The organism is Tamlana sp. 2_MG-2023 (assembly GCF_030548465.1).
In the GTDB taxonomy this organism is placed as follows: Bacteria; Bacteroidota; Bacteroidia; order Flavobacteriales; family Flavobacteriaceae; genus Pseudotamlana.
In genome coordinates, this window is sequence record NZ_JAUOSF010000002.1 from 1 (window position 1) to 57,671 (window position 57,671).

The 57,671-nt window shown below is 33.9% G+C and carries 60 protein-coding genes and 3 tRNA genes (1 of these 63 running past the window's edge); 33 read left to right on the forward strand and 30 right to left on the reverse strand.

The window, feature by feature from the left end:
* Together traM and Q4566_RS03015 are read left to right on the forward strand one after the other, a co-directional pair.
* Positions 1–819, forward strand: an 819-nt coding sequence (gene traM, locus Q4566_RS03010) for a conjugative transposon protein TraM (protein WP_303418136.1), incomplete at its 5' end; no start/stop codon positions are given.
* Between the two features lie 21 nt (positions 820–840).
* Positions 841–1,641: a DUF4138 domain-containing protein gene (locus Q4566_RS03015; protein WP_303418138.1), complete on the forward strand. Its 801-nt coding sequence runs from the start codon at positions 841–843 to the stop codon at positions 1,639–1,641.
* 303 nt (positions 1,642–1,944) lie between these two features.
* Here Q4566_RS03015 and Q4566_RS03020 read toward each other — a convergent pair whose 3' ends face one another.
* Entirely contained in the window at positions 1,945–2,115 is a 171-nt protein-coding gene (locus Q4566_RS03020; RefSeq protein WP_303418139.1) for a hypothetical protein, read from the reverse strand.
* A 146-nt stretch (positions 2,116–2,261) separates the two neighbouring features.
* Here Q4566_RS03020 and Q4566_RS03025 point away from each other — a divergent pair, with 146 nt between their 5' ends.
* Together Q4566_RS03025 and Q4566_RS03030 are read left to right on the forward strand one after the other, a co-directional pair.
* Positions 2,262–2,645 (forward strand): T9SS type A sorting domain-containing protein, encoded by a 384-nt coding sequence (locus Q4566_RS03025; protein WP_303418141.1) that lies wholly within the window; start codon positions 2,262–2,264, stop codon positions 2,643–2,645.
* 197 nt (positions 2,646–2,842) lie between these two features.
* Positions 2,843–3,019 (forward strand): histone H1, encoded by a 177-nt coding sequence (locus Q4566_RS03030; protein WP_368506591.1) that lies wholly within the window; start codon positions 2,843–2,845, stop codon positions 3,017–3,019.
* Between the two features lie 340 nt (positions 3,020–3,359).
* Here Q4566_RS03030 and Q4566_RS03035 read toward each other — a convergent pair whose 3' ends face one another.
* On the reverse strand, positions 3,360–4,613 hold the full coding sequence (locus tag Q4566_RS03035) for a site-specific integrase (protein ID WP_303418142.1): 1,254 nt from the start codon (positions 4,611–4,613) through the stop codon (positions 3,360–3,362).
* A gap of 250 nt (positions 4,614–4,863) precedes the next feature.
* A tRNA-Ser gene (locus tag Q4566_RS03040) sits at positions 4,864–4,948 on the reverse strand.
* 185 nt (positions 4,949–5,133) lie between these two features.
* Between Q4566_RS03040 and Q4566_RS03045 the strand changes: the two genes are divergently transcribed.
* Both Q4566_RS03045 and Q4566_RS03050 read left to right on the forward strand, forming a co-directional pair.
* On the forward strand, positions 5,134–5,763 hold the full coding sequence (locus Q4566_RS03045) for an NAD(P)H-dependent oxidoreductase (RefSeq protein WP_303418144.1): 630 nt from the start codon (positions 5,134–5,136) through the stop codon (positions 5,761–5,763).
* 130 nt (positions 5,764–5,893) lie between these two features.
* The gene (locus tag Q4566_RS03050; protein ID WP_303418146.1) at positions 5,894–7,090 is read left to right on the forward strand and encodes a DegT/DnrJ/EryC1/StrS aminotransferase family protein; all 1,197 of its coding nucleotides are present in this window, start codon (positions 5,894–5,896) and stop codon (positions 7,088–7,090) included.
* Between the two features lie 637 nt (positions 7,091–7,727).
* Here the strand turns inward: Q4566_RS03050 and Q4566_RS03055 are convergent.
* The 7 genes from Q4566_RS03055 to Q4566_RS03085 all read right to left on the reverse strand — a co-directional run bounded on the left by Q4566_RS03055 (position 7,728) and on the right by Q4566_RS03085 (position 17,102).
* Positions 7,728–9,488 carry an APC family permease gene (locus Q4566_RS03055; protein ID WP_303418148.1) on the reverse strand — a complete coding sequence of 587 codons (1,761 nt, stop codon included), beginning with the start codon at positions 9,486–9,488 and terminating at the stop codon, positions 7,728–7,730.
* A 252-nt stretch (positions 9,489–9,740) separates the two neighbouring features.
* Positions 9,741–10,379, reverse strand: coding sequence for an HPP family protein (locus Q4566_RS03060; RefSeq protein ID WP_303418150.1), 639 nt, complete (start codon positions 10,377–10,379; stop codon positions 9,741–9,743).
* Between the two features lie 327 nt (positions 10,380–10,706).
* Positions 10,707–11,975, reverse strand: a complete 1,269-nt coding sequence (locus tag Q4566_RS03065) for a chloride channel protein (RefSeq protein ID WP_303418152.1) — start codon at positions 11,973–11,975, stop codon at positions 10,707–10,709.
* 403 nt (positions 11,976–12,378) lie between these two features.
* On the reverse strand, positions 12,379–13,281 hold the full coding sequence (locus Q4566_RS03070) for a neutral zinc metallopeptidase (protein ID WP_303418154.1): 903 nt from the start codon (positions 13,279–13,281) through the stop codon (positions 12,379–12,381).
* 167 nt (positions 13,282–13,448) lie between these two features.
* A complete protein-coding gene (locus Q4566_RS03075) occupies positions 13,449–14,801 on the reverse strand; it encodes a TrkH family potassium uptake protein (RefSeq protein ID WP_303418155.1) in 1,353 nt (450 codons plus the stop codon).
* A 280-nt stretch (positions 14,802–15,081) separates the two neighbouring features.
* A complete protein-coding gene (locus Q4566_RS03080; RefSeq protein WP_303418157.1) occupies positions 15,082–15,855 on the reverse strand; it encodes a LexA family transcriptional regulator in 774 nt (257 codons plus the stop codon).
* A gap of 74 nt (positions 15,856–15,929) precedes the next feature.
* A complete protein-coding gene (locus tag Q4566_RS03085; RefSeq protein WP_303418159.1) occupies positions 15,930–17,102 on the reverse strand; it encodes an LOG family protein in 1,173 nt (390 codons plus the stop codon).
* 72 nt (positions 17,103–17,174) lie between these two features.
* Here Q4566_RS03085 and Q4566_RS03090 point away from each other — a divergent pair, with 72 nt between their 5' ends.
* Positions 17,175–17,465, forward strand: coding sequence for a hypothetical protein (locus Q4566_RS03090; RefSeq protein ID WP_303418160.1), 291 nt, complete (start codon positions 17,175–17,177; stop codon positions 17,463–17,465).
* Between the two features lie 58 nt (positions 17,466–17,523).
* Here the strand turns inward: Q4566_RS03090 and Q4566_RS03095 are convergent.
* Positions 17,524–17,597, reverse strand: a tRNA-Met gene (locus Q4566_RS03095).
* A 131-nt stretch (positions 17,598–17,728) separates the two neighbouring features.
* On the opposite strand from Q4566_RS03095, the gene Q4566_RS03100 reads away from it, so the two are divergent.
* Together Q4566_RS03100 and Q4566_RS03105 are read left to right on the forward strand one after the other, a co-directional pair.
* Positions 17,729–18,121, forward strand: coding sequence for an START-like domain-containing protein (locus Q4566_RS03100; protein ID WP_303418161.1), 393 nt, complete (start codon positions 17,729–17,731; stop codon positions 18,119–18,121).
* A gap of 67 nt (positions 18,122–18,188) precedes the next feature.
* Entirely contained in the window at positions 18,189–19,031 is an 843-nt protein-coding gene (locus Q4566_RS03105; protein ID WP_303418162.1) for an aminotransferase class IV, read from the forward strand.
* Here the strand turns inward: Q4566_RS03105 and Q4566_RS03110 are convergent.
* The 5 genes from Q4566_RS03110 to Q4566_RS03130 all read right to left on the reverse strand — a co-directional run bounded on the left by Q4566_RS03110 (position 19,028) and on the right by Q4566_RS03130 (position 23,602).
* Positions 19,028–19,588: a YqgE/AlgH family protein gene (locus tag Q4566_RS03110; RefSeq protein WP_216066100.1), complete on the reverse strand. Its 561-nt coding sequence runs from the start codon at positions 19,586–19,588 to the stop codon at positions 19,028–19,030. The genes Q4566_RS03105 and Q4566_RS03110 overlap by 4 nt on opposite strands.
* Before the next feature lie 122 nt (positions 19,589–19,710).
* Positions 19,711–19,983, reverse strand: coding sequence for an HU family DNA-binding protein (locus Q4566_RS03115; protein ID WP_067147527.1), 273 nt, complete (start codon positions 19,981–19,983; stop codon positions 19,711–19,713).
* A gap of 190 nt (positions 19,984–20,173) precedes the next feature.
* Positions 20,174–21,121 carry a methionyl-tRNA formyltransferase gene (gene fmt, locus Q4566_RS03120; protein WP_303418168.1) on the reverse strand — a complete coding sequence of 316 codons (948 nt, stop codon included), beginning with the start codon at positions 21,119–21,121 and terminating at the stop codon, positions 20,174–20,176.
* Between the two features lie 35 nt (positions 21,122–21,156).
* Positions 21,157–23,061, reverse strand: a complete 1,905-nt coding sequence (locus tag Q4566_RS03125; protein ID WP_303418170.1) for an ATP-dependent DNA helicase RecQ — start codon at positions 23,059–23,061, stop codon at positions 21,157–21,159.
* Between the two features lies 1 nt (position 23,062).
* Entirely contained in the window at positions 23,063–23,602 is a 540-nt protein-coding gene (locus tag Q4566_RS03130) for an ATP-binding protein (RefSeq protein WP_303418172.1), read from the reverse strand.
* A 179-nt stretch (positions 23,603–23,781) separates the two neighbouring features.
* Between Q4566_RS03130 and Q4566_RS03135 the strand changes: the two genes are divergently transcribed.
* From Q4566_RS03135 to murA, 3 genes are all read left to right on the forward strand, one after another.
* Positions 23,782–24,075: a DUF493 family protein gene (locus tag Q4566_RS03135; protein ID WP_303418173.1), complete on the forward strand. Its 294-nt coding sequence runs from the start codon at positions 23,782–23,784 to the stop codon at positions 24,073–24,075.
* 65 nt (positions 24,076–24,140) lie between these two features.
* Positions 24,141–24,797, forward strand: coding sequence for a DUF4290 domain-containing protein (locus tag Q4566_RS03140; RefSeq protein WP_303418175.1), 657 nt, complete (start codon positions 24,141–24,143; stop codon positions 24,795–24,797).
* Between the two features lie 6 nt (positions 24,798–24,803).
* The gene (gene murA / locus Q4566_RS03145) at positions 24,804–26,114 is read left to right on the forward strand and encodes a UDP-N-acetylglucosamine 1-carboxyvinyltransferase (RefSeq protein ID WP_303418177.1); all 1,311 of its coding nucleotides are present in this window, start codon (positions 24,804–24,806) and stop codon (positions 26,112–26,114) included.
* Between the two features lie 276 nt (positions 26,115–26,390).
* On the opposite strand, the gene Q4566_RS03150 is transcribed toward murA, so the two are convergent.
* Positions 26,391–26,606 (reverse strand): hypothetical protein, encoded by a 216-nt coding sequence (locus Q4566_RS03150; RefSeq protein WP_216066107.1) that lies wholly within the window; start codon positions 26,604–26,606, stop codon positions 26,391–26,393.
* Positions 26,607–26,965: 359 nt separating this feature from the next.
* Between Q4566_RS03150 and Q4566_RS03155 the strand changes: the two genes are divergently transcribed.
* Positions 26,966–27,817, forward strand: a complete 852-nt coding sequence (locus tag Q4566_RS03155) for a DUF2911 domain-containing protein (protein ID WP_303418180.1) — start codon at positions 26,966–26,968, stop codon at positions 27,815–27,817.
* A 79-nt stretch (positions 27,818–27,896) separates the two neighbouring features.
* Here Q4566_RS03155 and Q4566_RS03160 read toward each other — a convergent pair whose 3' ends face one another.
* The 10 genes from Q4566_RS03160 to Q4566_RS03205 form a co-directional block, all read right to left on the reverse strand.
* Positions 27,897–28,871 (reverse strand): Gfo/Idh/MocA family protein, encoded by a 975-nt coding sequence (locus Q4566_RS03160; RefSeq protein WP_303418182.1) that lies wholly within the window; start codon positions 28,869–28,871, stop codon positions 27,897–27,899.
* Positions 28,852–30,573, reverse strand: a complete 1,722-nt coding sequence (locus Q4566_RS03165; protein ID WP_303418184.1) for a sodium:solute symporter — start codon at positions 30,571–30,573, stop codon at positions 28,852–28,854. Before Q4566_RS03165 ends, Q4566_RS03160 begins: the two co-directional genes overlap by 20 nt.
* Before the next feature lie 121 nt (positions 30,574–30,694).
* On the reverse strand, positions 30,695–33,211 hold the full coding sequence (locus tag Q4566_RS03170; protein WP_303418186.1) for a PIG-L family deacetylase: 2,517 nt from the start codon (positions 33,209–33,211) through the stop codon (positions 30,695–30,697).
* A 126-nt stretch (positions 33,212–33,337) separates the two neighbouring features.
* Entirely contained in the window at positions 33,338–34,414 is a 1,077-nt protein-coding gene (gene corA, locus Q4566_RS03175; protein WP_303418188.1) for a magnesium/cobalt transporter CorA, read from the reverse strand.
* Positions 34,415–34,446: 32 nt separating this feature from the next.
* Positions 34,447–34,998, reverse strand: a complete 552-nt coding sequence (locus tag Q4566_RS03180; RefSeq protein ID WP_303418190.1) for a mechanosensitive ion channel domain-containing protein — start codon at positions 34,996–34,998, stop codon at positions 34,447–34,449.
* 62 nt (positions 34,999–35,060) lie between these two features.
* Positions 35,061–36,017 carry a septum formation inhibitor Maf gene (locus Q4566_RS03185; RefSeq protein WP_303418192.1) on the reverse strand — a complete coding sequence of 319 codons (957 nt, stop codon included), beginning with the start codon at positions 36,015–36,017 and terminating at the stop codon, positions 35,061–35,063.
* A 28-nt stretch (positions 36,018–36,045) separates the two neighbouring features.
* Positions 36,046–36,639 (reverse strand): Maf-like protein, encoded by a 594-nt coding sequence (locus tag Q4566_RS03190; protein WP_303418194.1) that lies wholly within the window; start codon positions 36,637–36,639, stop codon positions 36,046–36,048.
* Positions 36,639–37,568: a geranylgeranylglycerol-phosphate geranylgeranyltransferase gene (locus Q4566_RS03195; protein WP_368506626.1), complete on the reverse strand. Its 930-nt coding sequence runs from the start codon at positions 37,566–37,568 to the stop codon at positions 36,639–36,641. Before Q4566_RS03195 ends, Q4566_RS03190 begins: the two co-directional genes overlap by 1 nt.
* A 216-nt stretch (positions 37,569–37,784) precedes the next feature.
* A complete protein-coding gene (locus tag Q4566_RS03200) occupies positions 37,785–38,315 on the reverse strand; it encodes an HAD family hydrolase (RefSeq protein WP_303418196.1) in 531 nt (176 codons plus the stop codon).
* Positions 38,296–39,063, reverse strand: a complete 768-nt coding sequence (locus Q4566_RS03205) for a Rossmann-like and DUF2520 domain-containing protein (protein ID WP_303418198.1) — start codon at positions 39,061–39,063, stop codon at positions 38,296–38,298. Before Q4566_RS03205 ends, Q4566_RS03200 begins: the two co-directional genes overlap by 20 nt.
* 57 nt (positions 39,064–39,120) lie before the next feature.
* On the opposite strand from Q4566_RS03205, the gene Q4566_RS03210 reads away from it, so the two are divergent.
* The 3 genes from Q4566_RS03210 (at position 39,121) to Q4566_RS03220 (ending at position 43,394) form a co-directional block, all read left to right on the forward strand.
* Positions 39,121–39,516, forward strand: a complete 396-nt coding sequence (locus Q4566_RS03210) for a group III truncated hemoglobin (protein ID WP_303418200.1) — start codon at positions 39,121–39,123, stop codon at positions 39,514–39,516.
* Positions 39,517–39,706: 190 nt separating this feature from the next.
* On the forward strand, positions 39,707–42,910 hold the full coding sequence (ccsA, locus tag Q4566_RS03215) for a cytochrome c biogenesis protein (RefSeq protein WP_303418202.1): 3,204 nt from the start codon (positions 39,707–39,709) through the stop codon (positions 42,908–42,910).
* A 73-nt stretch (positions 42,911–42,983) separates the two neighbouring features.
* A complete protein-coding gene (locus Q4566_RS03220; RefSeq protein WP_303418204.1) occupies positions 42,984–43,394 on the forward strand; it encodes a DM13 domain-containing protein in 411 nt (136 codons plus the stop codon).
* Here the strand turns inward: Q4566_RS03220 and Q4566_RS03225 are convergent.
* Positions 43,391–44,107, reverse strand: coding sequence for a DUF3307 domain-containing protein (locus Q4566_RS03225; protein WP_303418206.1), 717 nt, complete (start codon positions 44,105–44,107; stop codon positions 43,391–43,393). The two genes, Q4566_RS03220 and Q4566_RS03225, sit on opposite strands and share 4 nt — an antisense overlap.
* Positions 44,101–44,703, reverse strand: coding sequence for a SatD family protein (locus Q4566_RS03230; RefSeq protein ID WP_303418207.1), 603 nt, complete (start codon positions 44,701–44,703; stop codon positions 44,101–44,103). Before Q4566_RS03230 ends, Q4566_RS03225 begins: the two co-directional genes overlap by 7 nt.
* 227 nt (positions 44,704–44,930) lie before the next feature.
* Here Q4566_RS03230 and mscL point away from each other — a divergent pair, with 227 nt between their 5' ends.
* Both mscL and Q4566_RS03240 read left to right on the forward strand, forming a co-directional pair.
* The gene (gene mscL / locus Q4566_RS03235; protein ID WP_303418209.1) at positions 44,931–45,374 is read left to right on the forward strand and encodes a large conductance mechanosensitive channel protein MscL; all 444 of its coding nucleotides are present in this window, start codon (positions 44,931–44,933) and stop codon (positions 45,372–45,374) included.
* 60 nt (positions 45,375–45,434) lie between these two features.
* Positions 45,435–45,599: a hypothetical protein gene (locus Q4566_RS03240; RefSeq protein ID WP_216068535.1), complete on the forward strand. Its 165-nt coding sequence runs from the start codon at positions 45,435–45,437 to the stop codon at positions 45,597–45,599.
* Here Q4566_RS03240 and Q4566_RS03245 read toward each other — a convergent pair.
* On the reverse strand, positions 45,596–46,252 hold the full coding sequence (locus Q4566_RS03245) for an HAD family phosphatase (RefSeq protein ID WP_303418212.1): 657 nt from the start codon (positions 46,250–46,252) through the stop codon (positions 45,596–45,598). The two genes, Q4566_RS03240 and Q4566_RS03245, sit on opposite strands and share 4 nt — an antisense overlap.
* Before the next feature lie 224 nt (positions 46,253–46,476).
* Between Q4566_RS03245 and rlmF the strand changes: the two genes are divergently transcribed.
* The 15 genes from rlmF to Q4566_RS03320 form a co-directional block, all read left to right on the forward strand.
* Positions 46,477–47,355, forward strand: a complete 879-nt coding sequence (gene rlmF, locus Q4566_RS03250; RefSeq protein ID WP_303419250.1) for a 23S rRNA (adenine(1618)-N(6))-methyltransferase RlmF — start codon at positions 46,477–46,479, stop codon at positions 47,353–47,355.
* 107 nt (positions 47,356–47,462) lie between these two features.
* A complete protein-coding gene (gene bshB1 / locus Q4566_RS03255) occupies positions 47,463–48,179 on the forward strand; it encodes a bacillithiol biosynthesis deacetylase BshB1 (protein ID WP_303418214.1) in 717 nt (238 codons plus the stop codon).
* A gap of 114 nt (positions 48,180–48,293) precedes the next feature.
* A tRNA-His gene (locus Q4566_RS03260) sits at positions 48,294–48,369 on the forward strand.
* Between the two features lie 156 nt (positions 48,370–48,525).
* A complete protein-coding gene (locus Q4566_RS03265) occupies positions 48,526–49,419 on the forward strand; it encodes a MerR family transcriptional regulator (protein WP_303418215.1) in 894 nt (297 codons plus the stop codon).
* 207 nt (positions 49,420–49,626) lie between these two features.
* The gene (locus Q4566_RS03270; RefSeq protein WP_303418217.1) at positions 49,627–50,598 is read left to right on the forward strand and encodes a fasciclin domain-containing protein; all 972 of its coding nucleotides are present in this window, start codon (positions 49,627–49,629) and stop codon (positions 50,596–50,598) included.
* Positions 50,599–50,649: 51 nt separating this feature from the next.
* Positions 50,650–52,131, forward strand: a complete 1,482-nt coding sequence (locus Q4566_RS03275) for an NAD(P)/FAD-dependent oxidoreductase (RefSeq protein ID WP_303418219.1) — start codon at positions 50,650–50,652, stop codon at positions 52,129–52,131.
* Complete coding sequence (locus Q4566_RS03280) at positions 52,115–52,957, forward strand: phytoene/squalene synthase family protein (RefSeq protein ID WP_216068541.1); 843 nt, start codon at positions 52,115–52,117, stop codon at positions 52,955–52,957. The genes Q4566_RS03275 and Q4566_RS03280 overlap by 17 nt, the downstream gene beginning before the upstream one ends.
* The gene (locus tag Q4566_RS03285) at positions 52,957–53,394 is read left to right on the forward strand and encodes a hypothetical protein (RefSeq protein WP_303418222.1); all 438 of its coding nucleotides are present in this window, start codon (positions 52,957–52,959) and stop codon (positions 53,392–53,394) included. The genes Q4566_RS03280 and Q4566_RS03285 overlap by 1 nt, the downstream gene beginning before the upstream one ends.
* Entirely contained in the window at positions 53,391–53,846 is a 456-nt protein-coding gene (locus tag Q4566_RS03290) for a sterol desaturase family protein (RefSeq protein ID WP_303418224.1), read from the forward strand. The genes Q4566_RS03285 and Q4566_RS03290 overlap by 4 nt, the downstream gene beginning before the upstream one ends.
* A complete protein-coding gene (locus tag Q4566_RS03295; protein WP_303418226.1) occupies positions 53,843–54,538 on the forward strand; it encodes a lycopene cyclase domain-containing protein in 696 nt (231 codons plus the stop codon). Before Q4566_RS03290 ends, Q4566_RS03295 begins: the two co-directional genes overlap by 4 nt.
* Positions 54,531–55,004: a TspO/MBR family protein gene (locus Q4566_RS03300; RefSeq protein ID WP_303418228.1), complete on the forward strand. Its 474-nt coding sequence runs from the start codon at positions 54,531–54,533 to the stop codon at positions 55,002–55,004. The genes Q4566_RS03295 and Q4566_RS03300 overlap by 8 nt, the downstream gene beginning before the upstream one ends.
* Before the next feature lie 9 nt (positions 55,005–55,013).
* The gene (locus Q4566_RS03305) at positions 55,014–56,432 is read left to right on the forward strand and encodes an SDR family oxidoreductase (RefSeq protein ID WP_303418230.1); all 1,419 of its coding nucleotides are present in this window, start codon (positions 55,014–55,016) and stop codon (positions 56,430–56,432) included.
* An 11-nt stretch (positions 56,433–56,443) separates the two neighbouring features.
* The gene (locus Q4566_RS03310; RefSeq protein WP_303418231.1) at positions 56,444–56,944 is read left to right on the forward strand and encodes a CIA30 family protein; all 501 of its coding nucleotides are present in this window, start codon (positions 56,444–56,446) and stop codon (positions 56,942–56,944) included.
* Positions 56,945–56,980: 36 nt separating this feature from the next.
* The gene (locus tag Q4566_RS03315; RefSeq protein ID WP_303418232.1) at positions 56,981–57,466 is read left to right on the forward strand and encodes an SRPBCC family protein; all 486 of its coding nucleotides are present in this window, start codon (positions 56,981–56,983) and stop codon (positions 57,464–57,466) included.
* Positions 57,456–57,671 carry the start of a deoxyribodipyrimidine photo-lyase gene (locus Q4566_RS03320; protein ID WP_303418233.1) on the forward strand. 1,080 nt of this gene lie beyond the right edge of the window, so the window shows 216 of its 1,296 coding nt (coding positions 1–216); it begins with the start codon at positions 57,456–57,458; its stop codon lies off the right edge, out of view. The genes Q4566_RS03315 and Q4566_RS03320 overlap by 11 nt, the downstream gene beginning before the upstream one ends.

Here is a 57,671-nt window from a genome sequence, read left to right on the forward strand (position 1 = left end):
CCCAAACTGGAAATCAATCAAATTCCAATTCCAGAATTAGAAGGCGATCAAAAACAATACGAGTCTAAATTGGAAGCCATAAATGACTTAAAGGAGGTAAAGCAAACCAATGCACCAAGTATTTATGATGAACGGTATTTAGACTCTTTAGGAATATACGATACAGAACTATTGGATAATCAGAAAATCAAATTGGTAGACAGTATTTATAAAAACAGCAAAATCTACTATACCAATACGCCACATGTGAAGCAGGAGGGAGTGGGGGTAGTGTCAAAGGTCGGAGTGCCTAAAGAACGAGATTCTATAGTTGGTGAAGTCGAAGAGATAGACACTAAAGCTTTTAACTTGGAGCATCTGCTGTTTTTTGCATCTTCACCTATAGGAGTGGCTGCCCATGCCAAAGATCAATACATTTCCGTGATTATAGATGGTACCCAAACGGTTAGAACAAACCACAGAATTAATATGCGCTTATTAGAAGACACAGAAATAGAAGGGAAATTGTTTTTAAAACATACACCAATATATGGATTCGTAGATTTTGAACCAAATAGAACGATTATAACCATTGACAATATCCAGCATCATCCTGTAAAATTAAAAGCTTACGATTTACAAGATGGTAGAGAAGGTATTTATGTAAGAAATAGTTTTAGAGGTGAAGCTACTACTGAGGTGATAGGAGATATTGTTCAGGATGTCAATATTGCTGGCGTACCTCAGGTAAATGGCATTAAGAAAATATTTCAACAAAATAACCGAAGTATTAAAGTAAAGATTCTAGGTAATTATAAATTGTATTTAAGAGCAGATTAATAACCTTTTAACCTTAAAAAAATGAAAAATTATAGTTTAGTAGTATGTTTTATGCTCATGGCTCTAGCTTCAACAGCTCAAGATGCACATGTTTTAGATACGATTTTGGTCAATGACAAGATGAATGTATCCTTGTTTTTTCCAGATTATATCCGTCAGGGGATTACTGGCTCTAAAGATTTTGTATTTACTTACAATAGAGAAAAGAAACAATATTTTGGACTTCTTCAGGCTCGACCAGGGCAAAAAAGTAATTTACTAGCTGTCACAGGTGATGGACAAGTGTATTCTTATATTCTGAAATACAGTGACACTATTACTAAATTAAATTATTTTATTTCTAAATCAGAAAGTATAGGGCACGAAGTTGCTAAGCTTTCGCAGGTGGCTCTTAAAGGTACAGATGATAGTTTAAATATTAAGCAATATTCCTATAGTGATGAATTTAGTAGATACCTTTTGAAAAAGGATTATAGGGTGGAGAAATCCAAGCGTAACAAAGGGGTGGTTTTAAAGTTGCTTGAAACAAGACATCATAAAGATTTGGTGTATTTAGTACTTGAACTTAAGAATAAGTCTAAGGTGGATTTTGAACTGGAGTATTTAAAATTCTATAAAGTATTGTCCACTAATAAACGAAAAGCATCCTATCAAAAGCTTAAGTTAAATCTAATAAATACCTATAATTATCCTTCAAATGTGAAAAAAGAAGACTCTGAATCTTTTGTTGTAGTGTTGCCTAAATTTAGCCTAGGAGACAATCAGTGTTTACAGTTGGAACTGGCTGAAAAACGGGGGAGTAGGATTATTATTTTAAAATAGGTTTGGATGAAAAATGACTCCTGTTGTGATCTCTATAGATTGTTCTTTTTTTAAAGGATATAAGTAAAGATTGGTAATGTAGATTATGTGGGGCAACTACTAAAATCTTGCATTGAATACTCCATGCCTTTATGCTAAATCATGCTGTTTAAGCATAGTATTTTCTTGATCCTCCAGATAATCAATATCTTAATAGCTTTATATTTCTGCATAGATATTGCTGATTTTTGTGGAACAAAATAACCCTCTAGAATTTTCTATAATGAAATTTTATTTTGGTAAAAAAGGGAAATCAGTTTGCTTTTAAGCAGATATTGGGAAAAATGAAGCGCCTACACCAACAACTTCCCTAATGATTGGAGATATACTGGAGATACGCTTCAATAAATATTTATAAATATTTGGCTTGAAAAAGTGACCATTGAAATTCAAAGCCTTAAAAAATATCTTTAATTCGGTTAGAAATAATGCCATTAACGAGCAGCCTTTTAAGTACAGGGCTATATTCCGTATTATCAAATTAAAGTGAAATACTTTTTAAACTTAGGTGTTATGTAGATAAATTTCATGAGAAAATAACGCATGCTAATGGATATTTCTCCACCACTGAAAGCAAAGATTTGTCTGGCACCATCATTCCGCAACTGGAGGGATATAGTTTCCAACCAGCGTCAAAGGATTTTACAAATTTAGAGCAAAATATCATTCAAGATTTTGAAGGTGTCCTTGACCTCTTGTGGACAAATGACGATATCCTGGAAATACATAAGATGCGAATTTATCCTAACCCGTCTAATTATGGTCGCTTTACTATGGCGTTTCCTCGTAGAGCAATACTAATCAAGGAAATTAAAGTTTTTAGTCTTTCAAGATTAGTTTACTCGGTTAAGGTTAATAAATATGAAAGTTCATATACTTTAACTCATAATCTCTCGAGTGGAGCCTATTTTATTTCAGTTGTGACGGATTTAGGTACTTTTAATAATAAGATCATAGTTAATTGATTGAAACAAGACTTTAATCATAACAAAAAAGTAAAATAAATTTCTGTAGTATGTAGTGTCAAAATTAGTAATATTTTTTTAGAAAGAACATCATGAAGTAGTTATGCTGGGGATTTTTAATATAGAATTATAGAGCTTATAGAAATGCTTTTAAAGTATTAAATTAGCGGAAATTAATTTTAAAAACCTTCAAATTCATGAAAGAACTATTGGAACAAATCAACGCTCAGTATGAAGCGTTTAATAATGATGCTAATTCACAATTAGAAAGTGGGAATAAGGCTGCGGGAACTCGTGCTCGTAAGGCGACTCTAGATATGACTAAATTAATGAAAGAGTTTAGAAAAGTATCTATTGAGGCTTCAAAAAAATAGTTTCTTACTAGGATGAGACAGAATCCCTTCATTGTGTGAGGGGATTTTTTGGTTTTTAATATGGTGCTAGATTAATATAAATACATATATAGTTTAATTTGATGAACTATTAAAATGAAAGAGTTTTAAGCTAAAGGTGGTCTTTTTCGTAGATTTTAAAACTGTTTCCAAATAGTGTTGATTGATAAGATAAAGACGTCTGCTTAGTTAATATCCGGTTAGATTTGTTTATCTACTGTATTTAGATAGAAGGTGAATTTTTGATAATGTAAATACTAAGAGGATCTAGCTCTTAATATTACATTACTCGCTTTAATATTAATCTGGAATGTATAAATTTTTAAATTGATTTCTGGTTTGGTGATTCTTTTGTGTTATTCAAATCAGCAAACTTATTCTTCAGGGCTTTCATGTCATCGCTAACCTTTTTATCCAAAATTTTTGCATAATGCTGGGTAGTTCGTAAGGATTTATGCCCAAGCATTTTACTTACTGATTCAATAGAAACCCCGTTTGTAAGTGTTACAGTAGTAGCAAAGGTGTGACGTGCTAAATGAAATGTTAGATTTTTATTTATTTTACATAAATCTGCAATTTCCTTTAAGTAAGCATTCATTTTTTGGTTGCTTAAAACAGGAAGCAAAAGTTCAGTGTCCAAAGATTCCTGAAGTACTTCGTATTTATCAATAATTGACTCTGGGATTGAAAGAATAGGAATATTACTTCTTGTATCTGTTTTTGTTCTTTTGGTTTTAATCCAATTTTGGCCATCAATACCAATAACAATATCATTTTTGGTAAGCTTTTTTACATCTGCATAGGCCAACCCAGTAAAGCAACTAAAAATAAAGATGTCCTTAACTTGGTTCAATCGGTCAGTTGAAAAATCCTTTTCAACAATCCTTTGAATTTCGTCACTAGTTAAAAATTCCCTGTCCACAATTTTAAGTTTGGCTTTCCAATGGATAAAAGGGTCTTTGCTAATCCAGTCATTGGCATAGGCAATGCGAATGATTTTTTTAAAATTCGTTACGTATTTAATTGCTGAATTGTGAGCACAGTTTCTTGTAGTTTTTAGATAATATTCAAATCCAGTAATAAACTTAAGATCTACTTCTCTAACAGGAATATCTTTAACTTGATACTCTTTTAGTATATAATCAGTAACATGCTTCATTGCCGTTTTATAGCGTTCCGCTGTTCCAGCTGAAAAATCTTTGCCAATTAATTCATTAACTTGATCATTGTGTTCTTGAAAAATCGCCAAAAGCATCTTTTGATTGCTATTCTTACCCAAATAGATGTTTTTGATTTTTTCTGCAGTAATCAAAATATTATTTTCCGATAGCTGTTCTTGAATTTTATTAATCTTAAGTTCTATTGAGAGAAGATATTTATTCAATTCCCGAACGTCGGGAGTAGTGCCTCTTATTTTACCTGCATCAGAATTCCATCGCGTTAATTGCACTTTACGCCTTATGCTAAACTCACTTCGCTTACCATTTACAGTAATACGTGCATATACGGGCGCATAACCGTTTTTGTCAATATCGTTTCCTCGTGGGTAGAATAGGATGGAGAATGTAGTTTGCATCGGTGCGTATTTTTTATCTCCACTAAAATACAAAAAAAAATATCAATTATAAAAATTACACCATGCTTGTAAATCACTGTATTACAGTGTTTAACAATTAGTTCGGTGCGTAAATTTTATTTTAAAAAATACGCACCGAATCCCGCACTTTTTATTTGATATTTTATTGTTTTATTTGATATTGAATAAAATTAAAAACCCTGTAAACATTTAATTTACAGGGTTTTAGTGGAATTTGATGTATTTCTTGCGGAGAAAGAGGGATTCGAACCCCCGGAGGTGTGACCCTCAACAGTTTTCAAGACTGCCGCATTCGACCACTCTGCCATTTCTCCTGAGTGCCTCATCAGGTATTCCCTGAATGCGGGTGCAAATATAGAAACCTTTTTCAATTCTGTCAAACAAAAATCAATTTTTTTTCAATTTTTTTTTCAAGCCCGTTTTCCGCCTTAATTTTTAGGCATATTGTAGTAAAATACAAACTGCATATCTTATTTTTGTGCAAATACAAAAACCAATAATGGATACGATTAAGCAACTACAATGGCGCTATGCAACCAAGAAATTTGATGTCACCAAAAAGCTTTCCGCAGAAAAATTAAATGTGGTCAAACAAGCTTTCAACCTTACGGCAACATCCTTCGGCTTGCAAACCATTAAGTTAGTGATTATTGAAGATCAAACCGTACGTCAATCCCTATTAAAAGCCTCATTCAACCAAAGGCAAGTGGTAGACGCCTCCCATTTGCTCGTTATCTGTGTGCAGAGCGACATCAGTACCGCCGATATCGATAATTATTACAAAAACATACAAGGCATTCGCCAAACATCCGAAACCATATTAAAACCCTATCGTGAAGATTTAGTAAAAATGATGGCTGGTAAATCCGTGGTCCAACGCCAACAGTGGTCTACCAACCAAGCCTATATCGCCTTAGGAAATTTAATGACCGTTTGTGCTGTAGAAGGCATCGATTCCTGCCCGATGGAAGGTTTTTTACCCCAAGAATACGATCGCATTTTAGAGCTCGACAAGCAAGGATTAAAATCGGTGTTGCTATTACCTTTAGGGTATCGCGCTGCCGACGATATGTTTTCCGAATTAAAAAAAGTAAGACGCCCCATAAACGAGGCCGTAATAGAAATATAAAAGCTTTGGGCGTTACCACAAGGGTCGGGCTTTCCGCTATATCTTTTTTGCTTTTCATGGCAAAAAAGGATGCCGCTACAATCCCTAACGCACAGCAGTACTAAAAAACAACATTAAAGAAAAAAAAGATATGCCAGGATTTGAATTATTTGGAGATTTAGAACGTAAAGAAGTCAATGATGTACTAGACAATGGCGTGCTCATGCGCTATGGTTTCGATGGCATGCGTAACGGACATTGGAAGTCAAAAGAACTAGAAACCGCTTTACAAGATACCTTTCAAGCCAATCACGTACAACTCGTTTCTAGCGGAACAGCAGCCGTTTCAGTAGCCTTGGCATCAGCTGGTGTAGGCGCCGGTGATGAGGTTATTATGCCAGCATTCACTTTCGTGGCTAGTTTTGAAGCCATCATGATGTTAGGTGCTATTCCGGTGCTTGTAGATATCGATGATACATTAGGGCTAGACCCCGAAGCTGTAAAAGCAGCCATTACACCAAAAACCAAAGCCGTTATGGTGGTGCAAATGTGCGGTGGTATGGCTAATATGACGGCTTTACTAGATATTTGTAAGGGCAACAATTTACTTCTTGTTGAAGATGCCTGCCAAGCTATTGGCGGAACATACAACGGAAAACCCCTTGGTAGCATTGGTGATTTAGGCTGTTTTTCATTCGATTTCGTAAAAACCATTACCAGTGGAGAAGGTGGAGCCGTGGTAACAAATAATGAAAAGTATTATACCAACGCCGATCATTATAGCGATCACGGTCATGATCACGTAGGGAATGATAGAGGTGCCGAAACCCATCCGTTTTTAGGTTATAACTTCAGAATTTCAGAGCTACATGCCGCTGTAGGTTTAGCGCAGGTTAGACGTCTTCCAGAATTTATAGCCATTCAGAAAAAGAATTTCAACATCATCAAAGAAGCCCTTTCTGAAATTCCAGAAGTCACCTTTAGAACCGTTCCGGAAGGTGGAGAAGAGAGCTATGCTTTTTTAAGTTTCTTTCTGCCAGATTTAGAAATAGCCACAAAAGTGGCTTCAGCATTTAAAGAAAACGGGGTAGATGCTTGTTTTCATTATTTCAATAACAACTGGCATTATATCAGAAAATGGGATCACTTAAAAGATATGAAGTCGTTGTTTCCAATTTCAGCTGAAGTTAAAAACGGACTGAAATACCTAGAAACTAAAACCTTCGAAAAATCAGATCACTACATCGCAAGAAATATATCTTGCCTAATCAAACTTTCATGGACCGAAGAAGAGGTAAAAGCTCGTGCTTCAAAAATGGTAGAAGTGATTAAATCTTGTTTGTCGTAATTCCTAAATTTTGAACTCGATTCAGAATCTCATGAAACAAATAAGGTATCACACAATCAGAATATGAATAAAAAAGGTGTTCGAGCCTGCCTATCGGCAGACAGGCGAAGCCGAGAATAGTTTGTGATTCTCAAGAAATATTTCAGAATGACATAGCTTTGAGAACTTTATAACCGAGACTGGATTTCTGATTATCCGTAATGTGACATAATTGCTATCGTCAACCTGAACTTGTTTCAGGTTCTCATCACAATATATTAATTATCAGCTTTATGAGATTCCGAAATAAATTCGGAATGACGTAAATACAATATTTAGGTTACAAAACGGATATACAACTGGATTTTTATAAACGAAACACAGATGTTTAAGCTTGATCATCATTCTTTGTGTTGATAAACGATTTTAAAAAAAAGTTTAAAAAAGTATTAGCCTCTCAATAAAGACCCTTCAGGTTTTAGAAACCTGAAGGGTCTTTTTCTTTTACGAAACACAACAATTAATATTGATTAAGTGCACAAAAAAGTAGTCGTTGAGATTCGTTCTCGACTCCGAACACGGGTTCAATTGATGTTTAGTAAAGGTGTTCGTGCGTATTCGAGAACTTGCTTTAATTTTAAGCAAAGTACTTATTTAATTAAATAATCAAACGTACACCACCTAAGTCTTCAACTTTATAAGGGAAACGATCACCAGGAGAGGCGATAAACATAAAGTTAATTGGGATATTCCATTCCTTAGAAAGTTTATTTATGAGTTCTGGGCCGAAAGCCTCATCTAGCTCTATAAATTCAATTTTAATCTGCGGATATTCTCGATCAATAACGTTTAAATCAGCACGCAATTCATCGGTCACTGCGTTACCATTTTTAAGGGCGGTTACGACTTTTAGTTTTCTAGTGTGCTCATTGCGTTGAATATAAAGCATTACTTTATTTAACGTCGCTACATCATCATTTTTAGTAAAATAAACGAACTCCTGCGAATTAATTTTATTAACGACATTAAGGATTTTCTTATCGGTTTTAAAAACAAAGTTCCTAAACGGATCAAAAACGGTATGAATTAATTTCAGTAAGAATTTCAATAAGACAGTACGGTTTAGCATGACCAAAATAAACAGTATTGAAGGTATGAAATACTCTAAAAATACGGTGAGGTTACTCGGTACACCTTCGGCTGGTTTCATAATAATATTACCAATTAAAGCTACTAAAACAGCTATAATAGCAAATATGATAGCGCCCCAACTTGCTTTTTCTGGTCGTGGTAAACGGTTTCTTTTTACTTTTAAAAGAATGTTTCCAATACCAAAAAGAGCCATTACAGATAAAAAGGAAATGGTATAAACTCCGGCAAGTAATTTTACATCACCCTTTGTTATGAGTAACACCGAAATAGTTAAAGCAAGAAACACTAAAATGATACGGTAAGAGCTTCCTTTTTTGTTTTTCTTTAAAAAGAATTGAGGCAAAACACGGTCTAAAGCCATACGTTCTAATAATCCGGAAACACCAACAAAACTCGTTAGAACCGCACCACTTAATACTAAAAAAGCATCAATACCAATAATAATAGCTAACCAATCGCCACCTACATACGAGGCCATTTCAATTAAAAGGGTATTTTGATATTCAGGGCTTTGTAATACGGGTAATGTAAATAAAGCTAAAGCAAAAATGGCTGTTAGTGGGTTTATGACACTAACAACAATCCACATGTTTTTTAAAGTCTTTGGGAATACGCCTTTTTGTTGTTCTTCCACAAAATTTGCTGAACTTTCAAAACCAGATACTCCAAGCATAGAGGCTGCAAAACCTAGAAAAATCGCATTAGTGATACTTCCTCCAGTAGTAGGCATTTCCCAGTTTTCAAAAAAGAGGTCAAAACCATTGCTCACTAAGAAAAATACAATAAAGCCCGTTAATAATAAAAATGATCCGAGGTGGAAAAGAAATATACCAATGGCAACTTTAGCCGACTCTGAAACCCCGCCAATTGTTAATGCGCCAAACATACATAACAAAACAATGGTGGCAATAATGATAGGGATAGATGGTATTAAATGATGCAAGTAATGTACGGCTTCGTTAGCTGAAATTACGGCTGTGGCCATATAAGAAAGTAAAGTCAGTGTAGCTGCAAAAGAAGCCACCGATTTGCTTGTTGTGTTTAACAAGGCGTTATAAGCACCACCATTTAAAGGTAGTGCACCAACGACTTCGCCGTATATTTTTCGGAATAAAAAAAGTACAAGTGAAACAATTAGTAAGGTAATCCAGGCATACTGACCAGCAAAGGCGATGGCTAATGCCGAAACATATAAAACGGATGAACTGATGTCATTTCCACAAATGGCAGTAGATGCTAATTCAGAGAGTTTACTATGTTTCTTCATTGATTTATAGGTTGGTTAACGTTATTATATTAGGTATAACACAGTTTTAGCTTATAAAGATGCTTTTTTAATCATTAGAGCACAATACAAATCTTAAAAAAATGTGAAAACTCACAACTAAGATAGTAAAAGTCTGATTAAATATAAGGAAGAAAATAGACAAGCTTATGTGTAGAGTTGTTATATTATGTAAAAAAAAGCCCCTTCAGGTTTTTAAAACTTGAAGGGGCTGTATGTGTGCTAAAATAAATTTCAGCCTAAAAAGGAGGCTAGTGATTTTCTTAAACGTTTACTTTTTAATCCTCTACTTTTAAATACTCTAGTGAGTTTTCCGTTGGTTGGATATTGTCGGTGTTTTGTCATGTTGTTAAAAATTAGCGCGGTGACAAATAAAATGATACACCCAGTTAATACCGGTGATATCACATAGAGATATCCCAAAGATTTTATCTTTTCAGTTCCAATGATGGCTATAAGTGCCGTAGCACCTCCTGGAGGATGCAGTGTTTTAGTCATTTGCATGGCGATAATGGATGTGGCAACGGCTAGAGGTGCAGTTAGCCAAATAATATCTGGTATGAGCTTGTACATCGTCACACCAATAAAGGCCGAAATCAGGTGGCCTCCAAATAAACATCTTGGTTGGGACGACGGACTTTGTATAGCACCAAAAATAAGGACGCTAGATGCTCCGAATGATCCTATTAACAGAATATTCTCTAATTGGGGTAAAAAGGATGATTGCAATAATGCAATTAAACCGATACCAAAGAAAGCCCCAATAAAAGACCAGAATTGTTCTCTGAAATCTACTAGGGTTTCTTTATAAATAATGTACTTAGAAATTCGGGCTTGACGCCTGATTTTCTCTTTAATTCGCTTGTTTTTCATTACTTGAGCCGTTAGGTTGTGTGGGTCTATTAGGTTGTTTGTAATAAAGCGGCAAAAGTAAAATTTATTTATCTTTTTACCAAGTTTGTGTAAGGTATTTAATTCAAAGTAAAATTTTTTGTAGTAAGGCTAAACTTAAAACTGATTCTTAATTTTTGAGTTTGATGTTTAATTTGAATAAAACTATATTTTTTGATTATTTGTAAATTATCACCTCAGATTGAGGTGCGATTAAGTACCTTTTATGGATTTAAGAGATGCTTTGATACCTCAGGAGCTGCAAAAAAGCATTAGGCATATTTATGAGTATTTACATTGGTACTTGATTTATTCTTTTTCCATTTGAGAACCTATAAATGGTATTCTCGGTGCTAAAAAATATCCAGTCAAACTCGCAAAAAATATTGGGATGATGTGACCGAACCCTGTTAAAGTTGCGAGTAAAATTGTTGTGCTCATCGGTGTTCGAGTTACACAAGCATTAATCGCAGCCATGCAACTCACAATGGCTAATGTTAGATTAATGGTTGGAAATAATTGATGAATTATAAGTCCTAAAGTAGCTCCCACGAAAAATAAGGGAATTATAAATCCGCCCCGCCAGCCCGAGGTTACGGTTATAGATATAGCAATTATTTTAAAGACTAAAATGGCAAGTAATAGAGTTAATGAGAAATCTTTAGAAAGTAGTTGGTTAATCTCGTGGTGACCGAAATATCGGGTAATTGGTAAATAAAAGGCTATAATCCCAAGTAAAACACCTCCAATTAGGGTTTTAACATATATAGGAATTAGGCGTTTTTCAAAAATATATTTAAAAAATTTTGTACAAAAGATAAAGCCCCAACCGAATGTCGCACCAATTATCGCAAAAAGAACAGCATAACCAAAATCAAAAATCCCTGAATATTCATATGCGGATAAATCCCATATTGGGCCAAGTCCTAAATGGATAATGATAGCAAAAACTAAATAACTAAAACAACTTGCTACAAAGGCAGGGATTATGGCTTTATAGTATTCTACAGCATGTTTGTGGTGAAGTATTTCTAATGAAAATAAGCTACCTCCTAAAGGAGCTCCAAATAATGCGGTAAACCCTGAAGCCATTCCAGCAATGCTTAAAGACCTTAATTCTTCACCTTTAAGTCGTAATAGCTTGCCTAACCAAGTGCCTGTGGAACCTGTTACTTGTACTAATGGAGCCTCAGGCCCAAGGCTTCCACCAGATGCTACACATAATAAAGATGAAAGCACCATGGACGGGTTGTTCTTAGGGTCAAGCTTCCCTTTGTTAAATCGAATATTGTTAACAATTAAATGTATTTCGCCTGGATCACCAATGAAGTGAATAATCAAACCAGCTAAAAGGCCGCATGTTGCCATAACGGGAATAACTTGCCAACCATTAAAAATTTCTAGTTGATGTGTTAAAAACTCAAGGCCAATCCAATAAACGCCTGAAATTAATCCACCAATTAAACCGAGAAAAGCCCATAATAGAAAATTTCTACTGAATACGAATGGATTAAATCGTACGGGTTGGTCTAAGATATTTAAATAGGTGACTAATTTTCTTCTTTGTTTTAATTTCACTTTTTTTAATTGAAAAATTTAAAATAATATAAAATTTAATGAAGGAAGTACAGTTGTATTTCGGTTTGCTTTTACAAATACGCTGGTCTACTCATCAATAAACTTATGATTAATCATGATCATTTTAATCATTTTGCGCCGCAAGGTACTATTTTTTATAATAAATAGGGTTTATTGATTTTAGAGTCTTTTATATTTGATCTATCTACCAAAAATTAAATATTTTTTTTGTATATCGGTTTTGTAACCTAAATATATTATTTACGTCATTCCGAATTTATTTCGGAATCTCATAAAGCTAATAATTAATATATTGTGTTGGGAACCTGAAACAAGTTCAGGTTGACGATAACAATTATGTCACATTACGGATAATCAGATATTTTTTATTTCATATATATATTTATAACGGATTCGCATTAAAGGTATCACCTTGTGAAAGATCGCCAGTCTCAAAACCTTTTTTAAACCAACGCATACGCTGAGCTGATGTTCCGTGAGTAAAAGAGTCAGGAACTACACGTCCCGAAGCATTTTTTTGTAAGCGATCGTCTCCAATAGCATTGGCAGCATTTAAAGCTTCTTCTAAATCGCCAGATTCCATCATTTGAGTCATTGCTTGTGAGTGATGTGCCCAAACACCGGCAAGGAAATCGGCTTGAAGTTCTAAGCGTACAGAATATTTATTGTATTCAGTTTGGCTTATGGTTCCGCGTAAGCGATCTATTTTTTCTGTAATCCCCATAATTTTTTGAATGTGATGACCAACTTCATGGGCAATAACGTAGGCTTGAGCGAAATCTCCTGGTGCGTTTAATTGGCGCTCCATATCATTAAAAAAGCTTAGGTCTAAGTATAGTTTTTCATCTCCCGGACAATAGAAAGGCCCCGTAGCACTAGAAGCTGATCCGCATGCTGAAGACACCGAACCGGTAAAAAGCACTAGGGTAGGGTTGCGATAATTTTCTAATTCGGCATTCCAAACATCTTCGGTATTGGCTAAAATCGTTGCGCTAAATTCTGCCAATTCATTTTCTTTCTCTGTGCCTTGGTAAGGTGCGGCATTTTCAGTTTGAATTTGGCCACCTCCAAAAAACTGACTGATAATATTAATAGGGTTGTTGCCCGTAAGAAAGGATCCTATAAGAAAGATGCCTACAATAATTAAGCCTGTTTTTGAAAATAAAAGCTTGATTAGTGGTCCGAGAAGCATGGGGTTAAATCCGCCAATGCCGCGACTGCTACTACCTCCTTGCCCTCTTCGGTCTTCAATATTTGAGCTTTGCCTTCTACCTTTCCATTTCATGATTTTTGTTTTAGTTGGATTAATTTTTAATGATTCAATTTACTTATAATTTCAATAAATAAGTAGAAGTCATTGTAAATAATTTATTATTGGAAAGTCTAGAAGTTATTACGCAGAGTTTCACAGAGAAAAATACAGAGCTTCACTGAGAAAATAAATTGATACCACTAAACAGCCAAGTCGTCGTGTCTTATTTTAAGCGATTCCTTTTGTTTCTGACGTAGTAAGGCGAAACCAAAGGTTAAAACCCCAACACGACCAATAAACATTAAAATAATGATCATTGCTTTTCCGAGTACTGAGAGATCGGCGGTAATTCCTGTACTTAAACCAACAGTTCCTAAAGCTGATGCGACTTCAAATAAAATTTGAATAAAAGTAAAATCATCAGTGTAGGCGAGTAAAAAGGAGAACAGAAAGATTAAACTGGTATACAGTATAAAGGTAGATGTAGCCACATAAATCCTTTCAAAAGGAATGATGCGGTTTAAGAATGTGATTTTCTTTTGTGCTAATAATCTGCTCTTCACAATGGCAATCATAGCTGTTAAAGTTGTGATTTTCATGCCCCCAGCTGTTCCTGAAGGAGAGGCCCCGATGTACATGAGAAAAATAACGAATAATAATATAGGTAAAGAGAAGTTTCCAATATGTATAGTGTTAAAACCAACAGTGGTCATGGCAGACATCGCTTGGAAAAATGATGTTAAAATAGTATGATTTGTACCTAGAAGACTTGTAGATTCAGAAGTATAAATAAGCATGGTTCCTAAAAATAGTAGTATTAAAAAACCATAAACTATAATTTTGGTTGTGAAGGTTGTTTCTTTTGTTCTTCCAGTAATGCGATACCATATATCTGTGATAACAATGAAACCTATAGAGCCTGCGACCGATAAAATACAAATAATTAAATTGATAAAAACATTGTCGTGGTAGCTTTCAAAGCCATCAGGAAATAGTGAAAACCCAGCTGTACAAAATGCGGAAATGCTATGAAATATTGAAAACCAGACTGCTTTAAAACCTTCCATTCCAGTATTTGTAAATGCTATGTAGAATAAAATAGCACCTAAAGCTTCCATAACGGCTGTAAAAACAATAACACTTTTAATGAAATCATTAATTATAATGTTTTTTGGGAGCGCAAATTCTGTTCCTAATACTTTGTTGTGCCAATGCGTTATTTTTTTTGTGGTAAATAATAAAAAATAAGTGGTTAGGGTCATGTAGCCAATCCCCCCAAGTTGAACAAGTGAGAGTATAACGAGTTGACCCATAAAATTATAGGACTCGAATAGGTCTATAGTCGCTAACCCTGTGGTTGATATGGCTGAAGTTGAAATGAATAAATTATCCATGAGTGAAATATCTATTTTATGGAATAGAGGGATAGACAACAAAACAAATCCGACAAGTGTATATAAAAGAAATCCCCAAACTAAATTCATTTGAGGGGATTTTCCAATTTGGAATTTTCTATACCAACTTGATAGTTTTTTGTGATAATTAGCTTTCATTCATGATTTTTATGTGACCTTACCGGAAACAGATATTGGTTAAATTTAATTATTTTAGACACAGATTCCACAGATTGTCACAGGTTTTTTTCACTCTACAATTTTGTGCCTTCCGTCTACGCAAGAAAAAAAATACACAAGATTATCATGAAGCTATTACACCGAGCTCCATTGAGAAATAAATTAGGCATCCATTTCATAGATTAATGTTTACGCTAAATATAAAACTAGCGCAAGAGTTAGTCTCCAAAAACTAATAACCAAAAACCAGTAACCAACATTAATTAACTAGTTTTTCCAAAGCCTTAAGTTCAACTCCAAGTTCAGTAAACATGTTCATGATGCTACTGTATTTTAGCTCTTCTTCGCTGTATTCTTGAGTGTTGATACTGCAAACGTATTCCCAAAGCTCTAGTACTTCACTAATAGGGACGCTATAATCATGATAGAATTTATTATCAGACATTAATAGCAGTGAACCATTAAAATCGATATTATTCATAACACGTTTATAAACAATACCATCGTTGGCAGTCACTAGCACATAGGTTCGCCCTGTTTTTATGTCGTTTCTACTTTCTATAAAACGCCCAATAACATACGAACCATCTTTTAAAGGCAACATAGAGTCACCCTTTATAGGGAAGGCACGGTGTTTGCCTGTGGGCAAAAAGGGGAGTTTAATTTTTTGGAGCTGTTCAATAAATTCCGGATCGTCGTAACCAGCCAAATAACCTGCTGAAGCTTTTACAGGAACGACTTCAATGAGATCTTCGTTATCACTATCAACCGTAATTGGAAATAAAACACGTTGATTATTCAATTCTATGAATGAAAAATCTTTGGCTTTGGTAAGATCCTTTCTAAGTAAAATATCGATAGGAATTTTAAAATAATCAGAGAGTTGAATAAGAAACTCTATGGTAGGAGCAGAGCGACCTTCTTCATAAGATCCAATACGCGAACGGTTTACCTTTAGTTCTTCTGAAAAGGCTTCTTGAGAAAGCTTTTTAAGTCCTCTCAAGTGTTTAATGTTTTTAGATATACAAGTCATGATACTACAAATATAAGTAATAATTACTTTTATATGTAGTTAAATTTTATTGTGAATTAAAAAAAGAAAACAGCCTATTTTGGAAAGGCGTAGTTTTCAGGATTATAATTTAGAATGTGGTTAATAACTTCAGAAGTATCTTCGGTAAGGTGCAGCAATTCTCCATATGGCCTACCTTCAGAGGTTTGCTTCATGAAATTCCAAAGAGGTCTTTCTACAGTCCAAGCTTTAATTCCAAAAAGAATCATGGGTGAAACATATTTCTTTGTGGCATGTATATTATACGGTGCATAGTGGTTTTGTGTGGCATCCTGAAATATTTCCTGAGTGGTTCCTGCGCTACCTGGAGCAAAAATAACACCGTATTTAGCAATAGTAAGTAAACCATCTTCTCGAACACTATTGGCAAAGTATTTGGCTATATGTGTAGCAAAAGGAGCAGGTGGTTCATGTCCATAAAGCCAAGTGGGAACGCCAATACTCATTGATGCTTTTTCTTTTCCTGGCGGAATGGGGTATTTAGTCATTATTTTCCAAGCACGATGCAACCAATCTTTGTCATCGTATTCTTTTCCTTTAGGCGAATCAACTGGGCGTGTTTTAAATTCATTAACAGCTTCTATTAATTCATTTTCTGTTCGACAAGCAAAATAGGCACCTAAGTGCGTGGCCTCCATAGCGCCTGGACCACCGCCGCTAACCATGAGAAAACCCTTCCGCGTAAGCGTTCTTGATATTTTTGCTATTTCTAAGTAATAAGGGTCTTGACGTTCCATGGCATGTCCTCCCATTATGGCAACTACTTTTCGATCTTCGATAAGTTCGTAAAGCGCATCGGTAATGCTGTGGTCATGGAGTCTTCTGGCTAAACTGGTGTGGATGGAAGCAGGGGTTTCCAGACCGTTTTCTACATAATCTTTGTAGACTTTGTAGTCGAAGGTGTCCTTATAACCGCCTTCATTATTGATGTCAAAACCTTTAAATAATTCTTCTACCGAGTATAATCTGGCTTTGTGCATTTTAAAAGGCTGGTCTTTTCTGTTGGAAATGATCATGCCTCCTGTTTTAACAATATGTCCAGCAGCTTCATTGGTTAAATCACAACCCAAAAACATAGCGTCTTTGAAAGTGTGTTCAAAAATTTTAGCATCATAAGCCAGTAAATTTAGTTCTTGTAAGGCAACGGGAGTTTTTGCTCCAGAATTTACCCAGTTTTCAAAATCTAATAAATCGTCTATTTCGGTCATGAATACTTAGGTTTGAAGTCTTTAATAGCATTAAAAGTTGATGAAAAAGGCTGTCGTTTAGTTTGCTAATATATGAAATCTTTCAAGGGTAGTTGCAGTTATAAAAGTGTGGGGTTTGATTATCGGTATGATGTTAATTCCGTTTTTAAAGTAGGGATGCTCTCAGGAGAGTTTGTTCTAAAGCCTACTGAAAATCCAATCGTTTTTATTAGCTCAGGAATAGGTGTTATACCTTTGTTAATTATGTTTAAAGAAGCTTCTAAATATCAAAACTATATAACCGTTATACAATGTGTAGCCAATAGTGATGTTCAAGCTTTTGATTTAGAACTTAAGGCATTGTTGTACCTATGTTGTGCTTGAGCTATTTTTTTTGCATAAAAAAAGGGCTTCAATTTCTTGAAACCCTTGTCGTTACTTGTAGCGAGAGCGGGGCACGATCCCGCGACCTCCGGGTTATGAATCCGACGCTCTAACCAGCTGAGCTACCTCGCCATAATTTGAGGCTGCAAATATAGAAACATTATTGTTGTTACCAAACAGATCTGAAAAAAAATAATATTAAATTTTATAGGCTCACTTATCAATTAATGTATATATTGGCGATATAAATTTCTAAATTACTTATGGACGACAAAGTTAGATTTGATATTGAATTTCCAATACATGCTTCCCCTCAACTTTTATACACTTATATTTCAACACCTTCTGGTTTATCAGAATGGTTTTCAGACAACGTAAATTCTCGAGGCGAGTTATTTACTTTTATTTGGGATGGCAGCGAAGAAAAAGCAAAATTACTAAATAAAAAATCAGGTGAACGTGTGAAATTCAGATGGTTAGAAGATGAAGAAGATGGGCAGTCCTATTATTTTGAAATTAAAATTCAAGTTGATGAAATTACAAAAGATGTGTCTCTTATGATTACAGATTATGCTGAAGACGATGAAGTTGATGAAGCTAAAATGCTTTGGACGAATCAAATTTCCAGTTTAAAGCAAGTATTAGGTTCTGCTTAATTACAAATAGCATATTTTAAATTATATTTGTCCCGCTTACATAAAAAACATGTAAGCGGGATTTTTTATGACGAATTTTAACGGAACACTTTTAGACGGAAACGCTTTTTTATCAATTCAAAATAGAGGTTATGCCTATGGCGATGCCCTTTTTGAAACTATAAAATCGAGTGGTGGTAAATTGTTGTTTTGGGAAGATCATTATTTTAGATTAATGGCATCTATGCGTATCATGCGTATGGAAATTCCAATGAGTTTTACTATGGAATTCTTAGAAAGTGAAATTCAAAAAACTTTGGAAGCTAACGATTTAGAAAAGGCGTCTTCCCGTGTAAAATTAACAGTGCATAGAAATGAAGGTGGTTTATATGCTCCTAAAACGAATAATGTCAGTTTTGTAATTGCTGTAAACGCACTTTCAGAAAGCTTTTATACCATCTCAGAGGCGTTTTACGAAGTGGATTTATTCAAAGACTACTATGTATCACCAAGTTTATTATCGACTTTAAAAACGAATAATAAAGCTTTAAATGTTGTAGGGAGTATTTATGCAAAAGAAAACGGCTTAAATAATTGCCTTTTGTTGAATACAAATAAACAAGTTGTTGAAGCTTTAAACGGTAACGTATTTCTTGTAAAAGGAAATACTATTAAAACACCTCCTTTAACTGATGGGTGTTTAAAAGGCGTGATGAGAACGCAACTAATCGAACTGGTTAAAGCAGTTCCAGAATATGAATTGGTAGAAGATTCAATTTCACCATTCGAGCTTCAAAAGGCAGATGAAATTTTTATTACCAATGTAATGGTTGGTATTCAGCCCGTAAGTAAATACAGGAAAAAGACATTTACAAATGAAGTTTCTAAAAGCTTACTTCAAAAATTAAATGTAAAAATCCGGTTAAATTAATTATAACTCGGGTTTTCTGGCGCATTAGACCAAATGCTGTACTCGCCACCAAACTCTAACATTTTTTCTTTCCAAAAGGTTTCATAGTCTTTTTCTATGATGTTCTTTTTGTAAATGTTTTCAGAAACGACCCAAGAATTAGATTTTAATTCGGTATCTAATTGATTGGTGTCCCATCCAGAATAACCTAAAAAGAAACGAATATCATTTTCATTGATGGTATTTGTTTTAATCAGTTCTGCAACACGATTAAAATCACCTCCCCAATAAATCCCTAAAGAAATTTCAATACTATTTGGTATTAATTGCGGTATTTTATGAATAAAATATAAGTTATCTTGCTCAACAGGTCCGCCATTATACACTTTAAAAGTTGCTTCTACTTCTGGAATTAACTCATTAATTGTATAATCTAAGGGTTTGTTAAGGATAAAGCCTATAGATCCTTCTTCCGAATGATCTGCTAATAAGACTATAGAACGGTTAAAAGAAACATCTCCAATAATTGCAGGTTCTGCAATTAATAAATCTCCTTTTTTGGGTTTTATTGTCACCATATGTTGAGGAATTTAGTAACTAAAACTAATATTAATTTATTGAAAATGCAACTCTTTTGTTAATATATAAGAAAAAAGCCTCCAAATAGGAGGCTTTTTTTAAAATATAAAGAAGTAAATGATTAGTTTACTGCGTTTGATAAATCAGAACCAGCTTTAAACTTTACAATGTTTTTAGCTGCAATTTTGATAGTTTCTCCTGTTTGAGGGTTTCTTCCGTCTCTTGCAGCTCTATTAGAAACTGACCAAGATCCGAATCCTACTAAAGAAACTCTATTTCCTTTTTTTAAAGCTCCTTCAATTTCAGTTAACGCACATTCTAAAGCTTTTTTTGCAGCTGCTTTAGTAATTCCTGCGTGTTCTGCCATTGCGTCGATTAAATCTGTTTTGTTCATAATGTATAATTTAATTATTAATAAAAGTTGGATTACATTTTTGTTTAAATCCTTTACAAATTTATACGGATTATGCAATCATGCAAGTAATAGCAAGGGAAATACATGGTTTTGTTAATAACTTCATCTATTTGTTAATAAAGGGTGTGCGCTTTATCGGATATTTGGTGATATCAATGATAATAAGGGTTTACAGCATTTTGGCGTTTTCCTCAAAAGTGTATCCGTTTAAAAGTGATTTTATATCCATAGCACGTTTACCTGGAAGCTTAATTTCTTGTAAAATAAGATAACCGTCTGTAACTGCTACTTTTAACTCTTTTTTGGTTGAAATGATGGTTCCAATAGTATCATTGTGGTCTGCTAATTCTTTTTTGGTAGCATATATTTTGATGTCTAATTCATCTTCACCATTCTTTAAAGTGGTCCAAGCAGCTGGGTACGGACTTAAGCCACGAATGTGGTTGAAAATATTATCCATAGAGCTTTCCCAGTTTATCTTACAATTGTCTTTATTAAGTTTGTAAGCGGTCTTAATATCTGCTGAATCTTTCTGCGGAATTGTCTTCACGCTGCCTTTTTCAATGGATTCTACTGTTTTTAAAACTAGGTTGCTTCCAATAGTCATTAACTTGTCATGAAGACTTCCTGCATTTTCGTTAGGCTCAATTGAAATTTCTTCTTGAAGAATCATGTCTCCAGTGTCAATTTCCTCATCTATAAAGAAAGTTGAAACTCCTGTTTTTGTTTCACCATTTATAATGGCCCAATTTATAGGAGCTGCACCACGGTAATTTGGTAATAAAGAAGCGTGTAAATTAAAAGTACCATATTCAGGCATGCTCCAAACCAATTTTGGTAACATTCTAAAGGCTACAACAATTTGTAAATTAGCATTTAATGATTTTAATTCTTCTAAAAAAGCTTCTTCCTTTAAATTGGTTGGCTGTAAAACGTTTAAGTTTTGTGAAACCGCATACTTTTTAACAGCACTTTCATTTAGTTTTCTGCCGCGTCCTGCAGGTTTATCTGGGGCAGTAATAACGCCCACAATGTTTTTGTTGTTTTCTACTAAGGTTTTTAAGGTGTCTACCGCAAAATCGGGTGTACCCATAAATACGATTCTTAAATCTTTCATCTTTTGATGGCTTTATTATAGTGTCGTTTGCAATTTTACAAATGACTTAATTTATATGTGTTTTTTGAGGTAATTGTGATTATTTGGTGTTCTAAAAGTAATTTTAAAACGGTTTTTAATTCATTTTCAGAACAATTCATTTGCTCTAAAAGGTCTCTTGAAGAATAATCTCCCGATTCTAAAATTTCAATAAGATTTCTTTTTACTGAATTGATGTCCTGCGGTACTTCCTTTTTTTTCTGTTGAATGCATACTGAACATATTTTGCAGTCTTCAACATTTTTTTCACCAAAATAGGAGAGGAGTTGTACACTTTTACAAACGGAATCGTTTTCAATATAATCAAGCATGGCTTTTACTTGATTTTGTTTCAATTTATTTTGTTGTTTTATTATGGGTGCAATCCTATTGATTGTTATTTCGTCTTCTCGTGGTTCTATAAAAGTTACTTGAGCATCTGTTTTAGCTAAATTAAGCGCTATAATTTCATCGTCCTCTAATTGCTGTAAGGTATTTATCAAATGGTGTTCAGCAATAGATGCTTTTTTGGATACCTTTTTTAGATCTACTTTTGTTGGGTTGTCAAAAATTCCACCATACATTCTTAAAATAGATTTGACGATAATTCCGTAATCTTCATGCGTGTCTAAATAATTAAAAAGGGCATTGTTAGAAATAATAAATTGTACAGTCACCTTATTTTTAAATTGTTTCGATAGGGTGATTACGCTATTTCTATCTAAAAAAAGCAAGGCATTATAGCATAAAATAGATGGAAATTGGTAGGTTTTACAAAAACTATTAAAATCGAAATCGAAAGTTTCATATTCACCTTCTCCATAGGAAACTTGAAAATAGTTACATAGTTTTCTATACACTTGTTTAATTAAATCTACCGTAGGTAAAACACTTAAAAACTGATTTTTAACAAGTTCTTCATCGCTTTTGTTTTTTAAAATTACCGCAAATGCTTTCTCTCCGTTTCGTCCGGCACGACCAGCTTCTTGAAAATAACTTTCAATACTTTCAGGGAGATTTAAATGAACAACTGTTTTAACATCAGGCTTGTCTATACCCATACCAAAGGCATTGGTTGCTACCATCACTTGACTCTGGTTTTGTAACCAGGCCGTCATGTTTTTATCTTTTTCATCGTTTGTGAGTCCGCCATGATAAAAAGTAGCACTTATGTTTTTAGATTTTAAAAAGGAGGCTATTTCAATCGTTGCTTTTCTATTTCGAACGTATACAATCGACGATGCAGGATTTTTTCTTAAGATGGTTTCAAGTCTGTAATGTTTATCATTTTCATGAAAAACCATGTAAGCCAGATTACTTCTCCAGAAGGATGTTTTAAATATTTTAGGCTGAATGAAATCTAACTCCTTTATGATATCGTTAACTACTTCTGGTTTTGCCGAAGCTGTGAGTGCTACCACATTTGCTGAAGGCCGTAAACGCCTTAACAGTTCAATATTTTTATAAGCTGGTCTAAAATCGCTTCCCCACTGTGAAATACAATGCGCTTCATCAACGGCAATTAAATTGACATTCATGAGTCTGATGCGATCTTGCACAAGCTCCTGCTGTAAACGTTCTGGCGACAAGTATAAAAACTTGTAATTGCCATAAATACAGTTGTCAAGCATCGTGTCTAACTGGCTGTAACTTATGCCGCTAGTTAGAGTCATCGCTTTAATGCCTTTATCGTTTAAAGCTTGTACTTGGTCTTTCATTAAGGCAATTAACGGAGAAATTACAATACAAATACCGTCTTTGGCTAAGGCTGGAATTTGAAAACATAAAGATTTACCACCACCAGTTGGTAGCAAGACAAAAGTATCCTCGCCTTCAATGACTGCATTTATAATAGCTTCTTGTTCTGGCCTGAAATTGGTAAAATTCCAATAACGTTCTAATATGGTAATGGGATGTTCCATATTAAAAGTTAATGGTTTTTAATATGAAGTTTGTACGGTTTTCAACGGTGTCAAAAGGCACATCAATTAATTGATAATGATACGACTCGTAGGTTTTTACAAGGAATTTATGAATGTCTTGCGCTTGTTCAAAAGTTTCATAACGCTCACTATCACTTGTGTAAATAGATTGCCAAGGTTTTAAAACAAAAACGATATCGTATTTTGAGTTTTTGCAGGTCTCCATAAATTCTGGAGGGTAAGAGTCTCCTATAAAATCCATATAGGCTAAAACATCGTGAACACCTCTATCAAAGAAAATGGCTTTATCCTTGACGTTTTCTGCGTCTTTAAATTGCTGTGCTCGGCCTTTTAAAAGCATTTCACTAAACAGTAGTGGATTGGTTAGGAAAAGCTGATCGATGCCTTTCTTTTTGGCTTCAATGATAACCTGACGTGAAATTTCTTCCATGCATGGAAACCCTCTTTTTATTAACGCATTAATTAAAGTTGATTTGCCCGTTCCGGGACCACCTGTAATAAGAATTTTTTTTGTGTTCAAATCCGCCATATTTGCTGTAAAAATCGGAATTTAACAGCTATAAAAAAAATGGAAAGCTAAAGTCACTAGTTTTATTAATAGTCTAAAGTGAAAGTTTTCAATTTTAGACTAGAATTCAACACTTTAATTGTATGGGAATGAAAAGATGAAATTGTATATTTGTGCTAGAAAAAATGACTATGAGCACACCTCCAAATTCAGAAGAATTTTATAAGAAATTAAAAGAACAATTATACGATACAGCCCAATGGCCATCGGAATATTTATATAAATTTATAGTAATTTCAGATAAATCAAAAATTATTCAAATAGAAGATATTTTCGATAATTTAGGTGCTGTTATTAATACAAAGGAATCTAAAAACGGTAAATACACGAGTGTTTCAATAAATGTGACCATGAAAAATCCTGAAACAGTGATTGCCAAGTATAAAGAAGTCACAGAAAATGTTGAAGGCGTTATCAGTCTTTAGATATTTTTTGTACTTTGCGCATGCAGAAACACTTCATGCAATACAATTAACTCTACACATTTATTTTGATAGATACATTAGAATACAACACCGAGCGTGAGCATTTAATCATTCCAGAATACGGAAGGCATATGCAGAAGATGATTAATTACGCGAAATCATTAGAATCTAAAGAAGAACGTAATAAGGTAGCCAAAGGTATTATTGCCGTTATGGGAAATATGCAACCGCACTTAAGAGACGTTCCAGATTTTCAACATAAGCTTTGGGATCAAATGTTTATCATGTCTAATTTTGAATTAGATGCCGATTCGCCTTACCCAATTCCTACTAAAGAAATTTACGAAGAGCGTCCAGAACCTTTAAGATACCCTCAAAATTTTCCTAAATATCGTTTTTACGGAAACAATATTAAAACCATGATTGATGTGGCAAATACCTGGGAAGATGGCGAACTTAAAGAAGCGTTAACGTATACGATTGCCAATCATATGAAAAAGTGTTTCTTAAACTGGAATAAAGATACCGTTGAAGATGCCGTGATTTACGATCATTTATATGAACTTTCAGGAGGTAAAATTAACTTAAAGAATTCTGAAGAAGATTTATCAGACGCTACAAGTTTAATGCGTTCAAAAACGAAGTTTTCTAACAATAACAATACGAAGAAAACGCATCATAAAAAAAGCAATTCTAATAACCGACAAAGAAAACGCTACTAAAATTTCATGGGAACATTTAAAATTGAAGGCGGTCACCAATTAAAGGGAAGTATTCAACCTCAAGGTGCAAAAAACGAAGCTTTACAAATTCTGTGTGCAGTTTTATTAACTCCAGAAGTCGTTACAATACATAATATTCCAAATATTATTGATGTTAATAAATTAATAGCCTTACTACAAAATCTAGGTGTAAAGGTTAACAAGTTAGAAAAGGGGACTTATACTTTTCAAGCGGATGATGTTAACTTAAAATATCTAGAATCTGATCAATTTAAAATTGACGGACGTGGTTTACGAGGTTCTATCATGATTGTTGGTCCGTTATTAGCACGTTTCGGTAGAGGTTTTATACCTAAGCCAGGGGGAGATAAAATTGGGCGTCGTCGTTTAGATACTCACTTTGAAGGCTTAATTAACTTAGGTGCAAAATTTAGATACAGCAAAGAAGAACAGTTTTATGGTGTTGAAGCTGAAAAACTAAAAGGTGCTTACATGCTTCTTGAAGAAGCTTCAGTAACAGGAACAGCAAATATTTTAATGGCTGCTGTTTTAGCTGAAGGAAAAACAACGATTTACAACGCAGCTTGCGAACCTTATTTACAGCAATTATGTAAAATGCTGAATAGAATGGGGGCTAAAATTAGCGGAGTAGGTTCTAATTTATTAGTCATTGAAGGTGTAGATAGCCTTGGCGGAACAGAGCATACCATGCTTCCAGATATGATTGAAATTGGAAGTTGGATTGGTCTTGCTGCGATGACTAAAAGCGAATTAACGATCACTAATGTGTCTTGGGATGATTTGGGAGTGATTCCTGCAACGTTTAGAAAATTAGGAATTACTGTAGAACAGCGTGGTGACGATATTTATATCCCTGCACATACTAATGGTTACGAAATTCAAAGTTTTATAGATGGTTCTATTTTAACTATTTCTGATGCACCATGGCCTGGATTTACGCCAGATTTACTAAGTATCATTTTAGTAGTGGCAACACAAGCTAGAGGAAGTGTTTTAATTCACCAAAAGATGTTCGAAAGTCGTTTATTCTTCGTTGATAAATTAATTGATATGGGCGCTAAAATTATTTTATGTGATCCGCATAGAGCAACCGTTATAGGTCATGATTTTAAATCGACATTAAAGGCAACAACAATGACCTCGCCAGATATTCGTGCAGGTGTGTCTTTATTAATAGCGGCGCTTTCTGCTAAAGGAACATCATCTATTCAAAATATCGAACAAATAGATAGAGGTTACGAACATATTGATGAACGTTTACGTGCTATAGGTGCAAAAATTGAGCGTATCGACTAATTATGAGTAACTTATTATATATACAAAAAGGCTTGTTTTTTTTAAACAAGTCTTTTTTTGTGCTTAATTTATTCTGTAACTCAAATACGATAAAACTGTGTCAATATAAGTTGAAACTGTTTTAGGCTTATTAAAAAAAAATAGCCATTCAGATTAGTTAGAATTAAATAAAATAATCCTTATCATGAAAATAAGGGAACACTAGGGGGTAGGGAGCGGACATAAAAAAGCCCTTGCTTATAATATACGTTATAAAAGCAAGGGCTTAAAAATAGGTTAAGGTCTACCTTTTAACCTTTTTTCAATTTTTTGTTTTATAGCTGTTAAGCGTTTCATAAGATCCATGATTTCGGGATCTTTTTCTTCTTTATAGATGCTGTTTAAGCTTAATATTAGTTCTTTTACTTCTCTAGACGATTCTATGCGTTCACTAGTTGTTTTAAACGTGTGCTTGCGTTGTTCGAATTCTAAAGCTCGGTCTATAATCTCCATACAGTATGTTTAATCTTTAATCAATTTTAAGGGAAGTAACGTGTAGTTTTTCGTCACAATTCGCCAATATAATAAAATCTATGATATTTTCGATTTTTATAGTGAATAATTATGTAAATTTTAGTATTCTATCGTTTAATACATCCGATTTTTCATTATTAAAGGTTTTAGAACCTTAAATTGTTGTTTTTTTTAATGGTTTTTTAGTCGAAGTTAAACGTTAAAGCAAGCTCGAATAATTAGGCTTTCTATTCGTATTAGGCTCCTTTAAAAATGAAGTTATTTTATAGTTTTGTTAACAAAAAACGAAATTTGGATGTGTAATTTTATAGCTATTATTTAATTCAAAATAAATTGAAATGAAAAAATTACTATTACTTTTTATGACTTGTGCTACAGTGTTTTCTGTAAATGCTCAAGTAAACACACCACAACCAAGTCCTGCTGCTAAATTAGAGCAAAAAGTTGGTTTAACAGATGTTACCCTTGAATATTCTAGACCAAGTGTAAAAGGACGTATTATCTTTGGTGATCTTGTACCATATAGTAAAATGTGGAGAACAGGAGCGAATAAAAATACAATCATCACATTTAGTACAGAAGCAGAGATTGATGGTTATAAATTAAAGCCAGGTTCTTATGCCATTTTCACAGAACCAGGAGAAAGCCTTTGGAAAGTTTACTTTTATTCAGATACTGAAAACTGGGGAACTCCAAAAAAATGGGATGAAACTAATGTCGTAGCTGTTACATCTGTAAAAGCACACAGTGTTCCTTTTAATGTGGAAACCTTTACTTTAGATATTAATAGCATTACTAATAGTGGCGCTAATATTGAACTTATTTGGGAGAAAACATATATCGCTATTCCTTTCACAGTTCCTACAGACGATGCTGTTTTAGCGAGCATTAATGATGTTCTAGGTGGAAGTCCAAAAGCAAGTGATTATTATGCTGCGGCATCTTATTACTTACAAGAAGGGAAAAGTCCTAAGCAAGCTATGGAATGGATTGATAAAGCTGTTGAAATGACCAAAGAGAAACCACTTTTCTATTATATAAGAAAACAGTCTCTAATTCATGCTAAAGCAGGAGATTCGAAAGGCGCTATTGCAGCGGCAAGAAAATCATTGGAATTAGCTAAAATTGCTGGAAATGATGATTACGTAAAAATGAATCAAGATTCTTTAGATGAATGGTTGGGCGAGTAAGCTTAACATTTAAGAACCTGATATAACAAAAACGCAACCTTTTCGGGTTGCGTTTTTTTGTTATTTATAGATTATTAGTTTAATAATTTAAATTAATAAGTGCTCGAACTTTGTCTAGAGTATTTATCAATTGTTCGCTAAAATTAAAAGTCATGATATCACTTTCAGTCTTACCTTGACGCAGTAATTCATTAAAATGAATGGTTTCGTAATTATAACCGATAGTATCGTAACCAAAATCAATAGTTTCTTCTTTAACTTGAGTTGTGATGGTTACCGTTGAAGGTTGATGAAACATGCCATTAATTTTAACTGTTGCTCTTTCGAATTGAAAAGTAGCTTCCGTTGGCAAGTCTTCTAATAGAGAACTTTTTAAATGCGCCGTTGCACCGTTATCATATTGAAAAATAATGTCACATGATGAATCGGCACCATTATCAAAATAGGTCGCTTTTGCTTCTATATTTTCTGGAATACCTAAAGATGATAGGGCTGCGAAAATAGGGTAGATGCCTATATCTAACAAACTCCCACCTCCTAATGATTTATTATATAATCGAGACGTGTCGTCAAAAGTTCTGTAAAAGCCGAAATCAGCTTCAAGTTTCTGGAGTTTACCGTAAGTTTTGTTTTCAATAATATTTAGAACATAGTTGTAATGAGGTAGGAAATAGGTCCAAAGTGCCTCCATTAAAAGGACGTTCTTCTCTTTTGCTTTGAAAACCATTTCCTGAACTTCTTCTATATTCATGGCAAACGGTTTTTCACAAAGTACAGCGATTCCATGTTCTAAACATAAAAGCGTATTCTCCTTATGAAAGGTATGTGGTGTCGCGATGTAAACCGCATCGATATTAGGATCTTCAGCTAATAATTTATAACTATCATAGGCTTTAGTGGCATTAAACTTTTCCGCGAAAGCGTTTGCTTTTTCTTGAGTTCGTGAAGCTACAGCATAAAGTTTTGCTCCAGAAACCGTCTGCAAGTCTGTAGCAAATTTATTAGCGATTTTCCCAAGGCCTATAATGCCCCAATTAATTGTTTTCTGTTCCAATGGCTTTGTTGTTTGGTAATATATATTGAAGGATACATGCCAAGGTAATCACGATTAGGCAACCTACAAAATTTAACCACAAAAAAGGCAGGTTAATGTATTCATATTCATTTAACAAGAATAAACTAATTACCAAAACTTGAGTGATTAATGCGCCTATGAAAACAGCGTTTCCTTTTACAAACTTGAAGAAAAAAGCTAACAAGAAAATACCAAGAACGTTGCCGTAAAATATAGAGCCAATAATGTTTACAAGCTGGATTAAATTTTCAGCCAAATTAGCTACACACGCAATACCAATAGCAATAAGGCCCCAGCCAAAAGTGAACCATTTAGAGGCTCTTACCATGGCTTCTTCGGTTTTTTCTCCGGCATTACGTTTGTATAAATCCATGGTCGTTGTAGAACCTAAGGCGTTTAATTCACTTGCCGTACTGGACATAGCGGCACTTAAAATCACGGCTAGTAATAAACCAATTAATCCGCGAGGTAAGTTGTTTAATATGAAATGAATAAAGACATAATCTTTGTCATTACTTTCTACCTTTATGCCTTTACTTTCCGAGGCTTTGTCGATAAGTAATCGAGCTTCATCTCGTATATCGTCATGTACTTGATTGGCAATAGCCATATATTTTGTAGCGTTTTCATCTTCTGAAGCAATAAAAGACTTTATAATTTTTTGCTTATCATTAAAAACTTCCTTTTGCTCTTTTTGAAGGGTTTGATAGGCATCGGCATATTCCGAATTTAAAACCACTTCAGTAGCTGTAGGGTTGAAGTTTACTGGCGATTCATTAAACTGATAAAAAACAAAAACCATAACCCCAACTAGCAGAATAAAAAACTGCATAGGAATTTTTAAAATACCGTTGAAAATTAATCCCAACTGCATTTCTTTTACCGATTTACCAGAAAGGTATCGCTGCACTTGACTTTGGTCTGTACCGAAATAGGAAAGCATTAAAAAGGTTCCGCCAATAATACCGCTCCAAAACGTGTAGCGGTTATTCAAATCGAATGAAAAATCGAGTACTTCCATTTTTCCGCTGGCTCCAGCAATATCTAAAGCTTTTTTAAAGGTAATATCCTGCGGAAGTTTATCTACAATAAGAAAAAAGGCCACTAGCATTCCGAAGAAGATAACTACCATTTGATGTTTCTGTGTCACGTTAACAGCACGGGTTCCTCCAGAAACCGTGTAAATAATAACGAGTAAACCAATGATAATATTTAAGGTTAGTAGATCCCAACCTAAAACTACAGATAAGATAATAGCGGGTGCAAAAATGGTGATTCCTGCTGCCAATCCACGTTGAATAAGAAACAGTATGGCGGCTAACGTTCGTGTTTTTAAATCGAAACGTTTTTCTAAAAATTCGTAGGCTGTATAGACTTTAAGGCGATAGTATAAGGGGATAAATACCATGCAAATAACCACCATGGCAATAGGCAAACCAAAATAAAATTGCACAAAGCCCATTCCGTCATTAAAAGCTTGTCCGGGAGTGGACAAAAAAGTAATCGCGCTTGCTTGAGTGGCCATTACAGATAAACCGATAGTCCACCATTTGGAGGTGTTGCCACCACGTAAATAATCTGTCACGTTTTTACTGCCTCGTGTTTGCCAAGTACCATAACCAACAATAGCAATTAATGTGGTACATAAAACCGTCCAGTCAATCCAACTTAAAGTTTGCATGTTTTAAAAGGATTTTGTGATGAAGTAAAAAGCAATAAAATAAAGCGCGTTGGCAACTAAGACAACAGTGTATAATTTGAGCCAAGTTTGTTTTGGCGGTTCTTCGTTATCCATAATGTAGTTAATTTTCAGGTTGATTCATCGTTCCTTTTCCTATAGATAGCATGTTTGCAAATAAACGGTAAGCGCCAGAAACGCCTGCTGGAAACTCTCTAAAGAAGCTTAAACCTGTGTAAATATAGTAGCCTTTTCCGTGTTTTGCGACAAGTAAGCTTCCTTTTTTATCAGACTCCTTTTTGTCGTGTAGCTCTAAAATAGGGGTAAATTCTTTGCCCCATGAATCTGGGAAATATAAGCCGCGTTCTTGTGTCCAGCCTTCAAAATCTTTTTGAGTGATTTTATTAGGATAGTTTAAAACGGGGTGATTTGGTTTTAAAAAGCGTACTTCGGCATTTTCATCGGTAACACGATCTCTAGATACATTTAATTTGTATGGTGCGATATTTTCAACTTTTAAACCACGGTTAGTATTGTATTGCACGATCATATTTCCGCCTTGAGCGACAAAATCAAATAACTGTTGTTGTTTAAATTGCAAATCGTCAAGCGTGTTGTAAGCGCGAATACCAACAACGACGGCATCAAATTTATTTAATGATTCAGGTGAAATGTCTTCTGGTTTTAAAAACTGAACCTGATATCCAATTTGCTCTAAGCTTTCAGGAACAACATCGCCTGCCCCTTGGATGTATGCAATGTGGTTACCTTTTTTCTGAATATCTAAACGCACCACCTTGCTCTCGCTTGGTAACAATACTGTTTGCTGCGGAATGTGACTGTAATCAATTTCTATAAGTTCCTTGCTATAGGCTTCGTTACCCACATAAACGATGGGTTTAATGTATCCTTCGCTACCATTTTTTGGAGGAACAACTGTAAAAATGAAATTTTGATCTTCGCCTTTGTGAGCGATTGAAACTTTTTGAGATTTAGGTGAAATTTGCCAATCTGAAGGGTGTTCAATTTCTATGGTGCCTTCCAAATTATCATGGCCAGCTTTAACAATGACATTAATTTGTCGTTTTTCATCGGAATTAAAAATGATGACTTTTTCTGTTATTGCAGCTGAAGCTTGGGTGATGATTTCAAACGGACGGTATAATTCGCCTTTATCGGGCTCTGAATAGCGTTGAATAACGTCTTTAGTAATGGTAAACGGGACGTTGTTGATGAGTAAATTAAAATCAACTTGGTACGCTCGAGGTGTTTCAGGCAGGCCAATTAAGCTTTCATCTTCGACGTGATACATACCTAAACTTCCTTTTTCATTTAACCAATATGGTGTAGTAGGTTTTTGGTCCTTCTTTATTTTAAGTACCTCGTTAAAGTTGTATTTAATATTGTTTTTTAGTGCAATATTTTTTGAAATATTAATGGCTTCTGAAGTTTTAAAACCTACCAGCGTCATAGGTACTTCACTTCGGTTTAGTACTTCAATATTTAATTTCACAGCTTCATCTGGTGTGGCCCAGTTGGTTTCCGCGGAAGCTTCTAAATATAAACCAGCACACATTTCTATAATATGAATGAGTTCTTTAGATTTTTGTATTTTCCAGTGTTCATCTTCAATATTTTGTAGCATTTTATAAGCTTCAACAAGTTGAGGCATGTGTGATGCAGGATTTTTAAAGTTGAAGTTTTTTTCAACATTATATAAAATATCTCCAATAGCATTTCCGCCTTTAATCCTGTTCCAAGTGGTGTCGATGCCTTCAAAAATATCATCGTTATTTTTTAACGGATCTCCTTTAAGAAATTCTATGTACTCTTGTTGTGTACCTCGTTGCGTTAAATTTCCAAAACCTTGGCATAAATGCTGACTTCTAGCTATCGCTGCTACTTCGTTGTTGGATAGTCCTTTTAAGGGGTAGTAAGTACCAATATCAAAACTAATCATGTCGCTTTTATCAGCTTTATCAAATTTATCTTGTCCGCCATAAAACCAATGACTGGTGTTAAAAAACAAGCGTTTTGGTTGCCATAAATGCGTTCTGCTTAATTGATTAGGAAAAGCTGTTTTGTCGTTTGCCAGGTCAAAGGCTTCAACACTTAGCATCGCAGAACCTGTATGGTGACCATGGGTTGTTCCTGGACTTCTGTGATCAAAACGGTTAATGATAATATCTGGTTGAAAGGTTCTAATGGCCAAAACCACATCGCTTAAAACATCATCTTTATCCCAGATTTCAAAAGTTTCGTCAGGGTGTTTTGAATACCCAAAATCGTTTGCTCTTGTAAATAGTTGTTCGCCACCATCTACACGACGCGCGGCAAGTAATTCTTGGGTTCTTAAAACACCCAGTAATTCTCTTATATCTGAACCAATTAAATTTTGTCCGCCATCACCACGTGTTAAGGATAAATAGGCTGTTCTGGCTTTTACATGGTTAGACATGTATGAAATTAAGCGGGTATTTTCATCATCTGGATGTGCCGCTACGTATAAAACGGAACCTAAAAAGTTAAGTTTTTGGATGGACTCGTAAATTTCAGAAGAATTGCTTTTTATTGGAGTTTGTGCGTAGGTAATTGATAGCGTAAAAAGGGCTATCATTAAAGAAAGTAGATTTTTATTCATTTTGGTTGTTCGCTAAAAAATCAAATATAAAAAGTTGTAGGCGGGATAGCTAGGTTTTAATGTTTCTTTAACGGTTTGGAAAGGTCATTTGAATATTGAAAAGGGCTCATCAAATTTGATTGAAACCTACAACCACTTTTTTCGCTTAAAATAGTATAGCATACCCAGGAACATGGCAATCATGACCCCCCAAACCACAAAATAACCATATTTAAAATTGAGTTCCGGCATGTATTGAAAATTCATCCCATAAATGCCTGCAATAAAAGTTAGAGGAATAAATATGGACGCCATAATGGTAAGCACTTTCATGACTTCATTCATTTTGTTGCTAATGCTTGTCATGTACATATCCATTAAACTGGCAGCCATTTCGCGATTGATATCTATGCTTTCGGAGACTTGAATTAAATGGTCGTAAATATCTCTAAAAAAGGTAACTGTTTTTTTCTCGATAAGCGGATTTTCATTTTTATCAATTTTCACAAGCATCTCACGAAGAGGAAAAATAGCACGTCGCATTCTTAAAATTTCATGCTTTAAATCACGAATATGTCTACTCGTGTCATCATTAACATTTCCTGTAAAAATATCGCCTTCAAAATTTTCAACTTTTTCACCTAAAACTTCAATTACTGTAAAGTAGTGATCTACAATGGCATCAATTAATATATAAAGTAGATAATCTGAACCTAAAGATCGGGCTCTTCCTTTTCCTGCTTTTATTCGCGCTCTAACAGCATCAAATACATCACCTTCCGATTCTTGAAAGGTAAGCACATAATTTTTTCCCAAAACAAAACTAACCTGTTCGGAAACAATATTTTCTTCATCATCGTCGGTATGATAAAGCATTTTTAGCACGACAAAAATATAGTCGCCATAATCGTCAAGTTTTGGACGCTGTGAAATACTAACAATATCCTCGATAACTAAGGGGTGCAAGTTAAAGTGATTTCCTAAAGCAGTAATGGCATCTACATGGTTTAATCCGTTTAGGTTAACCCATGTCACAGAGTCGGAATTTTTAAAATTATAACTCTCTTCAACCGAGTTCAATTCAGTTATATTACAGTGTTGTTGATTGTAATCAAAGGCTTCAATAAATAGTTTCTCCTTAGCGCGTTCTCCAGTGTAAATTGGGCTTCCAGGCGCTTGTCCTACTTTCTTTTTAGAATGTTGTCTTTTTGTTTTTTTAGCCATGAAAATAAAATGATTATAAATATAATGATTAATTAAACGGCATCACCGTCATCTTCATGAGGTTTAACAATAGCGTCTTTCTTTATTAGTGTCACAGCTTTTTGAAGCATTAAATTATTTGGATAGGTTACTAAGTTGCCATTATCTAAACGCAAATGCAATTGAAAAGCTCTAATATCTTCAATAATAGCAGTTATAGGAAAATCATGATCATGGATTTCTATTTTATCACCAACTTTATAAGGAAAGTTGAAAAACATGATAATCCCAGAAGTTACATTACTTAAGATTGACCAAATAGCAAAAAGGCCAATACCTATAACGGCAAAAATAGAAGAGAAAACAACTGCTAGTTCTTTAAATTCTGCACCAAAAACAAAAGCTTCAAGAAGTAAACCCACAATTAAAAAATTTACGGAAACGTAACGACGCATTAATCGTATTCTAGCATCATTAATACCGTTTTTTCGAGCCACTTTGGTAATTGTAAAGTTTACGATAGAACGTAAAACGAGTAGTGCGATAATAATAATCCCAGAAATAATGAGTTCATTTTGGTAAACTTCGTGAAATTTTATAAGCATAAAAGTAGATGTTTATTATAGTTCAAAGATACATTCTATAAGGTAAATTGCCATTGGTATTTCTAATCTAAAAGCAGAGATGCTCTTAATTTTTCATTTTCATTGTTGTTCTTTTTCCAATAAGCAGATTTGATGGTTTTTAGCTTTGTCGCCTTTGTAGTAAGTATATTTGCATTCTGTCCAAAACCACTTTTAAAGCTTTCTTCCCAGCTTAAAATGTCAAAAGGAAATTCAGGGTTAAATGTGATGCTTAGGGTACGATTCAATTCGGGATAATGTATAGAATACGTGCTTTTATTTAAAGAAGCTGTTGCTTGAAACGCCTTGAGTGGTACATGTTTTAATCGGGTAAACTCTAAGGATGGAATAATTTTTAGTTCACCTACCGGTAAGGATTTAGGGTCGATACGTAACTGTGTCCACAGCTCGTTTTCTAAAACGGTTTTACGAAGGTTGAATTTTTCATCGGCTTCACCTTCAAAATAGGAATGTGAAGTGATTTCAAATTGCGCTCGGTTATTTAATTGTGCATAAACGTGACCGCACCATTCTTGTATAGAATTTGAAACTTTTAAAGCATGTTGATTATTCGAAATGGGGTAGAAGACACTCTGCATTATGGAATACGGATAAATACCAGTGTTAAAGTTTTTCGTAGCATTCAGTTTTAAAATAGGAACATTTTCAGCATTTTGATGGTCTGCTTTAACTTGTTTTTGAGGTAGGAAATCTTCGGTAACAAAAATTAAAACCGCAGAGCCTTCACGAATTTCCCCGTATCGGGCTTGTTCGAGCTTGTAAGATGAAATTTCAGCTTCACCCGCATACCAGTATTTTTTGAATTCTGAAGATAATATTGTTTTTTGTTTTTTAGCTTCAGTTTTTACTTCAGTAGTGTTTTCAGAAATAGAAGTAGTTGAAGTTGTTTTAGTAGACTCTGATTGGTTGCAAGAAAATATAAAACCACACAGTATGAAGCTTACAAAACAGATCTGTTTTTTAACTAAAATTTTTCCCATAATAACTTTTAGCCCTAAAGTTAAGAAGTTATTTTCCTTCCGCAATAGCGTTTAATGTTTTATAAACAAGATGAACGGGAAGGCCCATCACATTAAAATAGGAACCTTCAATTTTAGTAACGCCTATTTGGCCAATCCAATCTTGAATGCCGTAGGCGCCAGCCTTATCGAATGGTTTGTCGTGTTCTATGTAATAATTAATTTCTTCATCGCTTAAGGGCTTAAACGTCACTTTTGTAATATTATATAGTGTTTTTTCGAAGGTTGTCGTTGTAAAACACACTGAAGTAATCACTTCATGGGTCGTATTACTTAAAGATTTTAGGATGTTGAAGGCCTCTTGAGCATCTACGGGTTTACCTAAGGCTTTACTGTCATGCCAAACGATGGTGTCGCTTGTGATTAGGATGTCGTTAGGTTGAAGTTCCGCTTTAAAAGGCAGGGCTTTGAGCTGAGACAAATAGTTGCTAATTTCAAAATGTGTTAACCTTGGCGGATATTCTTCCTTTACGGGTTTCAAACGAATTTCGAAATCAAGATCTAAATTTTTAAAGAATTCTTGTCTTCTTGGCGAACCAGAAGCTAATATTATATGGTGGTTTTTTAAGCGGTCTTTAATCATCAATTTAGAATTACAAACTTGTATAAAAGTAAGGAAAGCATTCCGAAAAGCATGACTAGCTTATAAATATTACTCAAATGATGAAAATCCTTTTTTGCACTTGCTGAAAATGTTTTTATTAGAATATAAATGAGTGGTGCTAATACGAAAATTAAAAAGTATATAACCGCAATTTGTTGTTTGTATAAAACTGAAGTTACATAATATATAATAGCAACTAGCGGAACAAAATTTAAAGCGATTAATATGTTTTTTGTGCGTTCTCTTCCAAGCGCGATTGGCAAGGTATTCATGCCAGCATTATAATCACCATCAATATCTTCAAGGTCTTTAGCGATTTCGCGTAATAAATTAATCATGAAAGCAAAGACGGCGTAGTCCCAAATGACCTTAAAAAAAGTTAATTGTGTAGCTCTGTTTTCGGGTGACATTTCTGGTAGTAAGTCAAAAACCCCAACAATAAGGATACTTGAAGCAACGAGTATTGAAATAACTAAATTACCAATTAAAAGTGTTTGTTTTAAAGTCGTGGCGTAAACATAAAGTAAAGCTGATATTAAAACAAAAATGGTGAAAAATGGCGCTTTGTCAACAAGGTGTGACAAATAAAAACCAAGGCTAACACCGATTAAATTTAAAGCTATAAAAAGGTTGTAAGCTGCTTTTTCTGAGATGGTTTTACCAACAATAATTCTATCTGGTTTATTAACGAAATCCGTTTCAATATCATAAATATCGTTAATCACATTTCCCGCAGCAGCAATGCAAATTGTAGCAAGTGCTAAAAGTGAGATTCCGAAAAAATCTAAAGTGGTTTCAACCCCAAAAGGCTCCAAAAGGGCATATTTAATAAGGAACTGCACCAAGGCAATCATGCAGAGGTTTTTCCAGCGTATTAGGTTTAGTATGGCGGTTAGGTAGTTAATAATTAATAATTAAAAGTGAAAAATGAATAATTAAAGTTAGAGGTTAAATATTAGATGTTAAAAGTCAAAAGTTAAATATAAAAAGTTAGAAGTTAACTCTGAAGTTGAAATTTTGAGTTTTCAGTTACACGATTAAACAAATAAACATTTCTTTAGTCAAGAGTCAAGAGTCAAGAGTCAAGAGTCAAAAGTCAAAGGTCAACAGTCAACAGTCAAACCCTAATCGTACTTTGCTGAAAAATTACCACTCCATTTACTTTGCACTTTTAGTACTTGTTCAATAACATCACGAACAGCACCTTCGCCTCCTTTTTTATGTGAAATATATTTTGAAATGTTTTTTATTTCAGGAACAGCGTCCTGTGGGCAACATGGTAGACCAATAATTTGCATCACGGGATAATCTGGAATATCATCGCCCATGTATAGCACATTTTCTGAAGTAATGTTCTTTTTTGCGAAATAATCTTGAAGCTGCTCAATTTTATTATGAGCACCTAAATAAATATCGGTAATGCCTAAGCCTTTTAAACGAATACGAACGCCTTCATTGGAACCTCCTGAAATAATACAAACATTATATCCTTTGTCTACAGCTGTTTTTAAAGCATAACCATCCTTAATATTCATGGTTCTAAGCATCTCGCCAGTAGTGGTAATTGTAACAGATCCGTCGGTTAAAACTCCATCCACATCAAAAATAAAAGTGGTAATATGCTCTAAATATTCTTTATAACTTTTTTCTTCCATGTGTGCTTTGAATTGAATCGGTTAAGAGTTTGTAAATGTCTTTATGTTCTTGCTTTTTAAGCAGTTTTAAATGTTTTTTAATGGTTTTTTTGTCGTTTCGTTTTGCTGGTCCCGTTTGTGCTTTAAATGGCGACATGTCTTGCACTTTTTTGGCTGTTTCCATAATAAGTGGTTTCAGCATATCGAATTCGGCGCCTTCACTTTCGGTAATTTCATGACCAACACGATACAGCTGGTTGGTGAAATTGTTTACAAATACCGCTGCTAAGTGTAAAACGCGGCGTTGATCACTATTTACCCGTCTGGTTGGGCTTCCTAAGCTTTGGGCCACTTGTTTTAATAACGGATAACTCTTTTTATTTATCGTTTCTATGCAAATAGGCACGTTAGCAAAATCGATATTGGCATCTTTACTAAAAGTTTGTAAAGGATAAAGTACTCCACGTTTATGTTTTTTATCCAAATCGTACACACTCACACTTCCTGAAGTATGAACGACAAGCTTGTTTTCAAAAGTTAATTTTGAAGAAAGTTCACTAATCACATCGTCGCTAACAGCGAAAATATAAATATCGGCATCTTTTAATGTGTCTAAAGAATCGGTTATTTCAACCTGATTACTATAAGGTTTTATAGTTTCTAAATTTCTGTTATACCATTGAATTACAGAAACTTCTTTAGAGGAATTAAATGCTTTGAATAGGTGAGTGGCTACATTGCCTGCGCCAAGAATTATTACTGAAATCATGTGGCTAAATTAAGCATTCTTGGCATATTTAAAAACCAATTAGGCTATCTTTGTGATATGGATAAAAAAGATATTAAAACAAGAGAGGATGTGTTTTTACTAGTATCCTCATTTTATGATGCCATTCGTGCCGACGAAGAATTAGGACCATTTTTTAATAATCTTATTACAGATTGGGAGGCTCATATTGAAAAATTAACCACTTTTTGGGAAGCAAGTTTATTTCTGAAAACCAAATATAAAGGCGATCCTTTACAAGCGCATATCAAAGTAGATCAGGAGAATAACAACGTGATAAATGAACGCCATTTCGGACTCTGGTTAAACCTCTGGTTTAAAACTATTGATGATCTTTTTGAGGGTGATTACGCTCAAAATGCTAAACACCGTGCTAGAAAAATGGGCACGTTTTTATATATGAAAATATTTGAAGCGAGACAAAAGGAGCATTAATTATGAGCAATCATTTGTATGAAATCTTAAGGTGCTTGATTCTCTTGTATTTATGGTATTCTTTGTAATTCGGTGACTGCTTAAAGTTTATTTTGTTCCTCGTAAACTCTTTTTTCTTTTTTGAAGACTTTAACAATTTGAGTAAACTTAAATCCTTAAATTTGCGCGACCTCAAAAAAGGCTAACAATCATGCAAAAAAAACTCGCCAACATTTTCTTTTCGACCAAACTAACTGCTGTTCTATTTATTGTATTTGCCGCGACCATGGCAGTCGGAACTTTTTTAGATGCCGGACAAGAAACATCACCTACACCGTACACCAGAAATTTAATTTATAATGCTTGGTGGTTTGAAGCAATTATGGTGTTTTTCATCATTAATTTTATTGGAAATGTGTTCCGTTATAGACTTTATAAAAAGGAAAAATGGGCAACTTTTATACTACATGTATCTTTCATTTTCATCTTGTTAGGTGCTTTCATTACACGTTATGCAAGTTTTGAAGGCATGATGGCTATTCGAGAAGGTGCTACAGAGAACACCTTTCTTTCTGCAAAAACATATGTTACGGCTTATATAGATGGCGATTACGAAGTGGATGGTGTGCCGCAACGTTTGGCTACCGAGCGTGAAGTTGATTTTTCAGGGCGTATGGAAAATCATTTTGAAATTGATACCAAATACAATCAGCAACCTGTAAAAATTGAATTAGAAAATTTTATTGTTGGTGCTGAAGAAGATATTATTCCGAGTGAAAACGGTGAAGAATACCTTAAAATTGTTGAAGCTGGAAGTAACGGTCCGCACAACCATTTCTTAAAAGTTGGCGAAGTGCAAAGTGTTCACGGCATTCTTCTAGCCTTGAATAAACCAACAGATGGCGCTATCAATATTACTTATAAAAACGACGAGTTAACCATCAATTCGCCTTTTGAAGGTGAATACATGACTATGGCAACCATGGCACAAGGTAAATTGGTTAAAGATAGTTTACAGCCTCTAATTTTACGATCAAGATACGTTATTGGAAACATGCAAATGGTGTTCCCTAAACCTGTCGTTAAGGGGGAATTTGATCTGGTTGAAGGTTCAGCACTTTTAAAAAACAGCGCTACCGATGGTGTGAAATTACGTGTAACATCAAACGGAGAATCTAAAACCGTTGGTGTTTTAGGAAACAAGGGAAGTAGTGGTACGTTTAAACAAATTAATGTTGGCGGCTTAGATATCGCTTTAAAATATGGTTCAAAAGTATTAGAATTACCATTTTCTATAAAATTAAATGATTTTGAAGCCGAGCGTTACCCAGGTACCGAGCGTGGTTACTCAGCATATTCAAGTGAGGTTACTGTTATAGATGAAACACAAGACGATTACGATTATAAAATTTATATGAATAATATTTTAGATCATGGTGGTTACCGCTTTTTTCAATCGAGCTTCGATCCTGATGAAAAAGGAACCATTCTTTCTGTAAACCATGATTATTGGGGAACTTTAATCACTTACATTGGTTATTTCATGCTTTATTTTGGCATGTTAGCTATTTTATTCAGCAAGCATTCTCGTTTCGGTGATTTAAGACGCCAATTAGAAAAGGTTAAAGCTAAGAAAGCGAAGTTGTTGACGGTTTTAGTGCTGTGTTTTGGTTTAACTGCCGTTGCTCAAGATCATGGTCATGGCGAACATTCTGCCGATGATGGTCACAATCATTCTAAACCAACAAAAGAACAAATAGATTCTATACTTCATAAAAACATCACACCTAAAGAACACGCTAGTAAGTTTGGAAATTTAGTGATTCAGGATTTAAGTGGAAGAATGATGCCTGTGAATACTTATGCTTCAGAAATGTTGCGTAAGTTGAGTAAAAGTGATACTTATGAAGATTTTGATGCCAACCAAGTCTTTCTTTCTATTCAAGAGAGCCCGATGTTGTGGTATAATGTGCCTATCATTTATTTGAAACCTCAAAAAGGAGATTCTATCAGGCATTTAATTGGTGCTCCAAAAGAAGCCAAATATGTGGCTTTAGCAGATTTCTTTTCTGAAAGAGGCGAATACAGGTTAGCCCCGTTTTTAGATGAAGCATATAAAGCTCAGGTTCCAAACGGATTTCAAAAGGAATTTAAAGAAACCGATCAGCGTGTAAGTTTGCTTTACAATGCCATTGAAGGGATGTCTTTAAAAATATTCCCGATTCCAGATGATGCCAATAATAAGTGGATTTCTAATTATGATTACACACAAGATATTACTGTTATTAATGATGAACTTTACAATAATTTTGTAAAAAACGGCTTCAGAACTTATTTAATGACATTAAATCAAGCTAAAAAAACTGGCGATTATAAGGAAGCTGAAAAACTTTTAACAGCCTTCAAAAAAACGCAGCACCGTTATGGTGGAGAAGTGATGCTTAGTGATGATAAGATTAAAACCGAAGTACTTTACAATAAATACGACATCTTTAAAAAGTTGTTTAGCTGGTATTTGTACGCAGGAACGTTTATGTTTATTCTGCTTATTGTTCAAATTTTTAACGAGAAGCGTAAAGGCGTAAACTTAGGCGTAAATATTTTTAAATATATCATTTTCGCACTTTTCTTATTACATACAGCTGGTTTAATTGTTAGGTGGTATATTTCTGGTCACGCGCCTTGGAGTGATGCTTATGAGTCTATGATTTATGTCGCTTGGGCAACCATGTTATTTGGAATTATCTTTGGTAGAAAAAGTGATTTAACTATTGCTTCAACAGCATTTGTAACATCAATGATCTTAATGATTGCGCATTGGAACTGGATGGATCCAGCAATTGCGAACTTACAACCTGTTTTAAACAGTTACTGGTTAATGATACACGTTGCGGTTATTGTAGCGAGTTACGGGCCGTTTACCTTAGGTATGATTTTAGGAATCGTATCCTTATTTCTTATGATTTTCACGAACAAGTCCAATAAAGTTAAAATGGACTTAAACATAAAAGAGTTAACAGTAATTACCGAAATGGCTTTAACCGTTGGCTTAGTGATGTTAACTATTGGAAACTTCCTTGGGGGTATGTGGGCTAACGAAAGTTGGGGACGCTACTGGGGTTGGGATCCTAAAGAAACTTGGGCGCTTATTAGTATCATGATTTATGCTTTTGTAATACACATGCGCTTGGTGCCTGGTCTTCGCGGACGATGGATTTTCAACTTACTTTCCATTGTGGCCTTTGCAAGTATTATCATGACTTATTTTGGAGTGAATTTCTATTTAGCAGGACTGCACAGTTATGCTAGTGGTGATCAAATTGTAAGTGTGAAGTTTATCGCTATCGCTTGTGTTTTAGTGGCTATACTAGGGTTTTTCTCTTACCGCGGTTATGCGAAATACTATAAAAAGTAATTTTATGAAAATTTAGTGTAAAGTTTGAAGCTTTTTCCGACCTATATAGGAATCTAACCTTATACTAAATTATATGAAAACCTATTTTTTACTTTTTTTAAGCGTCATTTGTTTTACAGCTTGTTCATCTGATAATGATGATAGCCCTATGGATACCACTGATGATGATGTTATGGAAAGCACTTATAGTGGCACGTTTGTTTCAGTAGCCCATCCAACTGAGGGTACAGCATTCGTAAATGAAGATAAAACTACATTAAAACTCAGTAATTTTAAATCGGATGATGGTCCTTTATTAGAACTGTATTTAACAACCGACGAGACAGCTAAAGAGTTTATTACTTTAGGAGGGTTGAAGGGGTTAGATGGTAATTATGAATATACTTTGCCTGAAAACGTAGACCTTTCTATTTATAAATATGTGATGGTTTGGTGTGTAGATTTTGACGTTAATTTTGGTCACGCTATATTAAAAATGGATTAGATCGTATCTAATATATAATTATAACCCAAAGCAAAAAAAATAGCAAGGCCGAAGCTTAACAGCGTACCAATTAAAACGTATTCTGTTAATTTTCGGTCTTTTGCTTTTGATAAATCTCCAAAACGAAATACCGATTTTGCGGCAATTAAAAAGCCTACACCTTCCCAATGGTTCGTGATGATGAACATAAATACAAATAAACGTTCTAGAATGCCTATGTAAGCCCCCGCATCTTTAAGTGACGATTCATTGTCGAAATCTCGTAAATCCCACTTCGATATGATGGTTTTCATAATTACCGAAGCCACTTGAGTTATGCAGATGAAACTGGTTATAAATAAGAGTGTTTTTGTTTCAAATAGAAAGTTTAAACTTAGGTTGTAAGGTTCGTAAATACATACCACAAGGGCTATGATTATAAAGTGAGCCAATTGATCCAGTGCGAATAAAAGTCGGTTGTTAACCTGTTTTTTTAGACTAAGTTTTAAAAGGTCAATGATATAATGAGAAGCAACAATAATCAAAATGCCTGCCCAGTAGTTAAAGTTGAATTGCAGAACAGCAATTAGTGCTAAAAAATGCACTAAAACATGCCAATACAGGAATTTCGATTTGTGTTTGTGTTTTTCTTTATGTTTTACCCATTTGGTTGGTTGACATAAAAAATCGCCAATTAGGTGTGCTAAAATCAATTTGAGGGCTAGAATTAGCATAAGGTTTGTATTTGAGTTTTATAGTAGTTTAGTAATTTAGAAAGTTCGTCCAGACCAGCACGTTTTAAGCCTTGGCTAATGTTTCCTTGTGTTTTTCCTAATGTTTCGGCCAGTTCACTCTGTGTAAATTCAGGATGTTCTAAAGTGGTTTTTATTAATGAAGCTGAAGTGCTAGACCAATGGTTTATGGTAAGTTGTGCTAATTCTAGCATGATATTTATCTGAATGTCAAAATTTGCGAAAGGTGATTTTATGGCTAAAGTCGTTTTTTTTAAATCTTCAAAACATTCACCTGAATTCACAAAAGCTTCTCCGTTAGATTCTGTAATTTTTTCTGAAACAAAAGATTTTTCACCAATGCCAATCGCGAGTCTAACATCAATATTTTTAAATTGTTTTATCGTCGCTTTTATGAGTATACAAGCTTGTAGAGCGTCTTGTGGCGTAACTTCTAACTGAAAGCTGTCACCTCGATAAATTTCCCAGGTAGCAGGTGTGTTACCAAAATGATTTAGAATAGATTTAAGAGATTCTAACCAGTTTTTTGGTGAACTTTCTTTGGAGTTAATGATATCGCCTGTAATGATGCTTGTCATATATTTGAAAACTAATAGATTATCAAATGTATTCTTTTTTATTTGAAAGAAAAAATTATTAGTTAATTAACTAATAAAAACAATTATTAGTTTTTAAGCTAATATTGTTAAATATAATCATTAAAGCTAATATTTTAATGTCTCGAATTTCTCGTCCTGTTTGTATTTAGCCACTAATATCTTTACCTTTAAAATAAAAATGTTATTAATTAGTAAAAAAAGAACGTATGAAGTTAATTAAAGAATTTAAAGAGTTTGCTGTAAAAGGGAACATGATTGACATGGCTATCGGTATTATTATCGGTACTTCTTTTAATAAAGTGATAGATGTTTTAGTAAAACAAGTATTTTTGCCGCCACTATCAGTATTAACTGAAGGCGTAAATTTTGAAGATAAAAAAATCATCCTTGAAGATGCTGTTTTAGATGCTTCGGGAGCTGTGACAAAAGCTGAAATAGCCATTGGTTATGGTGCCTTTTGTGAAGTTGTAATTGATTTTTTAATCGTAGGGTTTACTGTATTTCTTGTTGTAAAGGTTATGAATAGACTAAGAAGAAAAGCACACGACTCTAAAGATAAAACAGTTGTTACGCCTAAAGATATTGAGCTTTTAACCAAGATAACAACACTCATAGAGGAACAAAACAGCTTATTAAAAACTAAAGAGTAATACCGTTTAATACCAGTAATTTCGGTTGGTAAATGGTTTAGAATCCTTTCTAAAAGAATTATGGCAAAAACAGGACGTGAAAAAAACACAAAAAATAAAGCAAAACACTCCAGATTAATGGAGAAAAAGCAGAATAAGAAAAAGGAAGAAGAAGCAAACAGAAAAGCGCGCCTAAAAGCGATTATTCAAAAAGCCAATGCTGAAAAAGAAAATGGTCAAGCTTAAAAGTGCTCGACCATTTTTTTATATGTAATATCTTTAAAATCTGAAACCACCAAATCGGCTAGAGTATAATCTTGGTTTTTTGAATGAAAACTATCGTAGCCCACACAAAAAAGATTGGCGCCTTTGGCAGCTTTTATCCCATTGGTAGAATCTTCAATAACAAAACATTCTTCGTTTTTAAAGCCTGTAGCATCTGCAGATTTAATAAAAATTTCAGGATGTGGTTTCGACTCTTTTAAATCACCACCACTAAATTTAGCAGAGAAATACTGGTGTAATTCAAAGCGATCAAAAATTTGATTGATACTTGTCATGGCTGCCGATGAGCCTAAAACAAGCGTTAAACCATTGCTGTGGTAATCTTTTATTAAATCTAACACACCATCAATAAGTCCCAAAGTTGAGTTGTGCTCAAAAAAATGTTTAAAATGTTTGCGCTTCAGCTGTACTAAAGTTTCAGGGGCTTCTTCTAATTTAAAATGATCGCAAAGTTTTTTGCAAATGTTTATGGTAGATTGTCCTGTAAAAGACTGATAAAGTTCAGGAGAAACATCAATACCAACTTCATCAAACATATCGTGATAGGCTTGGTTATGCATGGGCTCACTATCAATAATAACCCCGTCCATATCAAAAATAACTGCTTTTAACATCTTAATTTTTTTTCAAATATACTAAGATTAAATAGCTTATTTAAACGCTCTTTTGGAAAATTAACGGACACACTTCCGCGAAAGCGAAACACTAATATTTATATTTTATCAGATAAATAAAATGCACAAAACCGGAAATAAGCCGTTTTAGAACCGAAATTATTTTGACCTTTGTAACTTACAAGAATTATACGAGTTAATTCTATCATTCAAATTGAAGCATTATCAAAACAAATTCAAATTTTCATAATAAGAATAAGCATAAATCAGGTTATGATTTAGACGCTTTAAGAGATGTGTTTCCGGAGTTGGAGGCTTATGTTTTCGAAAATAAATACGGAACACAAACTATAGATTTTGCAAATCCGAAAGCGGTAAAAGCCTTAAATACGGCATTGTTATTTCAGCATTACAACATTAAATATTGGGAGTTCGCAGACACAAATTTATGTCCGCCTATTCCTGGTCGTGTAGATTATATCCATCATATCGCGAGTTTACTAGCCAAATCTGATACAAAAGAACCCATTAAGGTTATAGATATAGGTACAGGTGCGAGTTGTATTTATCCTATTTTGGGGCAAGCCGAATATGGTTGGCATTTTGTAGGTACCGATATTGATAAAAAATCGTTAGAATACGCTCAAATAATCGTTGATAAAAATGATTTAGGAGCGGTTATTGAATTGAGGAAACAAGAAGCTGCTTCTTTAATTTTTAAAGGGGTGATTAATGAAAACGATCAATTTTCAGTTTCTATATGTAATCCGCCATTTTTTAAGTCGGAAGAGGAAGCCTTGGAAGCTACAGAAAGAAAACTAAAAGGGTTGAACAAAGCAGGAGGTAAGCCCGTTAGAAATTTCTCTGGTACACAAAATGAATTGTGGTACAAAGGCGGTGAGAAAGCTTTTCTTCATAATTATCTTTATGAAAGTTCACTGTTTAAAGAACAATGCAAATGGTTTACAACCTTAGTTTCTAAAAAAGATTTGGTAAAGGGTATGCGTGTTTCGTTGAAAAAGTTAGGTGCTACAGATGTTAAAATCATTCCAATGGGACAAGGGAATAAGGTTTCTAGAATTTTAGCGTGGACGTTTGAGTAGCTTTTTGCTTTGATTTATTTGAAAGGAATGCTTTAATTTTAAGACTGTTTTTTTAGCAAGATCATTGAAATTAAAGATTATTAATTTGTGATTATAAATACAAATACATGAAATTAGATATTCTAGCCATTGGCGCGCATCCAGATGATGTTGAATTAGGCTGTGGGGCAACCATTGCCAAAGAAGTTGCTCATGGTAAAAAAGTTGGTATTGTTGATTTAACAAGAGGTGAGCTAGGTACTAGAGGCACAGCTGAAACTAGAAAAGTTGAAGCCACAGACGCTGCAGATATATTAGGTGTTGCAGTAAGAGAAAATTTAGGATTTGCTGATGCTTTTTTTGTAAACGATAAAGATCATCAATTGGAAATCATTAAAATGATTAGAAAATACAAGCCAGATATGGTGTTGTGTAATGCCATTGATGATCGCCACATTGATCATGGTAAAGCAAGTAAATTAGTTAGTGATGCTTGTTTTTTAAGCGGATTAACTAAAATAGAAACCACCTACGATGGGTTTTTACAAGAGCAATGGCGTCCAAAATTTGTATACCACTATATACAATGGAAAAATATTGAACCAGACGTTGTAGTTGATGTTTCTGGGTTTATTGATAAAAAGATGGAAGCCGTGTTAGCGTATAAAACCCAATTCTTTAATCCGAGTATTAAAGGGCCTGAAACACCAATTTCTAGCGCGAACTTTACTGATAGCGTCATTTATAGAGCTAGAGACCTTGGTAGGTTAGTAGGCGTAGAGCATGCCGAAGGTTTTACAGTCGAGCGTTACCCTGCAATTGATAGTTTGTTCGATTTAAAGTAGTTAGCTTTTTGGATAAAATTTTTTTTAAATTTTGTGTAAAATTTTTAAAAAAGTCTTTGCTGATAACGCTTAAAACGTTTACATTTGCACACGCATTACAAAATGCAGTTACACGGTGGTTGTAGCTCAGTTGGTTAGAGCATTGGTTTGTGGTACCAAGGGTCGCCGGTTCGAATCCGGTCTTCCACCCAAAAGTAAAAGCCTTTCAATTTTTTGAAAGGCTTTTTTTGTGCTTGGATTTTACTTTAAAAAATATCCGTTTTTGAGATATTTATAAAGATCTGGTTCAAAAAATGTTATAAATCTATTTTAAATCTTAACTTTGTTTATTAAAAATGATATTTAGTTGAACAATATTAAAAAAGATTTTACGATTAAAGATCTTGAGAATCTCTCAGGAATAAAAGCACATACCATTCGTATTTGGGAGAAAAGGTATAACCTATTATCACCCCAAAGAACAGACACCAACATTAGGCATTATTCTTCAGAAAGCTTACAGAAATTATTAAATGTCGCTTTACTTAATAAGAACAATTATAAGATCTCTAAAATAGCTGAGATGTCTGATGAAACCATAAAGGTGAAGTCTAGGGAGCTTGCTATTAAGACAGCTACCAGTGATGAAGCTATAAACGCTTTTAAGTTATCTATGTTTGAGTTTGATAAAGTGTTGTTTAACAGTACTTATAATAAATTACTTCATAAGAAAACCTTCCGTGAAATCTTCAAAGATGTGTTTGTGCCTTTTCTAGATCATATTGGTTTATTATGGCAAACTGAAACACTAATCCCTGCACACGAGCATTTTATATCTAATTTAATCTCTCAAAAAATTCAGATTAATATTGATATTTTAGAATCTACGGTATTAAATTCTAATTCGATTTATGTGTTGTTTTTACCCGATAATGAAATCCATGAACTGGGATTAATGTTCTTAAATTATGAATTAACTTTAAGAGGGCATCGTACCATTTATCTCGGACAAAGTTTACCATTAAATAATTTAGATTACTTTTTTGAGTGTGAAGACGCCATTAGTTTCGTGACTTCTTTAACTGTTCAGCCATATGATGATAAGGTGGTAGATTATTTTAGAACATTAGAGTCGGCATTAAAAGATACTAAGCATAATTTAATAGCCTTTGGTAAAAAAACTAGCCTTGTAAATGATCTACAATTTGAAGGCAATATCGCTATATATCCATCACTTCTTGAGCTGTTAAAAACACTATAATTTATTTTTTAAAATAATTTTGTTTAACTTTTTGTTGTTTTGTTTAGACAAAATATATACCTTTGAATATGTTTTGTTGGTCAAGACATATTTTTTTGTCCAATCTAAAATTGTTTAATCTTTTTTATATTTAATTAAACAAAAGTCTAGGTTACCCAAAATAGACTATAAAAAATAGAGTAGGTTTTAATTAAAAAATAAAATACCATGCTAATTAAAAAACAGATTTCCACAATTGCAATGTGCTTATTATTAAGTTTTAGCTTTTTAACATCATGTAGTAGTGATGATGATGGTAATGAAGAGCCCATGTCGAACACCATAGTAGATCTAGCTGTTGCAACACCAGATTTAAGCATTTTAGTTGCAGCTTTGGAGCGCGCAGATTTAGTGGATGCATTAAATGGAGATGGACCTTTTACTGTATTTGCGCCTAATAATGCTGCATTTCAAGATTTATTAGATTCTAACCCAGATTGGGATGGATTAGACGATATTCCAGTGTCAACTTTAAAATCGGTGTTACTATTTCATGTTTTGAATGCTGAAGTTATGGCTTCCGATTTATCGGACACCTATGTGAAAACCATGGCTATGGGACCGAATGACGAGGCTTTATCGTTACAAGTAGAAACTACTGGAGCAGTAGAGTTTAATGGAGATTCTAAACCTATCACTACTGATATTGAAGCTTCTAATGGTGTGATTCATACCATTGATAAAGTGATGCTTCCTCCAAATATTGTAACACTGGCCTTAAATAATGCAGGTTTTTCAACTCTTGTAGCTGCTTTAACAGATAGCAGACATACCACAGATTTTGTATCTGTACTTTCAGGAAACGGTCCGTTTACGGTTTTTGCACCAACAAATGATGCTTTTCAGGCTTTATTAGATTCTAATGCGGCATGGAATGGATTAGGAGATATTCCAATAGCAACTTTAGACGCTGTTTTAAAATATCATGTCGTTAATGGTGCTAATGTTCAATCTGATCAATTGTCTAACGGAGATATTACGATGTTAAGTGGAGGTATGATTACTATAGATTTATCTAGTGGTGCGCAAATCATGACATCAAGTGGTCAAACAGTTGATATTATTGTTGGTGATGCTACTAGTGATGTGCAAGGAACAAATGGTGTTATTCATGCAGTAAATATGGTGCTTTTACCGTAATAATTAAGAGAACGTTTATTTAAGTAGAACATTTAATTAAAGAAGAAAACATTGAAAAAAAGCATCTACATCATTGGTTCGGGTTTTTCAGCCTTATCAGCCTCATGTTATCTTGCACAAGCTAGGTATCAAGTGATTGTTTTGGAAAAAAACAAAACGATAGGAGGTCGAGCAAGACAGTTGTTAAAAAACGGATTTACTTTCGATATTGGCCCAACTTGGTATTGGATGCCGGATGTTTTTGAGAAATTCTTTGCAGATTTTGGTAAAAAGCCTTCAGATTTTTATGAGTTAGAAAAATTGACACCTGCCTATCAAGTCTATTTTGATAAAGCCGATTCTATTACGATTCCAGGAAATCTCGAGGATATTTATAAGGTTTTTGAAGAAGAAGAAAAAGGCAGTTCAAAACATCTGAAGGCTTTTCTTAAATCTGCCGCTTATAATTATGATGTGTCTATAAATGATTTGGTTTATAAACCGGGTGCTTCGCCTTTAGAATTGGTGACTCCAGTAACGATAGGTAAAATTACTCAGTTTTTTTCAACCATAAGAAAGCAAGTTAGAAAGCATATTAAGAGTAAAAAACTCATTCAAATCTTAGAATTCCCTGTGTTATTTCTTGGTGCTAAGCCAAGTAACACCCCTGCTTTTTACAATTTTATGAATTATGCAGATTTCGGATTAGGAACTTGGCATCCTAAAGGCGGTATGTATAAAGTTATAGAGGCCATGGTTGATTTAGCAACATCGCTGGGTGTTGAATTTCGAACAGAAGCCAATGTTCAGGAAATTAAAGTAAATACTGAAGGCCAGGTAAATGGACTTGTGGTAAATGATGAGTTAATCGAAACGAAAATGGTTTTAAGTGGTGCCGATTACCATCATACAGAAACCTTGTTACCCGAATCATTTAGGCAATACACAGAAAAATACTGGGATAATAAAGTCTTTGCGCCATCCTCGCTATTGTTTTATGTGGGCTTTGATAAAAAGCTGGATCATGTAAGTCATCATACACTTTTTTTTGACACCGATTTTGATGAGCACGCTAAAACAATTTATGATGATCCAAGCTGGCCAGAAAAGCCATTATTTTATGCCAGTTTTCCCTCTATTACCGACGCTAGTTTTGCTCCAGAAAATCAGGAAGCTGCAACTTTTTTAATTCCGTTGGCTCCTGGTATTAAAGATACGCCTAAAATTCGTGAGCATTATTTCAAACTCATTATAGATAGGTTAGAGAAACTTACCAATCAGAAGGTTGAAGCGCATATTCTGTTTAAAGAAAGTTTCTGTGTAAACGATTTTATAAAAGACTACAATTCATATAAAGGTAATGCCTACGGATTGGCAAATATTCTAACACAAACAGCTTTTTTAAGACCAAAAATTAAAAGTAAAAAAGTGACAGGCTTATTTTTTACAGGTCAACTAACGGTTCCTGGTCCCGGGGTTCCTCCATCATTAATTTCGGGTAAAATAGCCTCAGATTCAATTTTAAAAACTTACAGGAATGAAACAATTATTTGATGATGTTTCTTACTCGTGCAGTAAGTTAGTCACCCAGAAATACAGTACATCGTTTACTTTAGCAACTAGAATGTTGGCGCCTAAAATACGGGCAGACATCTATAATATTTATGGTTTCGTTCGCTTTGCCGATGAAATAGTAGACTCCTTTCACGATTACAACAAAGAGCAATTATTTTTAGAGTTTGAGAACGAATATTATGAGTCAAAATCTAGAGGCATCAGTCTTAACCCGATTATAAATTCATTTATTCATACGGTTAATAAATATGATATTCCAGATGACTTGGTAAGGGCTTTTTTAAAGAGTATGAAAGCAGATTTGTATAAAACCAGATATGTTTCTGATGATGAGTACAAAGCTTATATTTATGGTTCTGCAGACGTTGTAGGGCTTATGTGTTTAAAGGTTTTTGTAAATGGTGACCAAGAAAAATACGATGCGCTTAAATTTGCAGCCATGCGCTTGGGGTCTGCCTTTCAAAAAGTGAATTTTTTACGTGATTTAAAAGATGACTATGAAGTTTTAAATCGCTCATATTTTCCAAACATAAATTTTTCATCTTTAGACGATAGCTCTAAAGAGTCAATTATTAAAGAAATTGAGGAAGATTTCGATTTTGCTTTCCAAAACGGGGTTTTAAAACTTCCTGTTGAAGCTAAATTTGGAGTTTATATGGCTTATCGTTATTATTTAAGGTTACTTAAAAAATTAAAAAACGTATCTTTTTCTGAGATTATGGAAACTCGAATTAGGGTTTCTAATACGATGAAAATAAATTTGTTAGCAAGAAGCTACGTGAAGTATAAATTAAATATCATTTAATGACATTATTTCTTTTCCATATATTTATGATGCTTGTACCAAATATGAATGCGCCAGATTTTATTGAGGAATATCATGCGGCTTTAACTAAAGAAAAAGAGCAGCAATTTATTGCTAAGTATGAAAGTAGCAGTAATATTGATATTCAAGCATATGTGATTTCATTTAAAATGAAGCAAGCAAAATATGAGCTGATGCCTTGGAATAAAATGAAAGTTTTTAGTACGTATAAAAATCAATTAGAAAAGCTCATTTCTGAACATTCTGAAAATGTACATTTAAGATATGTTCGATTAGTCATTCAAGAAAATGTACCGGTAATTTTAAATTATAGTTCCGACATTGAAAATGATAAAGCCTATTTAATTAAAATGATGAAACTTCAAGATAATACCGATTATCTTGATCCTTACATCTCAAAAAATACGTCAATATGAACGGATTTGTTTTTTTAGCGATTACACTTTTAACCTTCGTTGTTATGGAAGGTGTGACTTGGTGTACGCATAAATATGTCATGCATGGTTTTGGTTGGTTTTTGCATGAAGACCATCATCAACCAGGTTATCCGCATGCTTTCGAGAAAAATGATGCCTTTTTTGTTGTTTTTGCAATTCCTAGTATTCTATTGTTTTACTTCGGAATTAGACCAGAATTAAACGTCCTTTTCTTTATCGGATTAGGGATTTTCTGTTACGGAGTCGCTTATTTTTTAATTCATGATGTATTGATTCATAAACGGTTTAATTGGTTTAAAAACACAAAAAATCAGTACCTAAAAGGTTTGCGAAAAGCACATAGAATACACCATAAACATTTAGATAAACCCGATGGTGAATGTTTTGGTATGTTGTTCGTGCCTTTTAAATATTTTAAGAAATCACAGTGAATATATACTTGTATTTAATTCTAAACTTAGGAAGCTTAAGCATCCCGCTGCTTTATAGTATTTTTGAGAAAAAATTTCATTTCATTCAGTATTTTAAAGCAGCATGTTTTAGTATACTGATTGTAGCTGTTCCTTTTTTAATTTGGGATGCCTTATTTACAAAAATGGGGATTTGGGGTTTTAATCCAGATTACCATTTGTCATATTTGGTTTTTAACATGCCCTTTGAAGAATGGTTGTTTTTCTTTTGTATTCCTTATGCTTGTTTGTTTACTTACGAAGTGATTCGGTTTTATTTTCCTAACTTCAAATTATCAAAAGCGGCAACGATACTAGTTGGTTTGCAGTTATTAATTCTAACAGGGACTTTGCTGATTTTCAATTTCGGAAAATGGTACACTACTGTTAACTTCATGTTTTTTATCATTTTAACTTTATACGGACTAAAATATCACCTAGAAACCTTAAGATCCTATGTGCCAGTGTTTGCAATAATTTTAGTGCCATTTTTTTTAGTGAACGGGGTGCTTACTGGTAGTTTTATTGAATCACCTGTTGTTTGGTATGATGATTCTGAAAATCTAGGTTTTCGTTTGTTTACGATTCCTTTTGAAGATGTTTTTTACGCTTTTAATATGTTGTTTTCTGTGCAATTAATTTTTAATTTTTTTAAAAGAAAATACCATGCTTAATAATAAATACATTCGATTTATAATCTTTGTAACGGCTAATTTTTTAGCCTTAGGTGTTGGCGTTATTTTGATGGATAATGGTCCGCAATCCGAGTGGTACACTTCGCTTAATCAAGCACCATGGACGCCTCCTAATTGGGTTTTTGGTGCTGCATGGTTTACGATTATGTTTCTCTTTTCGTTTTATATGACGACGTTGAGCTTTCAATTTCAGCTATTAAATAAATATCTAGTATCAATATATAGTTTGCAATGGATTTTAAATGTGAGTTGGAATTATATATTCTTCAATAAACAGGAGGTTTTCATTGGATTGATAGTAATTACTTTACTCTGGTTACTAATTGGATATTTTACCTTCAAATTCATTAAAAAACTGCATTGGTATACACTATTAGTTCTACCTTATTTAATTTGGATGAGCATTGCAACCAGTTTGAATGCCTATATATTATTCAATAATTAAATCACCCACATGAAAATTCTCGTTACAGGAACTACTGGTTATATTGCAAAACGTTTAATACCGATTTTGCTCGAAAATAGCCATACTTTAGTTTGTTGTGTGCGAGATTTAAATAGAACACCTTCAGAATTTAATAAACATCCTTCAGTTGAATTTTTAGAAATTGATTTTTTAAAGCCTTCAGAAGTCAAATTTCCTGAAGACTTAGATGCCGCATATTATCTCATTCATTCCATGTCTTCAAGCGGGTCTGATTTTGAAGATTTAGAGAAAACCTGCGCTGAGAACTTTAAAAGTCTTATTGAACGCACATCATGTAAGCAAGTGCTTTATTTAAGTGGTATTGTAAATGCTGATGCTTTATCTAAACATCTAAAATCACGGCTTCAGGTTGAAGAAACTTTGCATTCCGATAATTATAATTTAACAACCTTTAGAGCAGGGATTATTGTAGGAAGTGGGAGTGCATCTTTTGAAATTATAAGAGACCTGGTTGAAAAATTACCAGTAATGGTTACACCTAAATGGTTAAATACAAAAACGCAACCCATTGCCATTCGTGATGTTCTAAGTTTTTTAGAAAAGGCATTAGGTCATGAAAAAACATATAATAAATCATTTGATATTTGTGGTCCTGAAATTCTAACTTACAAGACCATGTTACTTCAATTTGCCGAAGTTAGAGGTTTCAAACGTTACATCATGACTTTACCGGTTTTGACTCCAAAACTGTCTTCGTATTGGTTGTATTTCGTGACTTCAACCTCGTTTAAATTGGCACAAGCTTTAGTTGATAGTATGAAAGTTGAAGTGATTGCTAAACCCAGTAATGTCAATACCATTATAGGTGTAAATCCTATAGATTATAAAACTTCTGTTGCATTGGCGTTTCAAATTATAGAGCAAAATACAGTGGTGTCTAGTTGGAAAGATGCCATTAGTAGTGGCGTTTTTCATGATCAGTTGAGTGAGCATGTTCGAATACCGCAATTTGGCTGTTTTAAAGATGTACGTTCTAGAAAGATTAAAAATGAAGCACAGACCATGCTTAAAATATGGTCCATTGGTGGTAAAAATGGATGGTATAAACTTAACGGCTTATGGAAGCTTAGAGGATTTATAGATCAAATATTTGGAGGTGTTGGTTTGCGTAGAGGTAGGAGGGATGATTCAGACTTAAGAGCTGGGGATGCTTTAGATTTTTGGCGGGTTTTATTGGCAGATAAAGAACAGAAAAGATTATTGCTTTTTGCTGAAATGAAACTACCTGGAGAAGCTTGGTTAGAGTTTGAAATTATTGAAGGAACCTTACATCAGCGGGCCGTTTTTAGACCAAAAGGGCTTTTAGGAAGAATGTATTGGTACGCCGTACTACCTTTTCATGCTTTTGTGTTTAAAGGAATGATTGATGAATTAGTGGCTACTTGAAAAACAGAATAATGATTAAAAATAAGGATATCGAAATTTTTAATTTTAACATACATGTAAACCCAAACAAATGGTATCAAATCAGTGATACTGTTATGGGTGGTGTTTCTAATTCTAGCATTTTAGTTAATGAAAATGGTCATGGTGTATTTTCCGGAAATGTATCGCAGGAAAATAATGGCGGGTTTACAATGACACGTTTGCCTGTAAAAATAAACATCACAGCGCATCATACAAAAATAGAGTTACACCTAATTGGTGATGGTAAAACGTATCAGTTTAGAGTAAAATCTACACGTACTCAGTTTTATTGGTATATACAGCCTTTTGAAGCTAAAAAAGGCAAACAGAAGGTAGAACTTCTTCTAAAAGATTTTTATCCATCTTATCGCGGTAATACATTGAAATTAGATAATTTTTCGGCAGATTCCATAAAGGAAATAGCTTTTTTTATTGGGAACAAAAAAGACGAATCTTTCAATTTAGTTATTGATAAAATTTTATTGAAATAATAAACATGTCAGTTATAAAACTTAAGTGAAGTTAATATGATGCTATTCAAAAAACATTCAGGAATATACACGCTTTATACGGAACAAACTTTAAATATTTCGTTAGAAGAAGCTTGGTCATTTTTTAGTGATCCGAAAAATTTGGCAAAAATTACGCCTCCAAAAATGGGTTTTGAAATCACTTCAGAAGTAGATAAAACAGCTTATCCCGGACAAATAATAACCTATAATATAGGTGTTCTGCCTGGGGTTCTACAAAGTTGGGTTACTGAAATAACCGAAGTGAAAAGGCATGAATTTTTTATAGATGAACAACGCTTTGGTTCTTACAAAATGTGGCATCATGAACATTTTTTTGAAAGACTTTTTAACGGGAAAACGCTCATGCGAGATAAGGTGTCTTATAAATTACCATTTGGTTTTTTAGGGCGTTTAGCGCATCGTGTGTATGTGAAAAATGAATTAAAAACTATTTTCAATTATAGATTTAGCATCTTAGAAGCACGATTCAATGGAGAATAAAATAGCTGTTTTTTGGTTTCGCCGTGATTTACGTTTGGAAGATAACGTAGGGCTTCATCATGCTTTAAATTCAGGGTATAAAGTATTACCAATTTTTATTTTTGATGAAGAAATCATAAGTGCTTTACCTAAACGAGATGCTCGAATTACATTTATATACAACAGTTTAAAGAATATAGATGATCAGCTTAAAGCTCTGGGTAGC

What these genes read in the sequence shown, in the direction of transcription:
- Q4566_RS03085 (WP_303418159.1), bottom strand. Translation starts at nt 17,102, where the DNA reads ATGACCGAAATAGACGATTTATTAGATTTTGAAAACTGGGTAAATTCT.
- Q4566_RS03185 (WP_303418192.1), bottom strand. Translation starts at nt 36,017, where the DNA reads ATGGGAAAAATTTTAGTTAAAAAACAGATCTGTTTTGTAAGCTTCATA.
- Q4566_RS03225 (WP_303418206.1), bottom strand. Translation starts at nt 44,107, where the DNA reads ATGCTAATTCTAGCCCTCAAATTGATTTTAGCACACCTAATTGGCGAT.
- Q4566_RS03245 (WP_303418212.1), bottom strand. Translation starts at nt 46,252, where the DNA reads ATGTTAAAAGCAGTTATTTTTGATATGGACGGGGTTATTATTGATAGT.
- Q4566_RS03205 (WP_303418198.1), bottom strand. Translation starts at nt 39,063, where the DNA reads ATGATTTCAGTAATAATTCTTGGCGCAGGCAATGTAGCCACTCACCTA.
- Q4566_RS03115 (WP_067147527.1), bottom strand. Translation starts at nt 19,983, where the DNA reads ATGAACAAAACAGATTTAATCGACGCAATGGCAGAACACGCAGGAATT.
- Q4566_RS03170 (WP_303418186.1), bottom strand. Translation starts at nt 33,211, where the DNA reads ATGAATAAAAATCTACTTTCTTTAATGATAGCCCTTTTTACGCTATCA.
- Q4566_RS03240 (WP_216068535.1), top strand. Translation starts at nt 45,435, where the DNA reads ATGGCAAAAACAGGACGTGAAAAAAACACAAAAAATAAAGCAAAACAC.
- Q4566_RS03135 (WP_303418173.1), top strand. Translation starts at nt 23,782, where the DNA reads ATGAGCACACCTCCAAATTCAGAAGAATTTTATAAGAAATTAAAAGAA.
- fmt (WP_303418168.1), bottom strand. Translation starts at nt 21,121, where the DNA reads ATGAAAGATTTAAGAATCGTATTTATGGGTACACCCGATTTTGCGGTA.
- corA (WP_303418188.1), bottom strand. Translation starts at nt 34,414, where the DNA reads ATGGCTAAAAAAACAAAAAGACAACATTCTAAAAAGAAAGTAGGACAA.
- Q4566_RS03030 (WP_368506591.1), top strand. Translation starts at nt 2,843, where the DNA reads ATGAAAGAACTATTGGAACAAATCAACGCTCAGTATGAAGCGTTTAAT.
- Q4566_RS03285 (WP_303418222.1), top strand. Translation starts at nt 52,957, where the DNA reads ATGACATTATTTCTTTTCCATATATTTATGATGCTTGTACCAAATATG.
- Q4566_RS03125 (WP_303418170.1), bottom strand. Translation starts at nt 23,061, where the DNA reads ATGGAACATCCCATTACCATATTAGAACGTTATTGGAATTTTACCAAT.
- Q4566_RS03105 (WP_303418162.1), top strand. Translation starts at nt 18,189, where the DNA reads ATGACGAATTTTAACGGAACACTTTTAGACGGAAACGCTTTTTTATCA.
- Q4566_RS03300 (WP_303418228.1), top strand. Translation starts at nt 54,531, where the DNA reads ATGCTTAATAATAAATACATTCGATTTATAATCTTTGTAACGGCTAAT.
- ccsA (WP_303418202.1), top strand. Translation starts at nt 39,707, where the DNA reads ATGCAAAAAAAACTCGCCAACATTTTCTTTTCGACCAAACTAACTGCT.
- Q4566_RS03270 (WP_303418217.1), top strand. Translation starts at nt 49,627, where the DNA reads ATGCTAATTAAAAAACAGATTTCCACAATTGCAATGTGCTTATTATTA.
- bshB1 (WP_303418214.1), top strand. Translation starts at nt 47,463, where the DNA reads ATGAAATTAGATATTCTAGCCATTGGCGCGCATCCAGATGATGTTGAA.
- Q4566_RS03315 (WP_303418232.1), top strand. Translation starts at nt 56,981, where the DNA reads ATGATGCTATTCAAAAAACATTCAGGAATATACACGCTTTATACGGAA.
- Q4566_RS03180 (WP_303418190.1), bottom strand. Translation starts at nt 34,998, where the DNA reads ATGCTTATAAAATTTCACGAAGTTTACCAAAATGAACTCATTATTTCT.
- Q4566_RS03055 (WP_303418148.1), bottom strand. Translation starts at nt 9,488, where the DNA reads ATGAAGAAACATAGTAAACTCTCTGAATTAGCATCTACTGCCATTTGT.
- murA (WP_303418177.1), top strand. Translation starts at nt 24,804, where the DNA reads ATGGGAACATTTAAAATTGAAGGCGGTCACCAATTAAAGGGAAGTATT.
- Q4566_RS03230 (WP_303418207.1), bottom strand. Translation starts at nt 44,703, where the DNA reads ATGACAAGCATCATTACAGGCGATATCATTAACTCCAAAGAAAGTTCA.
- Q4566_RS03110 (WP_216066100.1), bottom strand. Translation starts at nt 19,588, where the DNA reads ATGGTGACAATAAAACCCAAAAAAGGAGATTTATTAATTGCAGAACCT.
- Q4566_RS03070 (WP_303418154.1), bottom strand. Translation starts at nt 13,281, where the DNA reads ATGAAATGGAAAGGTAGAAGGCAAAGCTCAAATATTGAAGACCGAAGA.
- Q4566_RS03050 (WP_303418146.1), top strand. Translation starts at nt 5,894, where the DNA reads ATGCCAGGATTTGAATTATTTGGAGATTTAGAACGTAAAGAAGTCAAT.
- Q4566_RS03015 (WP_303418138.1), top strand. Translation starts at nt 841, where the DNA reads ATGAAAAATTATAGTTTAGTAGTATGTTTTATGCTCATGGCTCTAGCT.
- Q4566_RS03165 (WP_303418184.1), bottom strand. Translation starts at nt 30,573, where the DNA reads ATGCAAACTTTAAGTTGGATTGACTGGACGGTTTTATGTACCACATTA.
- Q4566_RS03155 (WP_303418180.1), top strand. Translation starts at nt 26,966, where the DNA reads ATGAAAAAATTACTATTACTTTTTATGACTTGTGCTACAGTGTTTTCT.
- Q4566_RS03310 (WP_303418231.1), top strand. Translation starts at nt 56,444, where the DNA reads ATGATTAAAAATAAGGATATCGAAATTTTTAATTTTAACATACATGTA.
- Q4566_RS03100 (WP_303418161.1), top strand. Translation starts at nt 17,729, where the DNA reads ATGGACGACAAAGTTAGATTTGATATTGAATTTCCAATACATGCTTCC.
- Q4566_RS03280 (WP_216068541.1), top strand. Translation starts at nt 52,115, where the DNA reads ATGAAACAATTATTTGATGATGTTTCTTACTCGTGCAGTAAGTTAGTC.
- Q4566_RS03210 (WP_303418200.1), top strand. Translation starts at nt 39,121, where the DNA reads ATGGATAAAAAAGATATTAAAACAAGAGAGGATGTGTTTTTACTAGTA.
- Q4566_RS03080 (WP_303418157.1), bottom strand. Translation starts at nt 15,855, where the DNA reads ATGACTTGTATATCTAAAAACATTAAACACTTGAGAGGACTTAAAAAG.
- Q4566_RS03190 (WP_303418194.1), bottom strand. Translation starts at nt 36,639, where the DNA reads ATGATTAAAGACCGCTTAAAAAACCACCATATAATATTAGCTTCTGGT.
- Q4566_RS03045 (WP_303418144.1), top strand. Translation starts at nt 5,134, where the DNA reads ATGGATACGATTAAGCAACTACAATGGCGCTATGCAACCAAGAAATTT.
- Q4566_RS03200 (WP_303418196.1), bottom strand. Translation starts at nt 38,315, where the DNA reads ATGGAAGAAAAAAGTTATAAAGAATATTTAGAGCATATTACCACTTTT.
- Q4566_RS03305 (WP_303418230.1), top strand. Translation starts at nt 55,014, where the DNA reads ATGAAAATTCTCGTTACAGGAACTACTGGTTATATTGCAAAACGTTTA.
- mscL (WP_303418209.1), top strand. Translation starts at nt 44,931, where the DNA reads ATGAAGTTAATTAAAGAATTTAAAGAGTTTGCTGTAAAAGGGAACATG.
- Q4566_RS03090 (WP_303418160.1), top strand. Translation starts at nt 17,175, where the DNA reads ATGAAATCTTTCAAGGGTAGTTGCAGTTATAAAAGTGTGGGGTTTGAT.
- Q4566_RS03035 (WP_303418142.1), bottom strand. Translation starts at nt 4,613, where the DNA reads ATGCAAACTACATTCTCCATCCTATTCTACCCACGAGGAAACGATATT.
- Q4566_RS03220 (WP_303418204.1), top strand. Translation starts at nt 42,984, where the DNA reads ATGAAAACCTATTTTTTACTTTTTTTAAGCGTCATTTGTTTTACAGCT.
- Q4566_RS03150 (WP_216066107.1), bottom strand. Translation starts at nt 26,606, where the DNA reads ATGGAGATTATAGACCGAGCTTTAGAATTCGAACAACGCAAGCACACG.
- Q4566_RS03075 (WP_303418155.1), bottom strand. Translation starts at nt 14,801, where the DNA reads ATGAAAGCTAATTATCACAAAAAACTATCAAGTTGGTATAGAAAATTC.
- Q4566_RS03290 (WP_303418224.1), top strand. Translation starts at nt 53,391, where the DNA reads ATGAACGGATTTGTTTTTTTAGCGATTACACTTTTAACCTTCGTTGTT.
- Q4566_RS03020 (WP_303418139.1), bottom strand. Translation starts at nt 2,115, where the DNA reads ATGGCATTATTTCTAACCGAATTAAAGATATTTTTTAAGGCTTTGAAT.
- Q4566_RS03060 (WP_303418150.1), bottom strand. Translation starts at nt 10,379, where the DNA reads ATGAAAAACAAGCGAATTAAAGAGAAAATCAGGCGTCAAGCCCGAATT.